50 protein-coding genes and 1 tRNA gene (1 of these 51 running past the window's edge) are annotated in these 57,671 nt (G+C 42.6%); 28 read left to right on the top strand and 23 right to left on the bottom strand.

What is annotated here, in order from left to right; genetic code table 11:
• Nucleotides 1-127 precede the first annotated feature (127 nt).
• Together Q8J82_RS06315 and Q8J82_RS06320 are read left to right on the top strand one after the other, a co-directional pair.
• A complete protein-coding gene (locus tag Q8J82_RS06315) occupies nt 128-772 on the top strand; it encodes a hypothetical protein (RefSeq protein ID WP_305327971.1) in 645 nt (214 codons plus the stop codon).
• 167 nt (nt 773-939) lie between these two features.
• The gene (locus Q8J82_RS06320; RefSeq protein ID WP_305253143.1) at nt 940-1,683 is read left to right on the top strand and encodes a hypothetical protein; all 744 of its coding nucleotides are present in this window, start codon (nt 940-942) and stop codon (nt 1,681-1,683) included.
• 38 nt (nt 1,684-1,721) lie between these two features.
• On the opposite strand, the gene Q8J82_RS06325 is transcribed toward Q8J82_RS06320, so the two are convergent.
• From Q8J82_RS06325 to Q8J82_RS06345, 5 genes are all read right to left on the bottom strand, one after another.
• Nucleotides 1,722-2,450, bottom strand: a complete 729-nt coding sequence (locus tag Q8J82_RS06325; RefSeq protein ID WP_370867187.1) for a hypothetical protein — start codon at nt 2,448-2,450, stop codon at nt 1,722-1,724.
• On the bottom strand, nt 2,347-3,444 hold the full coding sequence (locus Q8J82_RS06330) for a glycosyltransferase family 4 protein (protein ID WP_305327192.1): 1,098 nt from the start codon (nt 3,442-3,444) through the stop codon (nt 2,347-2,349). The genes Q8J82_RS06325 and Q8J82_RS06330 overlap by 104 nt, the downstream gene beginning before the upstream one ends.
• Before the next feature lie 100 nt (nt 3,445-3,544).
• Nucleotides 3,545-4,468, bottom strand: coding sequence for a glycosyltransferase (locus Q8J82_RS06335; protein WP_305327193.1), 924 nt, complete (start codon nt 4,466-4,468; stop codon nt 3,545-3,547).
• Nucleotides 4,469-4,547: 79 nt separating this feature from the next.
• Nucleotides 4,548-5,501, bottom strand: coding sequence for a glycosyltransferase (locus Q8J82_RS06340; protein WP_305327972.1), 954 nt, complete (start codon nt 5,499-5,501; stop codon nt 4,548-4,550).
• Entirely contained in the window at nt 5,494-6,819 is a 1,326-nt protein-coding gene (locus Q8J82_RS06345) for an oligosaccharide flippase family protein (RefSeq protein WP_304908428.1), read from the bottom strand. Before Q8J82_RS06345 ends, Q8J82_RS06340 begins: the two co-directional genes overlap by 8 nt.
• Nucleotides 6,820-6,918: 99 nt before the next feature.
• Here Q8J82_RS06345 and Q8J82_RS06350 point away from each other — a divergent pair, with 99 nt between their 5' ends.
• Entirely contained in the window at nt 6,919-8,466 is a 1,548-nt protein-coding gene (locus Q8J82_RS06350) for an O-antigen ligase (protein WP_304908427.1), read from the top strand.
• Between the two features lie 40 nt (nt 8,467-8,506).
• Nucleotides 8,507-11,110 carry a cellulase family glycosylhydrolase gene (locus tag Q8J82_RS06355; protein WP_304908426.1) on the top strand — a complete coding sequence of 868 codons (2,604 nt, stop codon included), beginning with the start codon at nt 8,507-8,509 and terminating at the stop codon, nt 11,108-11,110.
• 6 nt (nt 11,111-11,116) lie between these two features.
• Here Q8J82_RS06355 and Q8J82_RS06360 read toward each other — a convergent pair whose 3' ends face one another.
• From Q8J82_RS06360 to Q8J82_RS06385, 6 genes are all read right to left on the bottom strand, one after another.
• A complete protein-coding gene (locus Q8J82_RS06360) occupies nt 11,117-12,586 on the bottom strand; it encodes a GMC oxidoreductase (protein ID WP_304908425.1) in 1,470 nt (489 codons plus the stop codon).
• Nucleotides 12,587-12,831: 245 nt separating this feature from the next.
• Entirely contained in the window at nt 12,832-13,656 is an 825-nt protein-coding gene (locus Q8J82_RS06365) for a CpsD/CapB family tyrosine-protein kinase (protein ID WP_304908423.1), read from the bottom strand.
• Nucleotides 13,657-13,668: 12 nt separating this feature from the next.
• Complete coding sequence (locus Q8J82_RS06370; protein ID WP_304908422.1) at nt 13,669-15,225, bottom strand: Wzz/FepE/Etk N-terminal domain-containing protein; 1,557 nt, start codon at nt 15,223-15,225, stop codon at nt 13,669-13,671.
• Nucleotides 15,226-15,247: 22 nt separating this feature from the next.
• Nucleotides 15,248-16,411, bottom strand: coding sequence for a hypothetical protein (locus tag Q8J82_RS06375; protein WP_304908421.1), 1,164 nt, complete (start codon nt 16,409-16,411; stop codon nt 15,248-15,250).
• A gap of 83 nt (nt 16,412-16,494) precedes the next feature.
• Nucleotides 16,495-17,058: a polysaccharide biosynthesis/export family protein gene (locus Q8J82_RS06380; protein ID WP_304890884.1), complete on the bottom strand. Its 564-nt coding sequence runs from the start codon at nt 17,056-17,058 to the stop codon at nt 16,495-16,497.
• Between the two features lie 161 nt (nt 17,059-17,219).
• Nucleotides 17,220-17,498 carry a hypothetical protein gene (locus tag Q8J82_RS06385; RefSeq protein WP_304890885.1) on the bottom strand — a complete coding sequence of 93 codons (279 nt, stop codon included), beginning with the start codon at nt 17,496-17,498 and terminating at the stop codon, nt 17,220-17,222.
• A 405-nt stretch (nt 17,499-17,903) separates the two neighbouring features.
• Between Q8J82_RS06385 and Q8J82_RS06390 the strand changes: the two genes are divergently transcribed.
• Entirely contained in the window at nt 17,904-22,436 is a 4,533-nt protein-coding gene (locus Q8J82_RS06390) for a PAS domain S-box protein (RefSeq protein WP_305327973.1), read from the top strand.
• A 36-nt stretch (nt 22,437-22,472) separates the two neighbouring features.
• Here Q8J82_RS06390 and Q8J82_RS06395 read toward each other — a convergent pair whose 3' ends face one another.
• Nucleotides 22,473-22,691, bottom strand: coding sequence for a DUF3820 family protein (locus Q8J82_RS06395; RefSeq protein WP_304892138.1), 219 nt, complete (start codon nt 22,689-22,691; stop codon nt 22,473-22,475).
• A gap of 204 nt (nt 22,692-22,895) precedes the next feature.
• Between Q8J82_RS06395 and Q8J82_RS06400 the strand changes: the two genes are divergently transcribed.
• The 19 genes from Q8J82_RS06400 (at nt 22,896) to mqo (ending at nt 42,720) form a co-directional block, all read left to right on the top strand.
• Nucleotides 22,896-24,599 carry a GspE/PulE family protein gene (locus Q8J82_RS06400; RefSeq protein ID WP_305327313.1) on the top strand — a complete coding sequence of 568 codons (1,704 nt, stop codon included), beginning with the start codon at nt 22,896-22,898 and terminating at the stop codon, nt 24,597-24,599.
• Between the two features lie 16 nt (nt 24,600-24,615).
• Nucleotides 24,616-25,839: a type II secretion system F family protein gene (locus Q8J82_RS06405; protein WP_305327974.1), complete on the top strand. Its 1,224-nt coding sequence runs from the start codon at nt 24,616-24,618 to the stop codon at nt 25,837-25,839.
• 24 nt (nt 25,840-25,863) lie between these two features.
• Nucleotides 25,864-26,355, top strand: a complete 492-nt coding sequence (locus Q8J82_RS06410; RefSeq protein ID WP_304891612.1) for a hypothetical protein — start codon at nt 25,864-25,866, stop codon at nt 26,353-26,355.
• 46 nt (nt 26,356-26,401) lie between these two features.
• Nucleotides 26,402-27,010, top strand: coding sequence for a type II secretion system protein (locus tag Q8J82_RS06415; protein ID WP_370653572.1), 609 nt, complete (start codon nt 26,402-26,404; stop codon nt 27,008-27,010).
• 59 nt (nt 27,011-27,069) lie between these two features.
• Nucleotides 27,070-27,387: a Tfp pilus assembly protein FimT/FimU gene (locus tag Q8J82_RS06420; protein ID WP_304891611.1), complete on the top strand. Its 318-nt coding sequence runs from the start codon at nt 27,070-27,072 to the stop codon at nt 27,385-27,387.
• A 109-nt stretch (nt 27,388-27,496) separates the two neighbouring features.
• On the top strand, nt 27,497-27,961 hold the full coding sequence (locus Q8J82_RS06425) for a prepilin-type N-terminal cleavage/methylation domain-containing protein (RefSeq protein WP_304891610.1): 465 nt from the start codon (nt 27,497-27,499) through the stop codon (nt 27,959-27,961).
• A 63-nt stretch (nt 27,962-28,024) separates the two neighbouring features.
• Nucleotides 28,025-28,540 carry a GspH/FimT family pseudopilin gene (locus Q8J82_RS06430; protein WP_305327314.1) on the top strand — a complete coding sequence of 172 codons (516 nt, stop codon included), beginning with the start codon at nt 28,025-28,027 and terminating at the stop codon, nt 28,538-28,540.
• Nucleotides 28,530-29,198, top strand: coding sequence for a type II secretion system protein (locus Q8J82_RS06435; protein ID WP_305327315.1), 669 nt, complete (start codon nt 28,530-28,532; stop codon nt 29,196-29,198). Before Q8J82_RS06430 ends, Q8J82_RS06435 begins: the two co-directional genes overlap by 11 nt.
• Nucleotides 29,182-30,006 (top strand): prepilin-type N-terminal cleavage/methylation domain-containing protein, encoded by an 825-nt coding sequence (locus Q8J82_RS06440; RefSeq protein WP_305327316.1) that lies wholly within the window; start codon nt 29,182-29,184, stop codon nt 30,004-30,006. The genes Q8J82_RS06435 and Q8J82_RS06440 overlap by 17 nt, the downstream gene beginning before the upstream one ends.
• Before the next feature lie 144 nt (nt 30,007-30,150).
• The gene (locus Q8J82_RS06445; RefSeq protein ID WP_304889920.1) at nt 30,151-30,603 is read left to right on the top strand and encodes a hypothetical protein; all 453 of its coding nucleotides are present in this window, start codon (nt 30,151-30,153) and stop codon (nt 30,601-30,603) included.
• Nucleotides 30,604-30,780: 177 nt separating this feature from the next.
• Nucleotides 30,781-33,996 carry a DUF6701 domain-containing protein gene (locus Q8J82_RS06450; RefSeq protein ID WP_304889919.1) on the top strand — a complete coding sequence of 1,072 codons (3,216 nt, stop codon included), beginning with the start codon at nt 30,781-30,783 and terminating at the stop codon, nt 33,994-33,996.
• Nucleotides 33,997-34,030: 34 nt separating this feature from the next.
• Nucleotides 34,031-34,966, top strand: a complete 936-nt coding sequence (gene pilM / locus Q8J82_RS06455) for a type IV pilus biogenesis protein PilM (protein ID WP_305327317.1) — start codon at nt 34,031-34,033, stop codon at nt 34,964-34,966.
• Nucleotides 34,963-35,730, top strand: a complete 768-nt coding sequence (locus Q8J82_RS06460; RefSeq protein WP_305327975.1) for a PilN domain-containing protein — start codon at nt 34,963-34,965, stop codon at nt 35,728-35,730. Before pilM ends, Q8J82_RS06460 begins: the two co-directional genes overlap by 4 nt.
• Nucleotides 35,727-36,467, top strand: a complete 741-nt coding sequence (locus Q8J82_RS06465) for an MSHA biogenesis protein MshJ (protein WP_305327976.1) — start codon at nt 35,727-35,729, stop codon at nt 36,465-36,467. Before Q8J82_RS06460 ends, Q8J82_RS06465 begins: the two co-directional genes overlap by 4 nt.
• A complete protein-coding gene (locus Q8J82_RS06470) occupies nt 36,464-36,892 on the top strand; it encodes a hypothetical protein (RefSeq protein ID WP_305327977.1) in 429 nt (142 codons plus the stop codon). The genes Q8J82_RS06465 and Q8J82_RS06470 overlap by 4 nt, the downstream gene beginning before the upstream one ends.
• Before the next feature lie 22 nt (nt 36,893-36,914).
• The gene (mshL, locus tag Q8J82_RS06475; RefSeq protein WP_305327999.1) at nt 36,915-38,654 is read left to right on the top strand and encodes a pilus (MSHA type) biogenesis protein MshL; all 1,740 of its coding nucleotides are present in this window, start codon (nt 36,915-36,917) and stop codon (nt 38,652-38,654) included.
• Between the two features lie 29 nt (nt 38,655-38,683).
• Nucleotides 38,684-39,583: an ExeA family protein gene (locus tag Q8J82_RS06480; protein WP_304889922.1), complete on the top strand. Its 900-nt coding sequence runs from the start codon at nt 38,684-38,686 to the stop codon at nt 39,581-39,583.
• Nucleotides 39,584-39,627: 44 nt separating this feature from the next.
• Nucleotides 39,628-40,854: a tetratricopeptide repeat protein gene (locus Q8J82_RS06485; protein WP_305327978.1), complete on the top strand. Its 1,227-nt coding sequence runs from the start codon at nt 39,628-39,630 to the stop codon at nt 40,852-40,854.
• Nucleotides 40,855-41,235: 381 nt separating this feature from the next.
• Nucleotides 41,236-42,720 carry a malate dehydrogenase (quinone) gene (mqo, locus tag Q8J82_RS06490; RefSeq protein ID WP_305327979.1) on the top strand — a complete coding sequence of 495 codons (1,485 nt, stop codon included), beginning with the start codon at nt 41,236-41,238 and terminating at the stop codon, nt 42,718-42,720.
• Between the two features lie 12 nt (nt 42,721-42,732).
• Here the strand turns inward: mqo and tpiA are convergent, their stop codons facing one another.
• The 5 genes from tpiA to rnr all read right to left on the bottom strand — a co-directional run bounded on the left by tpiA (nt 42,733) and on the right by rnr (nt 47,653).
• A complete protein-coding gene (gene tpiA, locus Q8J82_RS06495) occupies nt 42,733-43,491 on the bottom strand; it encodes a triose-phosphate isomerase (RefSeq protein ID WP_305327980.1) in 759 nt (252 codons plus the stop codon).
• A gap of 109 nt (nt 43,492-43,600) precedes the next feature.
• Nucleotides 43,601-44,350 carry a 23S rRNA (guanosine(2251)-2'-O)-methyltransferase RlmB gene (gene rlmB / locus Q8J82_RS06500; protein WP_304890021.1) on the bottom strand — a complete coding sequence of 250 codons (750 nt, stop codon included), beginning with the start codon at nt 44,348-44,350 and terminating at the stop codon, nt 43,601-43,603.
• 22 nt (nt 44,351-44,372) lie between these two features.
• Nucleotides 44,373-44,780: a type II toxin-antitoxin system VapC family toxin gene (locus Q8J82_RS06505; protein ID WP_304890022.1), complete on the bottom strand. Its 408-nt coding sequence runs from the start codon at nt 44,778-44,780 to the stop codon at nt 44,373-44,375.
• Nucleotides 44,780-45,031 (bottom strand): AbrB/MazE/SpoVT family DNA-binding domain-containing protein, encoded by a 252-nt coding sequence (locus tag Q8J82_RS06510; protein ID WP_304890023.1) that lies wholly within the window; start codon nt 45,029-45,031, stop codon nt 44,780-44,782. The genes Q8J82_RS06505 and Q8J82_RS06510 overlap by 1 nt, the downstream gene beginning before the upstream one ends.
• A 144-nt stretch (nt 45,032-45,175) precedes the next feature.
• On the bottom strand, nt 45,176-47,653 hold the full coding sequence (gene rnr / locus Q8J82_RS06515; RefSeq protein WP_305253188.1) for a ribonuclease R: 2,478 nt from the start codon (nt 47,651-47,653) through the stop codon (nt 45,176-45,178).
• Nucleotides 47,654-47,749: 96 nt separating this feature from the next.
• On the opposite strand from rnr, the gene Q8J82_RS06520 reads away from it, so the two are divergent.
• Both Q8J82_RS06520 and Q8J82_RS06525 read left to right on the top strand, forming a co-directional pair.
• A tRNA-Leu gene (locus Q8J82_RS06520) sits at nt 47,750-47,834 on the top strand.
• A gap of 88 nt (nt 47,835-47,922) precedes the next feature.
• Complete coding sequence (locus Q8J82_RS06525; protein WP_304908401.1) at nt 47,923-49,299, top strand: site-specific integrase; 1,377 nt, start codon at nt 47,923-47,925, stop codon at nt 49,297-49,299.
• Between the two features lie 152 nt (nt 49,300-49,451).
• On the opposite strand, the gene Q8J82_RS06530 is transcribed toward Q8J82_RS06525, so the two are convergent.
• Nucleotides 49,452-49,679: a hypothetical protein gene (locus tag Q8J82_RS06530; RefSeq protein ID WP_304908400.1), complete on the bottom strand. Its 228-nt coding sequence runs from the start codon at nt 49,677-49,679 to the stop codon at nt 49,452-49,454.
• Nucleotides 49,680-49,919: 240 nt separating this feature from the next.
• Between Q8J82_RS06530 and Q8J82_RS06535 the strand changes: the two genes are divergently transcribed.
• Nucleotides 49,920-50,192 carry an HU family DNA-binding protein gene (locus Q8J82_RS06535; RefSeq protein ID WP_304908399.1) on the top strand — a complete coding sequence of 91 codons (273 nt, stop codon included), beginning with the start codon at nt 49,920-49,922 and terminating at the stop codon, nt 50,190-50,192.
• 265 nt (nt 50,193-50,457) lie between these two features.
• Nucleotides 50,458-52,251: a GGDEF domain-containing protein gene (locus Q8J82_RS06540; protein WP_304908398.1), complete on the top strand. Its 1,794-nt coding sequence runs from the start codon at nt 50,458-50,460 to the stop codon at nt 52,249-52,251.
• A gap of 16 nt (nt 52,252-52,267) precedes the next feature.
• On the opposite strand, the gene Q8J82_RS06545 is transcribed toward Q8J82_RS06540, so the two are convergent.
• The 5 genes from Q8J82_RS06545 to Q8J82_RS06565 all read right to left on the bottom strand — a co-directional run.
• A complete protein-coding gene (locus Q8J82_RS06545) occupies nt 52,268-53,305 on the bottom strand; it encodes a rhomboid family intramembrane serine protease (RefSeq protein WP_304908397.1) in 1,038 nt (345 codons plus the stop codon).
• 98 nt (nt 53,306-53,403) lie between these two features.
• On the bottom strand, nt 53,404-54,573 hold the full coding sequence (locus Q8J82_RS06550) for a radical SAM protein (RefSeq protein WP_304908396.1): 1,170 nt from the start codon (nt 54,571-54,573) through the stop codon (nt 53,404-53,406).
• 2 nt (nt 54,574-54,575) lie between these two features.
• Complete coding sequence (locus Q8J82_RS06555; protein ID WP_304908395.1) at nt 54,576-55,784, bottom strand: glycosyltransferase family 4 protein; 1,209 nt, start codon at nt 55,782-55,784, stop codon at nt 54,576-54,578.
• A gap of 40 nt (nt 55,785-55,824) precedes the next feature.
• Nucleotides 55,825-56,874: a glycosyltransferase family 4 protein gene (locus tag Q8J82_RS06560; protein ID WP_304908394.1), complete on the bottom strand. Its 1,050-nt coding sequence runs from the start codon at nt 56,872-56,874 to the stop codon at nt 55,825-55,827.
• 21 nt (nt 56,875-56,895) lie between these two features.
• Nucleotides 56,896-57,671 carry the 3' portion of a hypothetical protein gene (locus Q8J82_RS06565; RefSeq protein ID WP_304908393.1) on the bottom strand. The gene runs 772 nt beyond the window's last position, so the window shows 776 of its 1,548 coding nt (coding positions 773-1,548); its start codon lies beyond the right edge, outside the window; the stop codon is at nt 56,896-56,898.

A 57,671-nucleotide genomic window follows, 5' to 3' on the forward strand; every position in this document is an offset into this window, starting at 1 on the left:
GTCATATATAAATTAACCTGTTTATCTGAAATGTGATTACCTGACACAGCGCCTCCTTATGGTTTGCTGTGCAGAACTCTATCAGATCAACTAGACAAGTTAATTGTCGCTAGACCAGACAAGATAATTGTCGCTCAATAGATATCTCACCACTTTTACACATCCAGAAACGGATGCAGAAATACAAAGTAAAATTTTAGCTGGTCATTGTGCAATATCACATCCAAGTGCAATGATCCGAAGAAAAATATTGATTGATAACGGCGGGTATGATTTAGATTACGGGCTAGTAGAAGAGCTTGATTTATGGCTTAGGTTAGGTGAAAAAGCAGAATTGGCAAATCTGCGAGAGCCGATAATTAAATATCGCCTACATAGCAAATCTGTAAGTGAAAAAAATGGTATTGCGCAACGCGAGGCAGGAAAAAGAGCATGCGAAGCTGCCTGGAAGCGAAGAGGAATTTCAGGAAAATATGAAGCTAATAAGGGATGGAGGCCAACCGATGAAAAAAACTCCCAGCACGGCTTCATATTACTTTATGGTTGGTGGGCGTTTTCCAGTCAAGAATATTTAACTACAATTATTTATGGCATTAAAGCTGTTTTGATAAAACCCTTCAATATTTCGAGTTGGAAGCTATTGCTTTGTCCTTGTCGGGCACGCTTGAAAAACTTATTTTCTAAATTTAAATTTTTACCTCATCTGGGAACCATTACATTCACCGCTTCTGAGATTTTGAATTCAGAATTTATTCTACTAAGATTACCATGACGAATTCAACTTCACTTAGCCCCTTTTTCAATAGGTCTTAAGTACGGATGCAAACATATCCAACTACCCATAACAGCAAAGCTTTGGCTTAGCTAAAGTGCATGCAATATATGCTGAATTGGTTAGTAAGTTTATCAAATACACTAAAAAAATAGGAAATATTAATTATGAATCCGTTATCAAGCAGTCAAACTAAGTCCTTACAAATAAGTCCCATTAAAGTCGCAACGACTTTGGCTCTAATTTGGTCGGTCATTGTTTTTTACGGAACACTATGCCAGTTTATTCACCTGTATTTTAACATCTACCTTCCTGGTACTGAACTTACCTATCTGGATTCAGAAATGAATATACCCGCCATTTTTTCTGGATTCATGCTGCTTCTATCTTCAATAATTATTGGTTTTGTTTGGTATTTGGAAAGAAATCTTAAAAATGGAAAGTACTGGCTGATATTATCAGGCGGGTTCTTTTTTATGTTCCTGGAAGAAATATTAGAGATCCACGAAAAGATTACTGCACCAATTCAGGAGATAATTGGACATGACCATCTGGGATTTTTCAAATATTCCTGGATAATACCCTATGCAATTATTAGCCTCGTTGTAGGATTATATTTTTTAAAATTCCTGTTTTCCCTGCCAAAAGAAACGACTAAAAGAATCTTCATTGCCGGTATCTGGTATGTTATGGCAGCTTTAGGAATTGAAGGCATCACAGGCATCAGTGCAGATTATTTTGGTAATACAGACAATTTCTTGTACCTAGCCTTTATGACAATTGAAGAAGCAAGCGAGATGTACGCAATATCCTTTTTTATCTTTGCTTTACTCAGCTATATAGAACAAGTTCACTCTGGGGTAAGTATTTCTTTTGGTACGAGTCATGAGTCCGAAAAAGTCATGAAATAGTCATTCATTAAAAATAGGAAAAACGTGATCCGCCATATTTATTTATCTGGATAAAAATATTTAACTCTAATAGCGACAAGCTCTGCCTCGACTTTTGGATCATAAGCAGCGTCTCGCTTTTGAATGATATGATTCCATGGTAATTTTTCTGTTTTCTCCTGCAAGCGAATTGCCAACTCATTAGTGCGACCGATGGGTTTTGCAGGAACTCCACCCACTATATCGCCTGGAGCAACATCTCTTGTCACGACCGATCCTGCTGCAACAATAGCATTAGGACCTATGGTCACGTTAGGAAGAACAATAGCACCATGCCCGATAAACACATTATCTTTAATTACAATCTTCCCCACCGAATCAAGCTTCATCCCATAAGCAACATTTAACATGCCTACAACACCATCATGCCCAATCAAACTACAATCTGAAAGCGTGACATTGTTACCGATTTGTACGTAAGCGGGGTCTGTTATGTTAGCTCCATAATTAATCCTGCAGTTTTCACCAATAGCATATAACTTTCCATGCTGTTTGAGGAATTCTGCAAATTCATCATTTGCAGGCTGACACAGCCTTATATAAAGCCCGACAAAACGCCCCTTCTTAAAAGCGAAATGCCGTAGTATTTTTTGTAAAAATTTTCTCATTATCATTTGCCCTAAATTAAATTTCTCTCTCCGATTGCCGGGAAATTGCATGGTGTAGCGCATCCTCAAAAAGCATCGCTGAATGCTCCCATGAACTATCAGCAAGCGTTTCATAAGCATTTTTTGACAACTGCTTCCAACCATCCTGACTTAAAGACAATATCCATTTAGCACCATCAGCAATGGCAGTTACATCATTAACATCAGTCAAAACTCCGTTTTCATAAGAAATAATTGACTCCATTGGCCAGCCCGCCTTAGTCGATACAATTGGTGTCCTGCAGGCCATAGCCTCCATTGCTGGCAAATTAAAACCTTCTGTGCGACTGGCTGTTATCCAGACATCACATTGGGCATAAAGCGCTTTAATTTTGTCCTGGGCTGGAGAAAGCTGAAACTCAATCGCATCATCCCACTGTGGAAAGTTATCTGGAGGAAATGAACCAAAGCTTATAACTCGGAGATTAGGCATACTTTCTTTAAGTTTTTTTATAGCGGCTAAAGTAACATCAACGCCTTTGAAATCAGCATATGCAAAAAGGAAGCCGACGGTAGGGGCAGACTGCTTTTCCCTTTGTTCTGCATGAAACTGCAGCCTGTCAACACTATTCGGCACAATATCTACCGTATGATCACCATAGGTATTTTTCATGACATCAAGCAACCATTTGGCAATTACAATTTTATGCAAAGGCAAACGGTAGGTTGCCGCTGCTCGCTCTATAGGTAAGAAATCAAATACCTCATGATGCTGTATGAAATAAACTTTAGCACCTTTAGTTTGACTCAATGCATTAACCCACTCAGCTGTCTCCCACCAGGATGCAATAATGACGTCTGCATCAGGAAAATCTTTATCTGTGGCTGGTCTGTATGTTTCAAGCACAATATGATTAAGACCAAGCCCATCAAGATGAGACGCTTCTACATTAACTTTGGGCCAGCCTCTGCCTTTTAAAAGGGATTTAACTTTTCGAAAAAAACTCAGTTGTTTCGGGGGAGGAGAAACCAGCACAACCTCGTGCCCTTTATCTGCCAACATTTTTGCGTAGATTGCCACAACCTTGATGCCGCCAGACATACCGACTGTGGGCAAAACAAAAGATATCTTCATTAGCGCTATCCTTTAGAATCCATTATATTGCTACTTTTATACTTTAAAAATCAAGAATCTACAATCACATTAATTCTCTAAACTCCACAAAAAAAAGTAGTCAATACCCTCTTAATACGCAAGCGCACACCTTAATATTTTCAAAGCTAAAGGGATTTTTCAATAAGGCTTTCCAGGCATATTTTCGTGCAGTTGCACGGTTTCCGCTAGCCAGCGCCCACCAAGCCCATTTGCGATGCACATCAGAAATCGTAGAAACTGCTGCTTTAGCTGACCACATTCCGGCAGGGACGGCATCGACGTCTTGATTTCTTCTGCGGCGTGCATCTGCTGTCGCTGCAAGTATGGACTTAAACTGCCGATCCCGCCCAGCATAGCTCATGCTTGAAGTATGCTGTCTGTAGCGTACCAGCACATCAGGCAAATTAGCCAGCCTGCCAACCTCAGCCATCCTTAAGAACAAATCCAGGTCATCTGCATACTCGTATTCAGCTCGGTAACCACCTATCAGCTGCACAGCAGATTTACGCATCGCCACCGCCGGATGAAATATAAACGCACCACCCCAGCTTAGCCCTTCATCAATATCTTCGTGCTTCATGCGATCGCCCATTTCCATGATCGGCATGCCATCCGGGTCTATCAGCAATACTCTTGAGCCAACCAGCACACATTCAGGATGTTCAGCGAGATAACGCATCTGTTTTTCAAACCTGTCTGGAAGTGAAATATCATCTTGGTCCATTCTGAACAAAATATCACCGGCAGCCAAACGAATGCCTTCGTTTAATGTACCGACCAGACCACGATTGGCTGATGTAAACACCTTACAACGTGAGTCCTGAGCGGCATAATATTCCAATCGACTTAACGAGCCATCGGTACTACCATCGTTCAGCAACAATAGTTCAAAGTCCTTGAAAGTCTGCGATAAGATTGATTCAATGGCCGCATCAAGATACTCCCCTGCGTTGTAAACTGGAAAAATCACACTCGCTGCCAGTTTGTTAATATTATTACTCATAGACAAAATACCTAATAATTAGAAACGGTTAATTAAAAATAATGTTGAATTTAATAAAGATAATCAAGAATGTTTAAATTCATTTCCTCTTAAAAAGAGCGCAGACTAACAATCTCCACCCCTCCTTATTCAGCATCTTTAACTTTAGCGCTTTCAGGCTATAGATAGCTGCAGTTTTGTACTCTTTATTGATCCAGGCCCACCAGCCATATTGCAGCATAAACTTATGTTTAGAATCGGTATCCGAAGCAGGGCGCCAAAGTTCGCCAGAATTATATTGGCACGCGATACCTCTTCTTTTGGATGCCGCCTCACAAGCTCGTTTTGCAGCCTGTCTTTGCTTTAATCCATTTAGCTCGCTGGCTGACTTAGCATGCAAACGATATTTAACAATCGGCTCTGCAATGTTTTCAAGCTTTCCAAGTTCACCAAGTCGTAGCCACATATCCAAATCTTCTACCAAATTTCTCTCTGGGTCATAACCACCAACGCTTCTCATTATATCACTGCGCATCATGGCACAGGAGTGAGTAATAGCACCGTTTCCAGCCAAGGCAGACTCATTAATTGCTTCATTACCTCTGATATGCAAAAGAGTTGTCAGATAGCGTCCCTTGCCATCAATTAACCGTGTGTCTCCTCCCACACAGACAACATCAGGATGCTCTTCCAGATATTTGACCTGAAGTGCAAAACGATTAGGCAGCGCGACATCATCGCAATCCAATACTGCAATAAACTTTCCTCTAGAATGCGCAAGCATCTCGTTGCGAGTCGCGACTATTCCAAGGTTCTCTCTTGTTATTATGCTGATTCTGCTATCTTTTGCAGCGTATGTCTTGGCAATCTTCAGCGAATGATCAGTTGATCCGTCATTACAAATAATCAACTCAAAATCCTGAAAAGTCTGATTGAGAATACTCTCAATAGCTTCAGTGGGGTAGACAGCACAATTATAGACAGGCATATTCACAGAAATAATCGGGGCATTACCCTTCTCCGTAATACCATCACTCAAGCTAACTTCAGACATATTTAAGACTCATTGATGCAAAAAAAATAATAATCGAAGATAAAGCTAATATTGGAAGATCAATTTTTGGTTGCCATAAACCAGCCTTGATATGCACATAGGTATAAGCCGGGTACATTAACCAGCTAACCGAAGCTAAGGCAATTACGACACCATACTCTTGATAAAAGTGATGTCCGATTAGAATAGCAATAACCTGAACCACAATCTGAAGTGCTAATAACGCCGTACTTGAACGTACCAAGCCCTTGGCCAAAAGAATACCTGCGTAGGAACCTCCAACAATTCCGGCTAGTGAACCCATCGCCAGAATACGCAGCATGACCCCTGACTCTCTATAACGATCGTCATAGAGTAACCACATAAATTGATCACCATAAAACACAAAAAATAGCGCACATATCCAACTGGGGATAATCATCACTAGGCGCGTTTTTGTCATGACGTTATGAATACGATATGGATTGTTGCGCAATACTTCAGAATAGGCAGGAAGCAGAATTTTGCCAGACAATTGTAAAATAGATTGCCAGAAAATTAAACTCATCGTACTGGCAAGCGTATAAAACGCTAACATATTGACATCTAGCAGTTTCGCAACAAACAACTTATTTCCTTCACCTGCAAGAAAAGTAAGTGCTGAACTGACAAAAATCCAGCTGCCAAAGCCAAAAAGCGCTTTCACTGAAGCCTGCTCCCATGCGAAATGATTTCGATTGCCAGGCAACATATAATGGCTAGCCAGCATTTTTAAAAGCCCGCCGAGCAATGTTCCCCACACTAGCGCCCATACTGATTTGTACAGCCAAGCAAACAATATGATTGTGATTAGACTGATCACATAGGTGACGATTTCTATCATCGTCACCTTAGCCATATACAACTCGCGATTTGCTGTAGCTAATTTTGTTGAGTTGAACCCGGCAATCACTGCACCTAAACCTACAACAGGCAACAATTGCATCAGTAGAGGCTCATGATAAAATTCGGCAAAAAAAGGCGCTGTTACTAAGACAACAAGAAAAATTACCAAGCCCTGAATCACTTGAATGGTCCAGGCGGTATTAAGGAAACTGGCCTCATTCCCTCTTTTATTTTGAACAATGCTGGGCTGAATGCCAATGTCTGACATCATAGTCAAACCAATCATGACCGCCTGCATAATAGCCATTAAACCAAAAGCTTCTGGGAACAAAAGCCTTGTTAATATCAGATTCGATCCAAAGCGTAATACTTGCTGGGCTCCATAACTGACACTGACCCAAAGTCCTGAATTGATTGCCCGTTTTTTTAGAGTTAAAAGCTCTGGTTTTTTCATAAAATTGTTACAATGCTCATGTTATATATATTTTTTGTTAGTCTGCAAACGCAGACCACGCAGATACTTCATTAATATTTAATTATAAAAGCAAATATTATGCCAGAACACATCAGGGCACTCGTAGTTATTCTTGTAATCGCAATTTTCACGTTCTACTTTTCCAAAAAGGCTGCAAAACCTTTCATATCAACTCAGCAATTCAATCGTTGGCGTAATGCTTGGTTTGCTATCACCCTGGTAGCTTTTTTGGCTGGTAATTTTTGGATATTCGTCATTGTAAGTACATTGTGTATTTTGTATTTTACAAAACGTGAGCAAAATCCATTCGCACTTTTTGTTATTTTACTGTTTGCAGCGCCAAGAATCAGTGAGGATATACCTGGTTTTGGCTTGGTAAACTTTCTGTTCTCATTAGACTACGTGAGACTTCTCTCTCTTACGATTCTTCTTCCTGCTTACCTGCACTTACGCAAGAAACCGGGCGCATTAGCCTTTGGTAAAAATTGGCCCGATAAGCTGCTTTTAACGTATATGGTATTAACTGTCGCACTGTTAATGCGCGATACCTCATTCACAGATATGCTGCGGGGAGCATTGTATAACTTTACTGATATTTTCTTGCCATATTATGTCGCTAGTCGGGGAATAAAAAATTATCAGCAGTTGAAAGAGGTCTTCGTTGCATTCACAATTGCAGGCCTACTGGCGGGAGTCATCGCTGTTTTTGAGTATGGAAAATTCTGGTTGCTTTACTCTTCCCTTGCAGATGTGTGGCAAATTAAGTGGTCTATGGGAAGCTATCTTGGGCGCGGTGACAATCTTCGGGCAATGGCCTCGCTCGGACAACCAATCGTACTCGGTTATGTCATGGCGATTACCTTGGGTTTCTACCTATTCATGGCAAAATCTATCAAAAGCAGAACACTAAGGACTCTAGGCTTGGTACTGATTCTAGCAGGATTATACGCCCCGTTATCTCGCGGGCCTTGGGTTGGAGCTGCCGCTATCATCATTGTTTTTATTGCTACTGGCCCATATGCAATAAAACGATTATCCATGTTGGGGTTGGCTATGTTAGTTTCGCTCCCCTTACTAGGAGTGATTCCAGGTGGTCAGAAAATAATCAATTTACTGCCATTTGTAGGGTCTACTGAAAAAGAAAACATCGATTATCGCGTGAAACTTCTGGATAACGCCATCATAGTATTCAAACGCTACCCGATTTTTGGTTCAGTAAAATATCGTGATGAATTAGCCAACCTCGAAATGGTTCAGGGTGAAGGCATCGTCGACGTCGTCAACTCATATTTGGACGTGGTGCTTAAGGATGGAATAGTTGGTTTAATGCTGTTTATTGGATTTTTCTGGTTAGTTTTATTATCAATTTATAAAAAAATGAAAAGAATATCCGATAAAAAAAGTCAGCCGTATTTGTTTGGCCGCACTTTAATTTCATGCCAGATAGGTATTCTGGTTACTATATTCACGGTTAGTAGTATTTTATTGATTCCAATTATTTATTGGGCAATCGCCGGTCTGGGAATTGCATATGCCCGCCTTTTAAGCGCGCCAGAGACTGCTGAAGCTTCAAGCGAAGCTGAGCATACTGCATTACCTACATCTCGTCTCGCCTTAAAAAATTGAATCATAAAATTTGAGTCTTCGACTAAAAGGATATCGCCGAATGAAACCTTTCTCCGTCTTGTCAAAAGCATGTTTTATCAGCTTGTTGATAGCATTGCTAACATCGACTCACAGCCTTGCTGCAAGTGCTTGGAATGTTAGATTAAATGGAGATAGCGGCCTCCCTGAATTATCCAAAGGCGGGAATGGTGTCATGTCTTCCTCCTTTATCTTTTTCGATAAAAATTGGGGCTGGACCGAGCTGGAGTCTAATTTAAAAGTCACAAGCCCAGGCCAATATATTCTTAAGGGCTCCAATAAAACACTGGGCTTTGATATTAATGCCAATATTTCCAAAGTTTCGAATCAACATATGCTTTGGGATATTGAACTGGATGCTAAAAAAAGTCGAAAAGATGTCGTTGGTGGCGGAATTTCATTTAGCTTCGACATCGATAATTTTGGTCAGGAACTTGGGAACCCTAAAATACTCGCAGACAATAGCGGCTGGACTTGGGGTGAAGGCAAAAGCCGCATTGAAATGCGCTTTAACCCAAAACCTGCTACTATTTTTTTTGAAAGAGGCAATAAAAATGAGCTGCGAGTCTATTTTTACAACGGAAATATTCCTGCCGGCAAACGCAGCTACCAAGCTACGCTAACCTTAACAGGTGACATGGTCATTACACCAACATTAACTGAGCGTTTTGGGGGTGAAGATAAATCAAACTGGACTCGAAATATACTGAACTGGAAAACGTCTCCAGTTGACCTGTCATTCTTAAATGAACCTGAACGTCCCGCTGGGAAACGTGGCTTTGTTAAAGCCAAGGGTGATCAATTAACTTATGAAGATGGTTCTATCGCAAAATTCTGGGGCACTAATATCAGTGCCTACGCATTATTTAACACCTCTAAAGAGAATGTAAAGTTACAGGCTAGGCGGCTTTCAGAACTTGGATTCAATCTGGTTCGCCTACACCACCATGACTCGTCATGGGTTGAACCCAATATATTTGGCTCTCAACAATTAAATAACACTAAAACCATTAATCCTGAATCAATGGAAAAGTTAGATTGGTGGATCAAGTGCCTTAAAGATGAAGGAATCTACGTCTGGCTGGATTTGCATGTAGAAAGAAAATTGAAAGCTGGAGATGCAATTTCAGCTTTTGATGAAATCGCCAAAGGAAAACCCGATGTCGACCTCAAGGGCTATAACTATGTGAATCCATCCATACAAAAAGCTATGCAAGCATTCACTGAGGCCTACGCAGGGCATCGTAACAAGTATACCAATACCAGATATGTTGATGAGCCCGCTATTGCAGCTTTATTAATCACTAATGAAAATGATGTTACTAATCACTTTGGCAACGGCTTGCTACCTGATAAAAATGTAGACTACCATAGTAAACTCTATATGGCCGCCTCTGAAAGATTTGCCAAAGCAAGCAATCTACCTAAAGATAAAACCTGGCGCTCTTGGGAACATGGACCATCAAAGTTATTTCTGAATAATCTTGAGCATCAGTTTAACGTTGTCATGATTAAACAGCTCCGTGACTTAGGTGTCAAAGTTCCAATCGTTACTACTAGTACATGGGGTGGAAACCCTCTAAGCGCCCTACCCGCACTTACATCAGGAGATATAATAGATGCGCACGCTTATCAGGGATATGGTGCATTAGAACAAAATCCGCTATTTGCCGCCAATCTGACGCACTGGCTGGCTGCTGCCCAAGTTTTGGGCAAACCCATGAGTGTTACCGAGTGGAATGCCGAGCCTTTTCCATTGCCTGACAGGCATACTTTACCCCTTTACGTGGCAAGCCAAGCGGGTCTGCAAGGCTGGGACGCGATGATGCAATACGCCTATTCGCAAGAAGCACTTCGTGAGCCAAACAAGTGGGAAGGAAAACCTTCTAACTGGCATGCCTATAACGATCCCGCCATGCTGGCGACCATGCCTGCTGCAGCATTGATGTACCGTCGAGGTGATGTTCAGGAAGCCAAAACAACTTATGTGCTAAATCCCGGGAAAGATTTATTTAACACTGACATCTCACCTACTAATTCAGCCTTCATTAGGACTGCTGCTGAGTTAGGTAAGCTAGCGATCAGCATGCCTGCAACTGAAGAGCTGCCTTGGCTACAAAAAAGTAACATTCCAGCATCTGCAAAAGTTTACAAGGATAAGCGCACCTCTTTAATAGCTGACGAAGCTACAGAAGCAACTTCAGATACTGGGGAACTAAAGCGTAACTGGGATAAAGGACAAATGATAATCAACACAGACAAGACTCAGGCAGTAATGGGCTGGGTTGGTGGAGAAAAATTCTCACTGGCTGATATCGAAGTTACAGCTTCTACCCGCAACGCCTCTATTGCAGTACAAAGTATAGATGGCATGCCAATCAATAAATCAAAAAACATTATGATTAGCCTTGCTGCACGCTCCATACCAGAAAATGAGGGGCAACTCCCTTTTCTTTCTGAACCTGTAGAAGGTCAGCTCTTAATCAAGGCTACCAAAGGACTGAAACTGTTCAAGCGCGACATCAATCAGAAAAAACAGGAGCTACCAATTTCATATAAAAATGGACAGTATGTTATTAAGCTAGATAAATCTATGGGAACTTACTGGCTATTTATGACAGAGTAATTTAATTTACAAGGCCTGTGCAATGTGATTTCCCAAGCGCAAGGACATCATCACTATAGTCAGTGTTGGATTGCAACCACCGCCTGTTGGAAAAACGCTGCTTCCGGCTATGTATAAATTATCAATCCCATGTACACGCTGGTTTATATCAACTACACCCACTTTGTGGTCAACAGACATGCGAGTAGTACCCATTTGATGACAGTGATGTCCGTAATCTCTAATTTTAATAGATTCATCCAGAATAAAATCTGCCAGCTGGACTCTTGCTATTCCTGCTCTGGCTAATTCTTTAGCGACTTCTCGTCCAAGGGTTCGAATTGTCAGGTTGTCAGCACTATTAGGTTTCCAGTTTAGAATCACTCTGCGCATGCCAAACATATCTTTTTCCGAATCTAGTGTTATTCTGCTTTCTAAATTAGGCGTCTGCTCAATCAGACTAGTAATGACACCATCACCATTACAATCAAAATCCACCAGCTTCCTTGATAAATCAGTAAGTTTCTCAGACTTGCAGACTAAGTCTCGAGCGGAGTCTTTAAGCTTACGCAACCTACCGTAACTTTCTTTATGCATGTTTGCATTAAAGTCTAATACTGCATTTCCAATGTGCCGGCTTTTCATCAGGGATTCAGTTGGATTTAATTGAACCACACCCTCCTCCCAAATCTTGTGGTCCTCTACAACGAACCGGCCAAGCTCAACATTGAAATGCTCCATAAAGCAACGGCCAACCATGTCGTATTGATTGCCAACCCCACGCTTCATTTGCTTATCAGAATTTAATAACAACCTGGCATTTTCAATCGCACCTGATGCAAGCACGAATTTTTTTGCTGTGAATGGAAATTTTCCACCATTATAATTTTGAACTTCAAATATACTTACTGAACCTAAATTATCATGTAATTTGATGTTCGTTATATTTGCATTAATAAATAAGTCGATTTTATCCGAGCGCTGAAGTTCTTCAAGATATTTAGACTTAAAACGCGTTGGCGGGCTAAACTCCTTTTCAGACAACCTGAAGTTTGTTCCCTTAAATTTAACATTAGAAGGCCCGCGAAATGCATTTTTAGGCAAATCCAAAATTGAACAGGCGGTGTCAAGGTGCTTAAATATTTCATCTCTGCTACCAGCTGGCCAACCTGGCATACCAAAGTAATCGCGCTGCTCAAAATCTATGTTATCAAGAAATGAGCATCTTCCTCCCCAATGATTTGAAGTACCACCAAAATATCTTAGCCTGCAATTGCTAACTGCGTCCCAGTTAACAAGACCAACACTTTTACCATGATATAGATTTTGTGAAGCCTCAGTATATTCAAGACTGCCACCTTCTAAAAGAGCAACAGTCTTACCTGCTTTAGCCAACATTCTGGCAATCGTTATACCAGCAGGACCAGCCCCACAAATACAAACATCATACGATTTGATAGATGCGTTTGTAGTGAAGGTATTCATATCAAAAAACATATTATCTAACTTTCAGGGTCAAGTAAGTCACTTTTTAGCAACATCCAGCCACCAACCATGATAAATTCAGGCGTATCAACCTCAGACAAAATCAGAGGGGATTTTTGTAAATAGTTAGGAATGGAACTAGTTAAGAGTAGTGACTGAACAGCCACTATTGACAGAAATTCTCTACGACTGAACAAACATCACCCTCTCTTACTAAAATTCTTAAAATAGCGTTATATTAAATAATAGTTAGACTATTAGTAATAGTAAGATCGAAGTTCAACTTCAGTTCTGTTAACCACCACACCCAGTATATTGGATTTAGCTAGCAGCCTCATGGTTTCAGTTATTTCTGGCTCAGTATGCAGACCATCGCCTAATACCAACAATACACAATCAACTTGTGGCAACAGCACCATTGCATCATCAGCATTCAAAATTGGTGGAAGATCAAAAATCACAATCCGTGAATCATATCTCTCTTTTAGCTCAATGATTAATTTTTGAAATCCAGTAGATGAAAGTGTTTCAGATGACTTTAATACAGGACTATTTGTAGGGATTACGGTCAAACGGGGTATGCCAGGATTTACAATTATTTCTGACAATTCAGCTTTACCTACAATAAAGTCATTAATAGACTTTTCATGCTTAATCCCAAGGTATTCAGCAACACGCGGTTTGCGCAAATCAAAATCAACGAGCATTGCAGTTTTTTGTGGCTGTTGAGCAATACTAATAGCTAGATTAATTGCAACGACTGACTTACCTGCACTTGGTGTTGGTGAAATAATTGCCACTGTACGCCAATCGTTTTCTTCCATTTTCTGTAAAACCTGTGTACGCAATGAGTCAAAAGCCCAGCTCGTCGGATCAAGTTTATTTTGAGCAACAATTCGATGGTTCTCTAAGTGTGCGCTATCTAATTGAACTACATTTTGGCTATTGTAAACAATCGACTCAAGCTCGTTATCAGCTTGAGACAAGCTACCAGCTTTATTACGAACTATAGTTGCTTGCCGCGCCTTACTACCAGTTTGCTTAACTTTAGCTTTATCTAAAGCATCTTTAATCTTTTCCATAAACCGCTTTCACTAAAATTTAGCCAAAATCTTTGAAACTGTAACATCCAGTGGCGACACTAAAAAATGAACAAATAACAAAATAAGTAGTATAAGAACAAATGCACTTCTCAAGGTATTGGAAACAGCTGTTTTCTTTTGTTTCAACTCTGCTTCAGTCGTTATATATGGGATTGTAGCAATAGGCTGAATTTTCATAATTGCAGCCAATTGATCCACTCCTCTAATACGCTTATCAAACGCCTCCATTAAAACTGCCAAACCGATTGCAGCTACAATAGCACCAAAAAATCCAGCAAGTATAATCAATATACGATTTGGTTTTATCGGTTTTTCAGGTAAAAGAGGCGCTTCGATTAAGACAAAACGCTCACCTTTGTTTTCCATCTCAATATTTTTGGCTATCTTAGAGTTATCTAATTTAGCTTTAATTTCCGCATAAGCAACCTTGGCATTATCATAATCCCTTAGCAGAGTGCTAAGGGCGCCTTCAGTTTGGGAGCTTTGCATCACGCGTCCTTCTATCTGATTGATTTTTGCGCGAATGTTTCTTTCATCTGCTTCAAGTGATTTGAGGCGTGCATTGGCAGTATCGATTTGCGCCTGCACTTTAGCCACCATAACGGACTGAGTAGTTACAGTTTTAACTGGCTCAGGTGATCCATTTTTTTCAAGAGTGTCTATTCTGCGCTGGAGCGCACGTATAGAGGGGTGATTTTCACTATATAAACTGCTCTGTTTAGCTAATTCAGATTTTAATTTATCAAGCTCCGTGGCGCCTGATGCTTGATCTTGCAAACCAGTTAACCCTATGCCAGCTTTTGCAGACTCCAAACTTACATCTAAAGAGCGCAGTTCCGCCTGTGTTGTACTGTATTCCCGCTGTGTAGCTCTCAAGTCATTTTCCAGGCGTTCTAAACTTCCGATTTGCATTTCCTTGTTTTCTGGAAGTGAGTGTGAATGCGTTTGCTTGTAGCGGGAAATTTCTTTTTCGACATTCTCTAAAATTATTTTCTGTTTTTCAGCTTCTTTACTATAAAAATCGGCTGTTTCAGTGACACGTTCTTTGCTAGCCCTGTCATTTTCATCCAAGAACAGTTGAACCAAGTCATTGGTAACATTATAGGTTTCGTCAGAATCGTAGTGTTTAAAAGCCACCTGAAAGGCAAACGTCGCCTTTTCACCCCATTGACCAGCATCTGCTCTCAACAAATCGACCATAATATTTGGTCTTGTGGACTGGACTATGATTGTTGGAGATATTTTAGGGTTTTTTTCCAGGCCATATAACTGGTATTTTTGTGCAATATTGAATAGATTTTCTTTGCTAAGCACAATTTGCTTAAGCGCTTCAAAACGATCCGTAGCATATTTTTCTTTTGCCAAATCGGATTGAACTTGTTGCGATTCAATAAGTATAGTGCCTGTAGATTGATAGACTGGCGGAAGTTTAAGGGCAACAGCAATTGCAGCCAAAAACACCAATAGAAAAAATCCGATAACATAAGGCAATCTACGCTTAATGATATTCACATAATCATTAAGCGACATTTCTCGTTCTATAGCCATTAGCTTTTGGTACCTTTATTATTTAAAAACTTAGTGTGTCATATACCAGCGAAACGCCTATGACATTGGATTGAGCACTGGTTGCAGGAGAGTCTGTTTCCTTACGTGCAGCAGACAGTCTAGCTTTCCAATGATCAGTTAAGATACGATCATAAAACGCAAGGAATTGTTGAAATTTGAACTTGTCTACGAGTACGCTTGCGTCTTTCTTGTACCTATCCAACTGATACTCAGCACCTACAAAGTTGCGCTCTGAAACATTGAAGTTCCACATAGCCTGTAAAGAGTCAGCCTTTCGAAAACCGCCAACACCTGAGGCGACAATATCACGACTTAATCCCACACTGTAATTCGCACGTTCAGTTGTTTTTTCTGCCTTTATGCCAGCTTGCCAGTCAGAATCTGATTGGCGACCTGAAAGACTGTAAACACCAGCACGAGACGACAACGTTAAGCCTTGGCTAACCTGATAATTTGCACCTACCATCAATTGAGCCAAGTCAGTATTCTCATAATCTCTTTCTGGACGCAACTGAGAAAAACCTAACTGAGTATAAGTCTCAAGTTTTTCAGAGTTTGCATAGGACAACTGAGATTTGATATCAGCGATTGAATAGTTAATAAGAACACCAGGAACAGTAAAAGCAACATCCTTGTAACCACCATCGGTTAGAATACTCCATCGAGGACTTATCGCATGCTGCCATTTTGCAGCCAGCACTTTACTTTTTTCTGTATTGTTCAAACTTGAAAATTCACCCGTACTTTTTAGTTCGTCAACACGAGAGGAGCTTTCCTGATACTCAGCTTTAATTCCATACATACCAGATTCATAAGTACGATCCCAACCAAGCATGACTCTAGGATCATCTCGATTAACAAGAACCTTCTCATTTGAATATCTTTGAACCAAAAAGGCGGTATCTAAGAACCACCGGTTAACTTCGTCAGTGATATCCAACTGAAATTGTGGAGTAAGTGTATAAATCCAGACAGGATTTTTTGTCGTGCCTGACAAAGATGGATTTGAGTCGTATTCAACCGATGTTGCAAGTTTGGCACTCTTTGTGACCTCAGCAGCATTCACATGCGGTAACATTAAAGAAAATGTCACGGCAGTTAATAACTGCAACATTGGCTTATTGAATTTCTGATGCCGTGTCGGCAAATGACTGTTCATTTTCACTATAACCCCTGAATATAGATATAAATTCTTTTGCATTATACCTAATATTCAGGTATTTCAAGAACCAAATTATGGCGCGGTTATTAAGGCACTACGATAGTATCGCCAGGATTTAGCGTGATGTTACTTTCTAAACGTTCGCCGCGAATAAGTTGATCATAGTAAATTGGAATAGCTTTTTGACCTTGCGGGGTTTTACGTATCACTTTAATGCCGTTTTTATCAGCAAATTTATCCAATCCGCCAGCGATGCTTAGCGCATCCAGCACTGTCATTGGCCCCGTCATTAAAACTTGACCTGGCTTCAATACTTTACCCAGCACATGCGCTTGATTGCCAGCAATGTTAGCAATAACTACTGAAACCTGCGGATCAGGAAGGTACGGTTTTAATTTTTCAGCAATTTTCTTTTCAGCTTCTGTCGAGGTCAAACCAACAATCTCTACCCTACCAGCGAGAGGATAGGTAATGCTTCCATCTGGCAAGACAAGGCTTTCTTTTTGCAGCTTGTCTTCACCCCAAACTGACACTTGAACCAAATCCCCTTGGCGAAGCCTGTAGCTTTGCGAACTATCAGCATTCGCTATTGAAATTGACGTAAGAAACAGTTGACCGATAATCAACCATAAAAGTGTTTTAATTTTCATAATTATTTTCTCTTTCTGGAAATGACATTTAAAGATTTAACGCTAAGAAGAATATCACAATGAATAATGCAAGAAGAAAGTTTTCACTTTTAAAGACTAAATTAATGTCCTATACAACTTCAAATACGAAAAGTATTTTTTATAAATTACATTTTCTACAATCAAACACCCGAGCGATTTGACAGCATTACAAAACCAAGCAACGCCAAGCCTAGCAACCATCCCGTTGGGGGTGCCGTTGTACTCGTTTGCACTGAACCTGAATTATACTGATTCGCCTCACTTGCTACATGAGCAACTTGAATTTTAACATTCTGGTTAGCAACAACATTTACAGCAGTGAGCGGTTTAGCTGCTTCATCGTGAGTAGCTGCTAAAGCTGGAACTGCAGTTACTGTAACCATACCAACTAACATTAGTAGCACCATTTTATTCAACATACTTCCCACCTATCAATTCAATGAACAATAATATATTCGTGAGTTGATTGTATGAATTGACGGTTGAATTAACAATGGCCCGATAGGGCCATTGTTAAGATTTATACTAATTAATAATTAAACTAAACCTATATAATTCAATGAGATAAAATAAATCTTGGCAGCATTCAGATGCAAACTTAAAGTGTAACAGATTGTAGTTTTGATTCTTATCATTTCAGCATCTACATATTAGTAACTGTCAATGTTATTTGGAATTGCATCAAACTCAATTGGAATGGCTATAAAGCCTGCTACTTCAACTATTGAATACAAACCATTATATTGTAATATCGAGATTATTTTACATTCATCAACAACCATCATTCGTTTCCTAAAACACAAGAAAAAATTTAAATATACTTAATGTCAATTTCGCTAACCATTATTGCTTGTAAGTCCATTGTTAAAAACTTAAACGGTTTCGTGGTGGCATTTTCGCTTCTATTATTCACAAGCGGCGGGGCGCAGGCGCTAGTAACTAGTGATACAGAACAATACCCTACCCCCACAATTCAAGCTGAAAAAGACACACTAGTTGTAGGTAGTGAGCAACACTACCCGCCTTTTGCTACAGGTATGACGGATGAAACTGCGGGCGGGTTTACTGTTGATTTATGGAAAGCCGTAGCAGCAGAAGCTGGCTTAAAATACACCATCCGCGTATTGCCTTTTAATGCGCTTTTGCAAGAGTTTAAAGAAGGCGATGTCGACATATTAATTAACCTGGCAATCTCAAAAGAACGGCATTATTTCGCTGATTTCACTGTTCCGCATGCGATTATCCACGGTGGTATTTTTGTACGGCATGGCGAGACCCGCATTAATTCAGAAGCCGATTTTTCTGGGAAATCCATCATTGTCATCAAATCTGATTTAGCACACGATTATGCTGTATCTAAAGGCTGGGGCAAGCAACTAATAATGGTAAGCACTGCAGCTGAGGGATTGCGTTTATTAGCCTCTGGCAAGCATGATGTCATGCTAATCAATAAGCTTGCAGGTTTGCAAACATTGCAAGCGCTTAAATTACAAAACATTAATGTCTTAAAAACAAATGCAGGATATAAGCAAAAGTTTGCATTTGCTGTGCGTGAAGGCCATTTCGAGTTATTCAGCAAAATCAATGAAGCACTGGCCATGACTAAATCAAATGGTACTTATGATGATTTATATGAAAAATGGTTTGGTGTATATGAAGTTAAAGAAGTCACTTTGCTTGATGTGCTTAATTATCTGCTGCCAATTTTAATCACCTTTCTGGGTATCGCCCTGTATTTAATCTATCAGCGTAGAACTGAAAATAAGGTGGCTCAGAAAGCCTTGCAAGAAAGCGAAGCGCATTTACGCTTGAGTCAAACAGGTGGCGGCATAGGCACTTGGGAGGCTGATTTAGTCAACAACAAGCAGTATTGGTCAGAAAACTGTATTGCTTTACTTGGATTTCCAGCGATAAGTAATCCAACATGGGAAGACTTTTTAAGATTAGTACACCCTGAAGATTGCCAGCGAGTCATTGATGCTACACAATCTCATATTGAGCACGGTACAAAATATGAGGTGGAGTACCGAGCTGTTAATGCCAACGGCAGTATCCATTGGATGCGTTCTACCGGTCAAATTGAACGCGATACTAATGGAAAACCAGTCATGATGCGGGGTATTGCTCAGGACATTACCGAGCGAAAACTTGCAGAAGAAAAGATAAAGAAAACGCAAATAGCACTAGAGGAGTCGCGTGACCGATATCAAGACCTTTATGAGTTTGCACCTATCGGTTACTTGTCGCTCAGCAAGCACGGCATGATCACCGAAGTGAACTGGAAAATCACAGCACTGTTTGGTTTGTCGCGCAAAGAACTCAATCATCATCGCTTGGCAGAATTTGTTGCTGAAGAAGATAAAGGTCGCTGGCAACGAACTTTTGCCAATTTAAAAGACCTCGTTGAAGGTGAAGAACTCAGTTTCGACATCAAGTTTAATCAGCAAAATGGATCAATATTCAATGCCAGCCTGAACTGCCTGCGCATGCATGGCGAAAACGACCTGCCAATATTAAGAATTACGCTGATTGATGTCACCCAGCTTAAACTCGCCGAAGATAAGCTTATACGTAGTGAAGCCTACTTGCGCTCTATCATTGATAATGAACCAGAGTGCATTAAAGTGGTAGATGCCAGAGGTTATCTTAAACAAATGAACCCTGCTGGGCTGGCAATGCTAGAGGCAGACTCATTAGAGCAAGCTACCAGCGTTCCATTGTTAAACTTTATCGCGCCAGAATATCAACCAGCCTTTAAAGACTTGCATAAACGTGTGATTGCAGGCGAAACGATGCAATTGGAATTTGAGGTGATAGGCCTGAAAGGTGCCAGACGCTGGCTGGAAACGCACGCTGTACCAATTATTGACAATGGCAAAAAAATACTATTAGGCGTCACCCGTGACATTACTGAACGCAAACTTGCAGCGCAGCGCATTGAAAAACTGGTAGCAGAACAAAATGCGATACTAGACAACCGCCTGGTGGGCATTGTTACCGCACGCGATAGAAAAGTAACCTGGGCTAACCTGGCGTATGAAATGATGACGGGCTATAGCAAAAAAGAGTTGGTTGATATGCCTACCCGGCAGTTCTATATTAACGAAGCCGACTATCTATCAATAGGCGTAGATTACGCAAACATCTCAGAAACAGATATTGTGCGTAAGCAGCTTGCATTTATGCGTAAGGATGGCCAATGCATTTGGCTGGATGTAAGCGGCTCGATTCTCAATAAGGAAACGGGTGAATCACTTTGGGTCTTTGTAGATGTCACGGAAATAAAACTGGCAGAAGATGCTACTTCAGCATCGCACAGTTTACTTAAATCTGTGATTGATACAGCGCCAATGCGCATATTCTGGAAAGATACAAACTTACGGTATTTGGGTTGCAACCCAGTATTTGCCAAAGATGCAGGAATGGCCTCTCCAGAAGAGGTCATCGGCAAAGATGATTATGAAATGGGCTGGGCAAATCAAGCTGAACTTTATCGCACCAATGACCTTGCTGTGATTGAATCTGGCAAAGCCAAGCTCTACTTCGATGAACCACAGACAACATCGAGTGGTAAAACCATTTGGTTACGCACTTCAAAAATTCCGCTTAAAAATCAGAATAATGAACCGATGGGGATATTAGGTATTTACGAAGACATTACTGAGCGGAAAATTGCAGAAATTGAACTACGTATTGCCGCGACGGCTTTTGAGTCTCAAGAAGGCATCATGATTACCGACATGAACCGTGACATACTAAGAGTGAACCGTGCGTTTACTAAAATCACAGGCTACAGCGCAGAAGAAGTCATTGGCAAGAACCCTCGCATACTTAGTTCAGGATTGCATACTGCAAATTTTTATGAAAAATTGTGGGATAAAATTAGTCAGGATGGCTCTTGGCAAGGCGAAGTTTGGAACAAACGCAAAGACGGCGAAATCTATCTTGAATATCTCACCATTACAACAGTACAAAGTGAAGATGGCGCTGTAACGAACTTTGTAGCTACTTTATCTGATATTACCCAAAGCAGGATTGCAGCAGCAGAAATCGAAAAAATGGCTTTTTACGACGCACTGACCGGATTACCAAATCGAAGACTCCTGATAGACCGGCTAAGCCATGCGCTGGCTGCAAGTTCGCGTTCTGGGCATAGAGGTGCAGTCTTATTCGTCGATCTTGATCACTTCAAATCGCTAAATGACACACTGGGCCATGATGTCGGTGATTTGTTACTAAAACAGGTCGGCGAACGCCTCAGGTCCAGCGTACGTGAAGGTGATACCGTTTCACGCTTAGGTGGCGATGAATATGTTGTAATGCTGGAAGAACTCAGTCACCACGATACAGAGGCAGCAAGACAGGCTGAAATGATTGGTAATAATATATTGGCTGCACTCAATGAACCTTACCAACTTGCAATGTATGAACACCACAGTACAGTGAGTATCGGTATTACGCTTTTCGGCAACAATACCTATTCAGAAGAGGATTTATTAAAACACGCAGATATTGCCATGTATCAGGCTAAAAAAGCCGGCCGTAGCACCCTACGCTTCTTCGATCCAGCCATGCAACAAGCCATTCAGGTGCGAGTCTCTTTAGAAAATGACTTACGCAAAGCACTTGAGCAACAACAATTCCAGTTGTATTACCAGGTTCAAGTAGATTTTCTGCATCATGCTATCGGGGTTGAAGCTTTAATCCGCTGGATACACCCTGAACGCGGATTGATATCGCCTTTTGAGTTTATGCCCGTAGTAGAAGAAACCGCTTTGATTCTGCCGATTGGACAATGGGTGCTGGAAACAGCTTGTGCTCAAATCAAAGCGTGGGAACAGAATGAGCAAACTCGCCACCTGACAGTATCAGTGAATGTAAGTGCTAAACAATTCCGACAAGCTGATTTTGTAAGCAACGTAAAAGCAGCAATCGCATTCCACGATATTAATCCAGCGCTGCTGAAGCTTGAATTAACAGAAACCCTATTGCTGGAAAATATTGAAGATACGATTGCTACCATGAACACCTTAAAAGAAATCGGTATCATGTTCTCATTAGATGACTTTGGTACAGGCTATTCTTCACTGCAATACCTAAGACGCCTGCCTTTGTACCAGTTGAAAATAGACCAGTCATTTGTGCGTGATGTTGCCATTGATAACAGCGACCAAGTCATTATTCGTACCATCATCGCCATGGCGCATATGCTCAACCTCAATGTTATCGCTGAAGGCGTAGAGACGTTAGAGCAGCAGCAGATATTGCTTAGCAACGGCTGCACACACTATCAAGGCTATTTATTTGGCAGGCCATTACCTATAGATGAGTTTGAAGTAGCCTTGAAAAATCTTTAGCGGGTAATTTAAACTAATTGTTTTTAACAAGACTTTTCAGTTCCGGCTATTACGTAATGGATCAAGTAGTGGTGACAAACCGTTATGATCGATTTCTTGCATCAACGCCAACAAGCGCCCTAATTCACCCTTAGGAAAACCCTCACGCGCAAACCAATTGAGGTATTGGCCTGGCAAGTCTGCAATCATGCGGCCTTTGTATTTGCCATAAGGCATTGCCATCGTGAGCAATCGTTGTAAGTCTTCCGGGTTCATACGGCCTCTGTATTGATGTTCATGTCATTTTAACGTGTTTATAGATTTCAGCCACCCTGACAAAAAACCACTGTTTTCACTCTTTAAACATTCCGTAATCAATCCACAATTCAGATTTCAAGGCGAAAACCCTCTTTATTCTAACAATTGAAATAACGCATGCCCGTTTATATTTGAGCATGTATGAATATTAATGAGGTTTAAATGGCACGTCCTGAAAAGATTCGCCTGGGTGAGATTCTAGTTCAGCAAAATTTAATTACCGCTGATGATTTAGATAAATCACTTGAAGAGCAAAAACGCACTGGCCGTAAGCTTGGGCGTATTTTTGTAGACAAAGGCTATGTAACAGAACTGCAGATTTCTGAGGCTTTGGCGCGTCAGCTAAAAGTACCGTTTATCGACTTACAACTATTTAATACTAAACCTGAAATCATCAACAAACTACCTGAAGCTCAAGCTCGTCGTTTACGCTGTGCAGTACTTGCCGATAAAGGCAACAGCTATTTAGTGGGCATGGTAGATCCTACCGATTTATTTGCTTACGACGAGCTGGTAAGACTATTGCATAAAGACATAGAACTTGCCGTGATACAAGAAGGCGCCCTACTCCAGCTCATAGACCGCAGTTACCGTCGTACCGATGAAATATCAAACCTAGCCTTAGAACTAGGCCAAGATTTGGGCGATACAGCCATTGATTTTGCCGCACTAGGCATGGGCGGCAGTGCCGAAGAAGCGCCTGTCGTTAAGTTACTGCAAACGATTTTTGAAGATGCCGTGCAAGTGCGCGCCTCTGATATTCATATTGAACCACAAGAGCACAAACTGCATATTCGCTTCAGAATTGATGGTGTGATGCATTTACAAACCGAGGCTGACTTAAAGATTGCATCAGCTTTAGCATTACGCTTAAAGCTAATGTCTGGCCTGGATATTTCAGAAAAACGCCTACCTCAGGATGGCCGATTTGCCGTAAAAGTCAAGCAGCAACCTGTTGACGTGCGTATTTCATCAATGCCTACACAATATGGTGAATCGGTGGTGATGCGTTTACTGATACAAAATAGCAGCGGCTTCTCGTTAGAAAAGCTCGGCATGCCGCCTGACATGCTGGAACGCTTCCGTAAACTGATTCATCGCCCTAGCGGCATGGTGCTAGTCACAGGGCCAACAGGTAGTGGTAAAACTACCACGCTTTATGCCGCACTTAGCGAACTCAATTCTACTTCAAACAAAATTATCACGGTTGAAGACCCAGTTGAATATCGTTTAAATGGTATTAACCAGGTACAGGTAAATGACAAAATAGATTTGAGCTTTTCACGTGTACTGCGCTCTACCTTACGGCAAGACCCTGACATTATTCTGGTAGGTGAAATGCGTGACCAGGAAACTGCACAAATCGGCTTAAGAGCGGCAATGACTGGTCACCTGGTACTTTCTACACTGCACACCAATGATGCCATTAGCACCCCAATACGCATGATAGATATGGGCGCGCCGCGTTATATGGTGGCCATGTCCATTCTGGCGGTTGTCGCACAGCGTTTGCTGAGATTGGTCTGTGAAGGTTGTGCTGAAACCTACACACCAGAACCATTCGAGCGCGCATGGCTGCAACATGAACTTGGCGACAATGTAGACCAACATCGTTATGTGCATGGCAAAGGCTGCAGCATTTGCAATGGCACTGGTTATCAGGGCCGTATGGGTGTTTATGAACTGCTTGAAATGAATAATGAACTCATTGACGGCGCCAGTCACCATGACCCTAACCATTTTATTAAGCTTGCGCGTCAGCATATGGCGGGCAAAACACTGCGTAAAAGTGCAGTAGATTTAGTCATTGAAAAACGCACCACGATTGCTGAAGCCATGCGCATCAGCAACCAGTTTGAAGATTAGGCCAAGGAAAAACCAGATGCCATTTTTCTCTTACAAAGGTCGCGACAATCAAGGTGCTTTAGTGCAAGGTGTACTGGAAAGCCATGACAGCAATACACTTGCCAGCCAATTATTTAATCTTAATATCACACCGATAGAGATTCAGGCACGTGCAGGTAATAAAGCCTCAAATGACTCGATTAATCTGTTTGAAGAGAAAATCGAAACGATAGATGTGATGCTGTTTAGCCGGCAGATGTACACACTGCTCAAAGCGGGTATTCCTATCATGAATGCGCTTAACGGCTTACAGGCATCCACTAACAATAAAGCTTTTGCCAGCGTGGTTGGCAATATACGCGAAAGCCTGGGAAGCGGACGTGAGCTTTCAGCTGCGCTATCGCAGCATCCGAAAGTATTTTCTAGTTTTTATATCAATATGGTGCGCGTGGGTGAAACCACCGGTATGTTGGATACGGTATTTTTGCGTTTATTCGATCATCTTGAGTTTGAGCGCTTCATGCGCGATCAAATCAAATCCGCACTGCGTTACCCTACTTTTGTAGTCATTGCGATGGGCATTGCCATCGTGGTGGTGAATCTATTTGTGATTCCGGCGTTTGCCAAAGTGTTTCAAAGTTTTGGTGCTGAATTACCGTTAATGACCAGAATTTTATTAGGTTTTTCTAACTTCATGGTTGCAGCATGGCCATATTTGTTAGCAGGCATTATTGGCGCCGTATTTCTATTTCGTTCTTACATTGCCAGCAGTATTGGTAAATTCAAATGGGATAGATTCAAATTAAAAACGCCACTTGCCGGCAAGATTATTCATAAGGCCACCATGTCACGCTTTGCCCGCAGCTTTGCCTTAGCCAGCAAAAGCGGCGTACCGATTACCAGCGGATTAAAGTTAGTGGCGCAAACTGCCGATAACGATTATATCGCGAGCAAAATTGAGCAAATGCGAGAAGGTGTTGAGCGCGGCGAAAGTATTTTACGCACCGCGACTAATAGCGGTGTATTTAACCCGATTGTGTTGCAAATGATTGCTGTTGGCGAAGAGTCCGGCGCGCTGGATGACTTGATGCAGGAAGTAGCGGACATGTATCAGCGTGATGTTGAGTATGAGATTAAAACATTAGGCGCGCAGATTGAGCCGATTTTGATTGTGTTTTTAGGTGTGATGGTACTGATATTGGCGATGGGTATATTCTTGCCGATTTGGGATTTAGGCAATGTTGCACTACACAAAGGTTAATGACGTAAAGGCAATCGAAATAACGTGAATGCAAAGCAATCAAGACATGCACCGAGCGCTCGTAGTTTCGACTTTGCCGTCACGCTGAGTGTGATTGGAATACTGGCAACCTTGTTATTGCATTACTTGAATGAAGCACAAAGCGAAATTGAGCAGGAAATCGTTAAAACAGAGCTCAACAATCTGCGCTTAGGGTTGGCTGAGGCATGGGTACATAAGAATGTAACGTATCAGCCGATTGATATTGAGGCATTAAAAGATAGCAACCCTATGCTATTGGTAACAGCCAGGCCACAGAACTACATAGGGGAACGTTCTGGGACGCCAAGTTCGGGTAAAGAAATTTGGTATTTTGATACAACAAAGAAACGATTGATTTATATAGCTAATGATGGCCACCAAACGCAATACAGGTTCATCAGCACTGCGGGGCAAACCAAAGCTTCATTGCTGGCAATTGGCGGTATGGATTTAGTGAAAGACATAGATTTAGTAAAAAATAAGTTAGAGCAGTAGATTGATTTAAAGATTCTTAACATTTTTGATTTAAAAAGGACTCACCATGTTGAACACAACTAAAAGTTTTACCGCATTTAACTATTCAAATTTCACAAATACAAACTTTACAAAAGCAAAGATTAAAAATGCTAAAGGTTTTACCTTAATTGAATTGATTGTGGTGATTCTTATTCTTGCTATTTTGGCAGCCGTTGCATTGCCAAGATTCACAAATCTACAACGCGACGCGCGTATCGCCAAACTTAACGCAGCAAGAGGTAGCGTTGCCGCTTCTTCGGCCTTAGTGCATGCCACTGTACTTGCCAGAAACAATCTGGCAGATACTGCTGCCTGTCCAGGCGGTGGTGGCATTGCCAATAACACCACCAATGTTTGTACCGAGGCTGGAACAGTTGCTATAGTTTTTGCTTACCCAGATGTAACCGCAATCGGCACTGCAGGTTTGTTGTCGGCCGCAGGTTTAACCACATCATTCAACCCGACATTAGCTGAACTGAATGGCGATGGCTATAACTACACCGCTACAGGTACAGTTGCCACCTTCCAGATACAAGGCGCACCAGCACCAGCTACCTGCCAATTTACTTATACAGAGCCGGCAGTCGCTAACAGCTCACCTGTGATTACACCAGCCATAACTACAGGCTGTTAGTTTTTACAGATTTATTAAGTTTTGAAGTCCTGTCTTAATTTTTTAAAGGGGCCATTGAAATGAAACATCAACAGACTTGCTCTACCCAGTCTTGTTTAACTAAATTTGGTTCAACCCAATATGGTTTTACTTTAGTTGATTTAACTGTAGTCATGATGATTTTAGGAATCATTGCGGCCAGTGCGTTGCCGGGATTGATTGACCTAACCAATGATGCTCGAGTTGCCACAGTCAACAAATTAGAAGGTGGTTTTCGTTCTGCTGTTGATTTGTTACAAGCCGGGAATATTGCTACAAGAAATGATAATCCAATTTTGCCAAAAGGCGCAGAAGTTTCAATAAATGACGCTAAATTAATAAAGTCAGATGGTAATTAAATCAGCAATTTTTAAGTCAGTGCAAGTTTAGTAAACATAAGTTTTATAAGTACATAAGTATTACAAGTGCAGAAGTTCAATTTTTATATTTTTTAAAGGAGTAATTAAAATGAAACGTCAACAATTTGGTTCTACCCAATCGGGCTTTACCTTAGTCGAGTTAGTCGTAGTAATTGTGATTTTGGGTATTTTGGCAGCTACGGCTTTGCCGAGATTTATTAACTTAACTAATGATGCTCGTATTGCTAGTATAAATGGTATTGCAGGTGGCTTACGTTCTGCTGTAGGTGTGGTTCAAGCAAGGCACTTTGCTAGCGGAGGAACTGCTTCAACGGTCAACATGGTAGATGGCACGTCAGTTGCCGTCGCAGCCGCTACGGGTATTCCTACAGGCGCTTTACTAGGCATTGGTAACGCTATGACAGGTCTCACCCTTGCTGAAGGTGTTACTTCAGACTACGCAACCGCAACCGCAGTGACCTTCCGCCTAAGCAGCTTCGCCACCAGTGCAACCTGTCAGATAAGCTACAACGGCACGACAGGTTTGGTAACAGTTACAACGACTGGTTGTTAATACTTGATTGTCAGAAAGAGTAATCGCTCTTTTTGATAGTTAATTTTAAATAGGCATCACAACATGCGGCGAGAACTTGGTATTAGACAAGCACTAGGTTTTAGGGGAAATCTAGGTTTTAGGAAAAATCTAGGATTCACAATTGTCGAGCTTGTCTCCGTGATGGTGATTACCGGCATTATTGCCGCTGTCGCCGCGCCACGTTTTATTGGCGTAGATGCATTCAATGCACGTGGCAGTTACGGCACCTTGGTTTCTGCCTTGCGTTATGCGCAAAAAACCGCTATTGCGCAACGCAGAAATGTATTCGTTAACGTGAATACTGCCACACGTGTTGTGTGTTTAGGCTATACCAGTAACTGTAGCTCTGCTGTGATTGACCCTTCTATCCAAATGGCCTATTCCAAAACACTCTCTAACAATGTAACCATAGGGGCATCAACCTCGCCTATTGGCTTTGATGGTCTAGGCAGGCCAATACCCAATGCCACAGCTACTTTTACCATTCAAAATGCGGTAGTGCCTAGTGAATCTACGCGCACAATTACCGTTGAAGCGGAAACTGGTTATGTGCGTTAATCAGCAAAACTGGCGCCGACTTGACGTAACACAAGTGAAGTATCAACTTGGCGTGACACAAGCCAAGCATCAACTTGGCGTAACATTGGTAGAGCTTGTCGTGTTTATGGTAATAGTCAGCGTTGCCTTGATTGGCGTGCTGAAAGTGCTGGAGATTACCAATAAAGGCAGCGCAGATCCACTGGTGCGAAAACAGGCACTTTCTATTGCTGAATCATTATTATTAGAAGTCGAACAACAACCATTTACTTTGTGCGACCCTGATGATGCCAACGCAGCGACTGCTATCACAACGGCTGACTGTACAGGTGGCATAGCTTCTTCACAAGATAAAGGTGGTGCGACGCTGACAAGCCCTACTCCAAATTCAGAAAGCCGTTATAGTGCTACCAATCCTTTGGATAATGTGGCTGATTATGGCGGATTTACCATGCCAGATGCTAACTGTGCCGGCATTTGTAGCCCTGGTGATAACACGCCGTTGTTAGGATTAGGTGCTTACGCTGCCAGCGTGACGATTACCCGCGTTGGAGCTGCAGCGCCTTTTGCTGCATTTCCATTAAGCGCAGTACTGCAAATAGCTGTTCGGGTTACAGGACCGGCAAATACGGATGTCACGTTAACTGGTTATCGGGTGAGATATGCGCCCAATATCTAAAGCAAAATTTAATGCAACTGGTTTTACTTTGGTCGAAATGGTAGTCGTCATCACCATTGTTGCGATTCTTGCGGCAGGCGCGGCTTTGTTGATACGCAACCCGACACAGGCATTTATCGATAGTGAAAATCGCGCAAATTTAACTGATCGCGCCGATACTGCGTTACGTCGCATGGCACGAGACATTCGCAACGCCTTGCCAAACAGCGTTAGAACCACTACCAGTGGTTTAAATAGTTTCATAGAATTTGTACCTGTTAAATCTGCAGGCAGATACCGCGCCGCAGTTGGCATAGCGGCAGGTGACAATCCTTTGGATTTTTCTCTATCAGCAGATACCTTTGATGTACTAGGACCTTCTGTAAATATTGCCGCTGGCGATAAACTGGTGATTTACAACTTGGGCATTCCGGGCTCTGATGTGTATGAAGGCACCAATAGCCGCGCGCTACAAACGGCAGGAAACCTTAGCGTATTAAGTTTTAGTGGCGGTGTATTTCCTCAGGCATCACCATCCAGCCGGTTTTTTGTTGTTTCAACGCCTGTTACCTATGCCTGCGACATGACAAATGGTCTACTTTTGATGTATAGCGGCTATGCGATTCAGCCTAATCAGCCTGCCAGTGTAGCTGTACTCAATGGTCTTGCGACCGTCAGACAACTGGCCACCAACTTAACAAGCTGCCAGATTAACTATGTTCCGGGAATTTTACAAAGAAGCGGCGTCATTACTATTTATCTAGGGTTTACGCAGGATGTTGCTAAAGTTACGCTGATGCATCAGGTCAATGTGGTGAACTCGCCATGAAAGCCCCCTGCATCACTACTGCGTTTGTAAAAACGGCGTTAAAAGCTGGCTCAAAATCCTCATTTATAGCGCATAAACTCCGGTTTCTCGCCAGCTTTTGCCTTGCCTTTCCATCGCTCGCTACGTTATTCAGGGGGCTTTTAAATGAATCAATTTAAACAACAAGGCTTTTTGCTACCTGCCGCTATATTCATATTGGTAATATTAGCAGCCTTAGGTGCGTATGCGCTTAACATCACCAGCGTTCAGCAAAGCACTTCCACACAAGATGTGCAAGGTTCAAGAGCCTATCAAGCTGCGCGTGCAGGCGTTGAATGGGCGGCATACCAAGTATTAGCACCAGGCACCACAGCACTGGCAAACTGCCCTGCCAGCCCAAGCACATTTAGCATCGATAACTTTTCTGTGACGGTGACTTGCAGCAGATCAGCAGATTATTTTGAACAAGGTTCAGACCACACCATTGCCATGTACGACATTACCTCGACAGCAAGTTTTGGATCAGCAGGCGCGCTGAATTATATTGAGCGACAAGTGCAACTTACTCTAAGTAAGTGTCTTGGCACGGATGCAGTGCCGAACTATCAATGCGGTTAGACATCGTAAATTATTATGACAATACTAATAAATAAGCCATAAAACCGCTTTTGATTGGCGGTTTAACCTGCTTTTGATCATTGCATAATGGCCTAGTCTGCTATAAAAAGTCTAGGAATTCAGTTTGAACACTGAAACATTACATATCAATGTATTAGAAGCAAGGTTTGGCAAGCCATGCTAAGGTCGTTTTTGTCGCTGGCTTCTATCCAATTGGTATTAGCAAGCGTAGCCTTGATAAAGCGTAGCAAAATTAAGGCTACGCTTGCTAATGCCGTATGGCTGCTGGGCACGCTACTCACACTGGATGCTACAACCAACGCCCAAGCTGCTGGCTACGCGGCCGCCATCACCACGGCATATCCCCAGCTGGCCATCGCTTCCACCTCACCCCAAGTGGCATGGTATGGCGGCAATTGCGGCAATACATTGGCTACGGCCAACCCCTACAACACTTGCGACGACGCCGTGTCACCGGTCATGCCCATTGGTTTTACCTTCAATTTTGCTGGCACGAACTACAACAATTGGAGCATGTCCACTAACGGCGTGATCTTCTTTGAGACCGGGGCCGCTGGCACTGGTAGCACGGGTGGCATATCATACTCACCAAATGACTTGCCGACCACAACCTTTGGCAGCCCTGCTAAGGCAGCGCTCATGCCGTTTTGGGCCGATTTATGGAAGAGTGCCAGTGCAAATGGTGTGCTTGATGCCAATAGCCCGTTGCAACCTGCCAATGCCAGTTTCATCCAGCACCAAGTGCTGACTGTGTCTGGCGCGCAGGTGCTAGTGATCCAACTCAAGAAAGTGGGTTACTACGGCGCAGCGGGCACTCTTGTGAACATGCAGGTGCAGCTATGGTCCACTGGTCAGATTGTTTATTCCTACGGCAACATTCAAGCGATAGCCTCCAGCCCTAGTCTGCGCATCGGTCTGCAGAGCGGGGCCGGTTTGTGCAATACCATTGCCAACAATCAGACCACGGCTTTGAGCAACCAATCATTTGTGTACACCTGGAATGCCAGCGCCACCGCCTGCACACCAGTGCCCCCAGTGAACCACTACGAAATTCGTCACGATGGTGCCGCCACGCTGTGTGCGGAGCCTGTAACAGCGCTGGCGTGCTCGTCAGCAACGTCGCCGTGTCCAGCAGCCAACATCATGACTTCGCTGATCACCGCGCAAGTGACCGTAAGCGGCGTGACCACTGTCAGCATTAGTCCGCCGAGCTTCAACATCCAACCGTCGGCACCCTTGCAAACGGTCAATCTCACTTGGGCTGCGGGCAGTTCTGGAACTGCCACATTGGGGAGTAGTGTAGCCGTGAGGCCTGCGGGCGCTTTGCGCTGCACTAACGTTGCAGGCACGACGGCCTACGCTAATTGCAACATGACCGTAGCCAATGTCGCCTGTATTCCGCCGCCACACCACTACGAAATCCAAGGACCGGCAAATGGAACCAATTGCGCCAACCACACTTTCACCATCAAAGCTTGGGCAGATGCAGCACAAAACACAGCATATACCTCAGGTGCGAACATCGGTACGCTCACATCTTCCGGCAACCCTGTCTCCATACCTAGTCTGGGCGCGTTCACCATCCCGGCGGGTAGCAGCACGGTCAACGTCACGCCAATCACATTTCCATCACCAGGTACGACCACGTTCAACACTACCACCACCCCCGCATTGGTCGGAGCTACGACCTGCAATTTTGGCGGCTCCACCTCTTGTGCGTTCGCGGTGGTCAGTTGCGTGGCAGACTTCAACTGCGTGGAAACCACCGCCAATGCGGACACGGCGGCCGATTCCAACGTCTCTACAGGTCGCCTCTACACCAAGCTGGCAAATACGGCCTTCAACTTTGATGTAGTGGCCCGCAAAGCGGATGGCACCATTGCTACCACTTACGCCTCGGATGCGGATAAACCGGTAACAGTGGAGTTGGTGGATGGTTCAGGCGCTACGGTATGTGCATCTCGGATGGTGCTGAATCCGGCGGTCACCAGTCAGGCCCTGACATTCACCAAAGCCAACCAGCCTACCGAACAGGGGCGCAAGAGCATTAGCTTTACCGTGCCTAACGCCTACAGAGACGTGCGCTGCCGCGTGACCGACACCACCACCACGACCATCAAAGGATGCTCTTCTGATGACTTTGCCATTCGCCCGTCCGATTTCACCGTAAGCTCCATCAATGCAAATGCAGATGCAACTGGCGCTAACACCACAGCAACCCCTAAGTTAGCTGCTGGCAGTAATTTCTCACTCACTGCCACCACAGGCTTAACCGGCTACAATGGCACGCCTAGCATCGATACATCCAAACTTGCTGCACATAGTGGTGCAATACAAACCGGTTCATTTACAGGAAGCTTTGGCGTGGCAAGCGCAGGCACTGCAACCGGTGCTGCTTTTAATTATGACGAAGTGGGTTATTTCAGGTTCAATGCCAATGGTGTTTACGACGACACTTTTACAGCCATTGATTCTGCTGCGGGTGATTGTGCAAGCGGCTTCACTACTAGCGGTGGTAAATATGCATGTAATTTCGGCAACGTCTCCGCAACTAACTATTTTGGACGTTTCACTCCAGACCATTTTGATACGGTAGTGACTCAAGGTTGCAGCACTGGTGGCTTTACTTACTCTGCACAACCATTTAACACCCAAATCACTGCACGCAATCTAAGTGGCGACAGAACACAAAATTACAATGGTGTAAGTAGTTTTTCCAAAACCATCACGCTTTCAGATGCAAATGCTGTGGCTGGTAGCCTTTCACCTTCATCCGTTGCGGCAAGTGCATTTGTAGCAGGGATAGCGAATGCGACACCAGCATTTAGTTTTAGCTTAGCAAAAACAGCACCAGCAACCATCAAACTACATGCCATTGATCTTGATAATGTTGCGTCAACTACCACAGAAGGAACAGCCAATATACGTAGTGGCCGCCTCAGTTTAAAGAATGCTTATGGCTCAGAACTATTGCCCTTACCTATACCAGTAGAAGCGCAGTACTGGAATGGCACATCGTATATCAGAAACCAGCAGGATAGCTGTACATCTATTCCTGCTTCAAGCATTGCCATGGACAATTACCGAAACAACTTATCCGCTTGTGAAACGCAATTAGGTTACTCAAGCGGCACTGGCGCATTCGTGAATGGTGTTTCCAGAAACTTAAGACTCACTAAGCCCGGCGCTGGTAATAATGGCAGTGTGGATTTAACACTTAACCTTAACAGTGCCAGCGGCAGCACCTGTACTTCTGCTACAGCAAGCACTGCAACAGCAGCAGGCATTTCGTGGTTTGGTAATAATCCTGTATCACGCGCGACATTCGGCATTTATAAAACACCGATTATTTACCTGCGCGAAAATTTTTAACGAATATTTAAAGCAACAGAACCGAGACATTATTATGCGACTTTTTAAACAGAAAAAATCACCTGGCTGGTTTGCACTTCGCGCCTCAGAAAAAGGCACTTGCGTTGCACATGTGATTCAAAATGCAAAACCAACCGTTGCATTTAGCGGAGCCAGGCAAGAAAGCATAAAAAACAATGCAGGTATCAAAACCATGACTGTAGATTTAAGGTTGGCCAGCCTGAATTGCTCACTTTTGCTCGCAAAAAATGAGTACCAGTTATTTCAAATTGAAAAACCGAATGTACCTGCCAATGAGCTAAAGCAGGCAATCAGCTGGAAGCTTAAAGACATGATTGATTACCCTGTTGAGCATGCCACGATTGACGTCATCGACATTCCAGCAGACCCCAACAATTCAAATCGGCAGTCTTATGTGTATGCGATTGCCGCCAGGAATGAACTCATCAGTGATTATATGAAGCGATTCATCGAGTATTCAGGGGCTGGGCTTAAAGTGATTGATATTCCAGAACTTGCACAGCGCAATGTTGCCGCTTATTTAGAGCAGGAAGGTCGTGGGCTTGCCATGCTGTCCATCAACAGTAATGGTGGGTTGCTGACTTTCACTTCTGCTGGAGAGCTTTATCATGCAAGGCAGATTGAAATAGATACGAAGCAGATGCAAAGCATAGATAGTGAAAAAAAATCTAGTGCATTTGAGCGCTTATCTTTGGAGATTCAACGTTCACTTGATAATTTTGAGCGTCAATTTCCCTACGTTACTATCAATCGCCTGGTCTTGGCACCCTTTATGGAACGCGAAGATTTTTATGAATATTTAAAAACCTATCTGTACATTCAAATAGACCGTTTTGATTTATCAGATGTTTTTGAGTTTGCAGACCAAGCAAGTATTGGCGATTTAGCCATGCAAGCCAGCCTGCTGCCCGTGCTAGGCGCTGCATTGCGTGAAGGAAAATCATCATGAGTCAGCAGATTAACCTGATAAATCCCTCTCTTATCAAGCAAAAGGATTTTTTGAATAGTAATAATATAGCCATAACGCTAGGACTTTTATCGGTGTTGATGTTGGGTTATTACAGCTATGCGCAAAAACAATTGTCTTTATTAACCACGCAGCGTAGCCAGATTGCCGAAGAGTTAACAGCGACCCAAGCAACATTGCAACAAACAGTTTTGTTACATACGCCACATGATATGAACAAAGCATTGTTAGACCAAATTACGCAACTGGAACATAAAGAAGCCATGCAACAGCAAATTTTACAAACTGTGAAGCAAAGCTCAGCGACACCTGAAAAAGGTTACGCGGCATTAATGCGCGCGTTTGCCAAGCAAAGTGTTGATGGTTTGTGGCTCACCAGTTTTAGTGTTGATAGTCGTTCTGAACAACTTAATATCAACGGCCGCACTTTGCAAGGTGACCTTGTACCTGAATACATTTCTCGCCTGGGTAATGAACCTGCCTTAAAAGGTAAATTATTTGCCGCATTGAATATGAGCTTACCTAAAACAGAGTCATCGGCTACCAGTGCTGCACCAGTACCTATCGCACCGATAGCGACAGCTTCAATTATTAAAAACGGCGTATCTGCAATGCCTGTAACTACCAGTACACCGGTAGCAGTTATTCAAAATAACGAACCTAAATATATTGAATTCTCATTACAGTCTACCGATGAAAAGTCAGCCGCCAGAACAATAGCCACAGAGGCTGGAGGCAAACTGTGAAACAGTCATGGCTGACAATAAGCAGTAAATTTGAAGCGCTTAATACACGTGAACGCTGGATGGTTTCTGGCGCATTATTCGTGCTTGTATTTGCCGCCATCAATACGCTATTACTAAGCCCGGTGCTGGCGCGTCAAACAGTAGTCCAAAATGAGATTGCAACTGACCAGGCGCAGATTCAGGGTTTAACCCAACAAATAAATCAATATGCACAGCAACCTGTAATAGACCCTGATGCACAGAATAAACAACGGATTACAGAGCTGCAGACTCAATTGCAATTGCTGGAAACACAATTAAGCGGCTTACAAACAACCCTGATAAGCCCGGACAAAATGCCTGAGCTATTACGTAGTTTACTGAAAAAAAATGGCAAACTAAAACTCATCGCACTCAATACTTTACCAACTCAGGGCTTACTGGAAAGCGTTTCTGACGACACCAACCCTGCTGCATCAACAGCAGCGGAAGCCACTGCACAAACCAGCACACCAATCAAACAGGATGCACCGGTATACAAGCATGGCGTAGAGATTACCGTAGAAGGCCGATATTTAGACTTGCTTGCATACGTATCAGAACTGGAACAAATGCCTTGGCATGTGCTTTGGAGTAAAGCCGCTTTGAACGCTGAATCGCCTTCTTCAAATTCCTGGCCTTCAAGTACATGGCCTTCAAATCGCTTAAAACTCACGGTCTATACCTTAAGTTTAGATAAAACCTGGTTAAGTATATGAAAACAGCTAAAGCTTCAGCTCACCCAACACAAAATCCACTGAGACTATTGCTGAGTGTTTCATGTGGCATGTTTCTTCTAATGATGGAGCAAGATGTTCAGGCTGAGGCATTAAAAGACCCTACTCAACCGCCTGCTTCATTATCAAGCGAGATCACCAATGAAAATGCTCAGACTACTGGTCCGGTATTGCAATCTGTGATGCTAGGTTCGCAATATCGTGCGGCAATTATTAACGGTAAAAAAGTCATGCTTGGTGGTAAATATGAAAATGCTACGTTAATTAAAATCAATGAGCGCGAGGCTGTACTGCGCAATTCAGATATGACGACGCAAACCCTGGCGATGGATTATGCCGAGATAAAGAAAACTAAGTCGGCAATCCAAATTAAACCAGCACAAGACCAAAAACCGAATAAATACTGAATGAAGTAATCGAGAAAAAATGATGCGAAAATTACCTGTGCAATTGTCACCATTACTCATTTTAATGTTGCTGGCTGGCTGCGCCACTACCGAGCCACAACAACACGCGACACTCAATAAAATAAAAGATGAGCTAAAGCAGGCTGCTGAAGTAAAACCAGCTCCCGCAACCCCTAAGGCGATTAACGATGCGTTGTTGCCGCCTTTGAAAATTGCGATGCCTAAAGCTTCTGCCAAACAGCTGGAACAACGCTTTGATTTGGTCATCAGCAACGCCCCAGCAAGCCAGGTGTTAATGGGCATCGTCAGCGGCACACGTTACAGCATGCTGGTTCACCAGGATTTAACAGGCATGATTTCAGTCAATTTAAAAGACGTCACCGTGTTTGAAGCGCTTGATTCATTGCGAGATTTATATGGTTACGAATACAAAGTAGAAGGCACACGTATTTTTATTGAACCACAAGCGATGCAAACGCGCGTGTTTCAGGTGAATTATATCGTAGGGCAACGCAAAGGCTCGTCTGACACGCGTGTGACTTCAGGTTCAGTCAGCAACAGTAATAGCCAATCTAGTCAGGAAGGGTCTAGTTCTTCAAGCACCAGTGTAGGTAGTTCTGGCAACCGCGCGGCGCTTATCAGCACCAGCATTGCCACTTCATCCAACAATGATTTTTGGAAAGATCTGACAGATTCACTCAATGGCATTGTAGGCGCGGAAAATGGCCGTCGCGTAGTCGTTAATTTACAATCTGGCGTCATCATGGTGCGCGCCATGCCAGATGAAGTGCGCAATGTCGAATCCTTCTTGCGCTTGATGCAAGTAACGATTGAGCGCCAGGTGATTCTAGAAGCAAAAATTCTGAATGTGCAACTGAATGACCAATCACAAAGCGGCGTGAACTGGTCTATATTCGGCAGTAGCGGCTCCAATACCGGCATTGTTGGCAATATCAATGCGAATACTCAGCTTGCAAGCAGCGGCAACGGCCCATTAGTGAGCGGCGATTTAGGCGCGTCAGCTGGTACTGTATTATCGAACGCAGCCACCACTGCACTGGGTGGACCATTATTTGCAGTGGCATTACAAGGTGCAAATTTTGCAGCTTTGTTATCATTCCTGGAAACCCAAGGTGATGTACAAGTGCTCTCTAGCCCGCGCATTGCCACCATTAACAATCAAAAAGCAGTGCTCAAAGTGGGTACCGATGAGTTCTTTGTAACGGGAATTTCTTCAAGCACGACCGCTTCCACTGGCGCCACCACAACATCGCCTGAAGTCACGTTACAGCCTTTCTTTTCCGGCATTGCGCTGGATGTAACGCCGCAAATCGATAAAGACGACAACATTATCCTGCACATGCACCCTTCTATCAGCCAGGTAACTACCGTCAACAAGCAACTCAATTTAGGCGGCGCTGCTGGAGCAATCAACCTGCCGCTAGCGTCTAGCAATGTGAGTGAAACCGACAGCATCGTAAGAACGAAGCACGGACGCGTAATCGCTATTGGCGGCTTGATGACTGAAAGCACCATCAGCAGCAAATCAAAAGTGCCTGGGCTAGGCGACATTAAAGGCGTAGGTGCAGCTTTCCGTCAAAAAGGCTCAACCACCAGCAAAACTGAACTCGTTATATTGCTTAAAGCCACTGTTGTACAAGGCCAGGATAGCTGGAGCAATGATGTTTTATCCAGCCAGAAACGTATTGAAAATATGCAAAGACAAGACAGCTTTGCTCAAACTTCAACTGTTAATGAATAGTTAGTGACTAAAAAGTGAGCGAATAAATGATGTATCTCAAACACTTTGGTTTAACTGAAACGCCTTTCAGCATTACGCCTGATACCAGCTTCTATTTTGCCTCACATAGCTATCAAGAAGGCTTGAATACGCTGTTGTTTGCCATTTTGTCAGGGGAAGGTTTTATCAAAATCACCGGCGAAGTTGGCACTGGTAAAACACTATTATGCCGAAAACTGATGTCCAGCCTGGATGCCAGTTTTAAAGTAGCCTATGTGCCTAACCCCTATTTAGAACCGCATTCTTTGTTAATGACGTTGGCGCAAGAATTAGGCATCACAGTAGCTACAGACGTTACCCAGCATGCACTTTTGACTGCGCTCACGCATGGCTTACTGGATTTTGCACGCAATGACATCAAGGTCGTTGTTTGTTTGGACGAAGTGCAAGCCATGCCGATTGAAACACTTGAGGCATTGCGACTACTCAGCAACCTTGAAACTGAAAAACGCAAATTGCTGCAAGTGGTGATTTTTGGTCAGCCTGAACTTGAGGTTAAGCTCAACCATGCCTCGATTAGGCAGTTAAAACAACGCATTACGTTTGAATATCAGCTAGACCGTCTAAGCCATGACGAAATGCAATATTACCTGAACCATCGTTTAATCATCGCCGGCTATCAGGGCAGCCGTATTTTCAGCAGCGCGGCTTTGACGCTCTTGTATTTTAAATCTAAGGGCGTACCACGTTTGGTCAATATTTTAGCGCACAAATCGCTATTGGCAGCTTATGGAAAAGGTAAGCATCAAGTTGGATTTTCCGATGTGTTTGCGGCAATAACCGACACCAGATCAATTGAATCTACTTGGAGAAAATTGCGCCTGAATAGCTTCACTTTATCTGTATTTTTAAGTGTGTGTGGCAGCGCATTTTTAGCTTTTCCAAAATAATATTTACTTAAATAAACAAGTAATACATAAAAAAGACTGAAAAAATGAGTTTAATCAATCAAATGTTGAAAGATCTGGAACAGCGTGGTGCTGGGTCTACTGATGCGGAAAAGATTATTATATCCAGATTAGACGCAGATACTAAACCTCATCCAAGCCCGTTAACATCCAGAAAACTCAACACCAGCTTTTTGAAAATAAGCGGACTCATGGTGTTACTGGCCGGCGGTACCTATTTATGGGTTCAAAGCACTCCTGCGCAATCTCATAGCGCTGACTTAATTAATAAAGCATCTTTAACTCAATCAGCTAATGGCAGTGAAAATGCATTATCAGGGACAAAATCAGAAAGAAATACGTTGATTAATGCCGTTGTAGACGATCCAGCATCAACTCCGCTATTTGAAGTTACTCTCAAGCACACGCCCGTCGCAGCTCAAATGTATAACAATAATTCAGATAAAAAAGAAATAGTCGCTAATATACAGTTAGCCAATTTTCAAAATAATAGTATTCTTACAAAACCGACGGAATCGGTAAAGCCTTCAGAATTGATACAGCCAGATGAATTAGTTGAACCAATAAACCTTATTGCGCCTGAAAAGTTATCGGCAGCGCCTAAAGTTTTACCCCAATCAGCTACTAATAACAAATCTACGGGCAAACATATCAGCCAAGAACAAAAATCCGGTAACTTCTACCGTCAGGCATTGGCTAACCTTCAACAAGGTAGAGTAGCTGAAGCGCAGGAAAATTTATCTCAGGCATTGGAAGCCAATCCAGCAAATCAAGATGCCAGGCAAACACTCGCAGGGCTATTGCTAGACAATAAACGTAACGATGAAGCAAGAACAACGCTCGCGGCTGGCTTGGTCATTACGCCAGAGCAAAGCAACTTCCGCATAGCACTAGCGCGATTACAAGTTGAAGCAGGTGACCGCTCAGGCGCATTAAATACTTTAGAACAAGGCGCAGCTTACGGAAACAGCAATGCAGATTACCAAAGCTTTTTAGCGACGATGTTGCAACGTGTCGATCGCCATGAAGAAGCGATTAATCATTACAACGCTGCCCTATCTATCAACTCAAGCTCTACGAGTTCATTAGTTGGGCTTGGCATTTCACTGCAAGCTGTTGGAAAATTACAGAGTGCCCAGGAAGCTTTCACACGGGCACAATCCTATGCAACACTTAGCCCTGAGTTGTCACAATTTGTTGATCTACAACTTAAGCTAATTAATCAGCATAGTCAAAACCCTTTGCCAAAGTAAAAACGGCTATGAGTAGCAAATATTTGTAAGACAATTCAACTTATTCAAATATTACTCAATAGAGTTATTTAAGTCTGTCATACAGAAAATTGAATGATTTTAGTACGGTTCCATCCTACAGTCGGTGACTTTGACACACAAAAACTTTAGCATTTGCAACTTACCGTTTTTCACCATCATATTTATCCTAACTGCCTTTAATCTAAAGGCTCACAAGCCGATTAATATTTCCCAAAACAATATTATTTAATGTAAAATTTGCCGCTTGGTAGGTTATTGCTGGCATTTACAACCACTTAAAACCCCATTAAAAATGCTGAAGCCTGTCTATAACAGGCTTTTTTATTGACTACAACTTAAAGAAAAATTGACAATCATTTAATGACAACTGCAAATAAAGTTGATGTGCTATTAGTTGGCGGCGGTGTCATGAGCGCTACGCTAGCCTCTTTACTTTCTGAGCTGGATGACTCACTCAGCATGTTGATGGTTGAACGTCTGCCTAATGTCGCGGCAGAAAGCACAGATGCATGGAATAACGCGGGCACTGGCCATGCAGGGTATTGCGAACTCAATTACACGCCTTTAAGTGCAGATGGCAATATCAATATTAGTCGCGCTTTAGCGATTAATGCGTCATTTGAAGCGTCATTGCAGTTTTGGGCTTACCTAATCGAAAAAGGCAAGCTGCCAACTTCTAGAAACTTCATCAATCAGACCCCCCATTTAAGCTTTGTTTGGGGTGATGAAGACGTAGCATTTTTACGCAAACGTTATGATTTACTCAAAGCACACCATCTGTTTCAAGACATGGAATTTAGTGAAGATATAGCGACACTTGAAGCATGGATGCCACTCATTATGCAAAACCGAGACAAAAGCCAAAGGGTAGCTGCTACCCGCATGAAATATGGAAGCGATGTAGATTTCGGTGCTTTAACAAAAAGTTTGGTTGGCGATTTACAAAATAAAAAAAACTATAACCTCGCATTGAATACAGAAGTAAAAAGCCTGAAGCAACACGCCAATGGTCGTTGGTATGTGCGCTTGACTGATGTTAACACCAAAAAAACCAGGACAATAGACGCTGGATTCGTGTTTTTAGGTGCTGGTGGCGGCGCATTAAAATTATTACAAAAGTCGGGCGTGCCTGAAAGCCATGGCTATGGAGGATTTCCAGTAAGTGGTCAGTGGCTAGTCTGTAACAATCCAGAGGTTATCCAACGCCATCACTCAAAAGTGTATGGAAAAGCTGCTTTGGGCGCACCTCCTATGTCAGTTCCGCACTTGGATACCCGTATGATTAACGGCAAACCCGCCCTATTGTTCGGACCCTATGCAGGGTTTACCACCAAATTTTTGAAACAAGGGTCATATTTAGACTTATTTAATTCAGTCAAGCCAAAGAATCTAAAATCTATATTTGGCGCAGGCCGCCATAATATGGATTTAACACGCTATTTGATTGGTGAAGCAACTCAAAAGCATCACTCGCGTGTCTCTACGCTGCGCCAGTTTTACCCGCAAGCGGTTGATGCGGACTGGCATTTAGAAGATGCCGGGAAGCGCGTTCAAATCATAAAAAACTGTGATGAAAAAGGCGGAAAGCTCGAATTTGGCACTGAAATTGTGGCGGCTCAGGATGGTTCAATTGCCGCATTGTTGGGCGCATCACCAGGAGCCTCAGTAGCTGTACAAGCGATGATAGACGTACTGGAACGCTGCTTTAACCAACAGATGAAAAGCGAAGCCTGGCAACATAAATTAAAACAACTAATACCTAGTTATGGTGAGTCACTTGTTGAAAATGCGGAATTACTTAAGCAAATACGGCAGCGTACATTGAAAACACTTAACTTAACTTAAGCAATCAAACAGCTACACTTGATTGGCAGCCTGACATATACCAACAAAAGCTTTGGCCTCTAGCGAGCATCGCCCTACCAAAGCCCCGTCTATATCGGGCATAGCAAATAATGCTGGCGCATTTTCGGTTTGTACGCTTCCTCCATAAAGAATACGGACATTTTCAGCGACTTCTGCATTACATCTGGCAACACGCTTGCGAATAAAATGATGCACTTCTTGCGCTTGTTCAGGGGTCGCTGGTATGTCCGTGCCAACCGCCCACAACGGTTCGTAAGCCAGCACGGCCTTGGTGAGTAATTCAGCCCCGTAACGCCTGATGATGGAATCTAACTGGCGACCAACCACGTATTCTGTCCAGTCCGATTCACGCTCTTCTTTTGACTCACCCATGCAAAATACCGGGGTTAATCCAGCATTAAGCGCCGCATTAAATCTAGTGGCCGCAGTATCATCTGTTTCATGAAGTTGTATGCGTCGCTCGGAGTGTCCGACAATAACGTAAGTGCAGCCGTAATCAACCAGCATAGCAGGGGATACGGCACCTGTAAGCGCAGCATCTTCATTTGCACATAGATTTTGCGCCCCCCAAGCAACATTAGAACCCTGCATTAAAGACTGTGCCTGACATAGGTAAGGATAAGGGACGCATAGCGCATAATCTGCATTACGCAAATCAGCTACGCCAGCCATGACGCCAGCAAACAATTTTTGATTCGCTGTGATGCTGCCATTCATTTTCAAGTTACCTATAACCAACTTACGTCTCATTTTTTACCTCAGCCTGTAAATAAGTCTATGAATACAATACTTGCTTATTTAACAATGTTAGCCAAATCCCCTTTTGCACACCGACTCGCCATGACTAAAGGATGAAGCATCATTTCAAGCTGCGTTGGCGTCTAGCCTCATACAAACAAATACCACTCGCCACACTCACATTGAGGCTTTCCACTGAGCCAAACATGGGGATGGTGACTAAGGCATCGCAAGTTTCGGCCGTTAAGCGGCGAATACCGTCACCTTCTGCACCAAGTACAATAGCGATTGGGCCATCCAATTTGGTGTTAAGCAAGTTACCGGGAGCATCCATCGTGGTGCCCACCACAAAAACGCCCGCCTCTTTGAGCTCACGAATCGTTCTAGCTAAATTAGTCACCGCAATAAATGGCACTGTTTCAGCCGCGCCACAGGCTACTTTACGCACGGTTGCATTTAAGCCGACAGCTCTATCTTTTGGCGCAATCACCGCATGTACGCCCATCGCATCTGCGACACGCAAGCAAGCTCCCAGGTTATGCGGATCTTCTACACCATCTAAAATCAAGAAAAATGGCGGTTCTTTTAAATCAGACTCCAAAATATCATGGATATCTTTATACGGAATCGGCGTATCCACCACGCGTGCAATCACCCCCTGATGGCGGCCATTCATTCCTGCCATGCCGTCCAGGCGTGAACGCTCAACTTCCATAGTGCGTACACCAGAAGATTCTGCCATCTTCAGCAAATCCTTCATACGCGCATCTACGCGGTCTCGGTCAATTAAAATCTCCTGCACACTTGCGCTATGTTGGCGCAAACGGCTTAATACGGCATGAAAGCCAAATAAAATACGGGCGTCGCTCATTGAAACTTCCTTGTTTGGGCGTTTATTTTAAAATTTCTACCACTGGTTGCAATCCCGCTACTTTTGCACGTTTTTGCAAACGTTGATCAAAACTAACGAAAGCTTTGCAATGTTGGGTACGGATTAAATGCAGTGCATCGGCAAAATCTAGCCCTTGGTGATGAGCCTCTATCACTGATAACACAATGGCTCTATCTTCAATGATTACGTGCTGTAACCCACACAACGCTTTGAATACTCGCGTAATATCTGCACGCGGTAGCACGTAAAAACCACGCATGACCCATTCAAACTCTAATATCACGGAAATAGACACAAAAACGGCTTGCGACATAGCTTGAATAGCCGCAGGTTTTTGCACTGCAGCCTCACTATCTTCTGGGTCATCAATAAAAAAGCGCGCTAACACATTCGTATCTACCGCTTTCATTATTTATCGCGCGCCATGATGGTGGCCACATCAAACTCTGCCAAGTGACGTGGTTTGCCAGTTTTAGGGGCAGTGATCATGCCCGCGCATGATTGCACTGTGGCAGGCTTGATGGGGTGAGAAGGCACAAGCCGCAAGCCATCGTGATCTTCTATAATTTCAAGCTGCGAACCTGTCATTAAGCCTAAACGCTTGCGAATATTTGCTGGCAAAACGATTTGGCCTTTTGAAGAAATAGTCATGGTTGCCATGGTAATTATCCTATTCATGAAATAATCAACGGGACCATTATAACATAATTGCTTACATAGTAAGCTGTTGTGTTGGATGGGTAATTTATAGCGTGTTGGGTTACGCTAGACTAACCCAACCCTAAGCTAGCTCATGTTTAATTCTTAACGTTTACTGGTTCTTTTTGTGGATTTTCTTGATTGAGTAGGTTTAGGTGGATTTTTATCGCCGTTTTTGCTGGCGGATTTTGTCGAAGATTTAGCAGCAGTCTTTGACTTAGGCTTTGAACCTAAAGTTAATCTCTCGCCAGTTTTTGTTGCTGGTTTCGTGCCAAACTTGTCTCCAAATTTCGTGGTAGATTTTACAGGTTTCTGTTCTCCGGCACGCAACTTATCACCCACTGTGCTCTTACTAGAATTAACATCAATTTTATAATCTAATGAATTGATTTTATTAACTAATGTAAAATCAATTTTGGTTGTTTCTAAATCTACACGCACTACTTTAATAGTCAGTCTGTCGCCTAAGCGATAACGTACACCTGTGCGCTCGCCTGCCATTTCATGTCGAGCCTTATCATAATGAAAGTAATCGTTACCCAACTCAGTAACATGCAATAAACCTTCCACATACACACCATCTAAAGCTACAAATAAGCCAAAACTGGTAACGCCCGCCACTGTACCTTCAAAGACTTCGCCAATTTTATCCTGCATGTAAAAACATTTCAGCCAATTGGTAACATCGCGCGTAGCATCATCAGCGCGGCGCTCTGTCATTGAGCATTGAATACCGAGTTGGGTCCAGTCACCTGCTTTATATTTTTCGCCATTCAGCACCGCCTTAATAGCCCGATGAATTAATAAATCTGGATAGCGCCTTATGGGTGAGGTAAAGTGTGCATAAGCTTCATAAGCCAACCCGAAGTGACCGAGATTATCTGGGCTGTAAACTGCTTGCTGCATAGAACGTAGCAACACAGTCTGCAATAACTGAGCATCTGGACGTTCTCTAATTTTGTCCAGCAACTTGCCATAATCTTTAGCATGCGGTTTATCACCGCCACCTACACCAAAACCAAACTCACCCATAAAGGTACGCAGTAACTCAAGCTTTTCAGGCGTTGGCCCTTCATGAATACGATACAAGGCTGGATGCTCATTTGATTTAAGGAAGTCTGCAGCACACACATTGGCGGCCAGCATGCATTCCTCAATCAATTTGTGCGCCTCATTCCTTTGGCTAGGAACGATACTATCGATTTTTCCCTGATCATTGAACACCATGATGGTTTCTGATGTTTCAAACTCAATCGCACCGCGCTTCTCACGCTGAGTCAGCATCAACTTATAAACACTATTTAAATGCTGTAACTGTGGCATGAGCCATGCATACTCTTGCGCCAGCTCACCTTGTGGATTCTGTAAAATTTCATGTACTTGGGTATAAGTCATGCGCGCTTTTGAGCGCATGACAGAAGGATAAAACTTGTACTGCTTAACAATTCCCAAGCCATCCACCTGCATATCGCATATCATGCACAGGCGTTCTACATCAGGATTAAGCGAGCATAAGCCATTTGATAACGCCTCTGGCAACATCGGAATCACGCGACGAGGAAAATACACAGAATTACCGCGATCGAACGCGCCTTTATCAAGCGCATCATTCGGTTTAACATAAAAGCTCACATCGGCAATCGCCACCACTAGGCGCCAACCTTTGCCTTGCGGTTCTGCGTATACCGCATCATCAAAATCACGTGCCGTTTCACCGTCTATGGTAATTAGCGACATTTCACGGCAATCTATACGACCTTTATAATCGGCTGCTTGCACCAGTTTAGGATAAGCCTCTGCCTGCCTAGTAGCCTCGGCGCTGAATTCATGTGGCAGGTTATGTTTACGTAAAGCGATTTCAATTTCCATGCCGCTATCAGCATAGTTACCTAAAATCTCAACCACCTTACCCATAGGCTGTGCGTGCGCAGATGGTTGCTCAGTCAGCTCCACCATAACTACTTGACCAGCCTTAGCGCCCATATCCAAATGATATGGAATCAATATATCTAAATTGATACGCTTGTCTTCAGCGGCAACTATCGTGACGCCACTAGTTTGAACCACACGACCGACCAATTTTTGCGTGCGTCGCTCAAGCACTTCTACTATTTTACCTTCAGGACGACCCCTTCTATCCAAACCACTCATACGCACCATAGCGCGGTCGCCATGCATGACTTGTGACATCTCTTTAGGGCTTAAAAATAAGTCCTCACCATTACATTTAGTTTTATCATCAGGAATCAGAAAACCAAAGCCATCAGGATGCCCTTGTATCACGCCTGAAATCAAATCAAGCTTATCAGCAATACACAGCGCACCCTTTCTGTTTTTAATGATCTGCCCTTCACGCTCCATTGCATTAAGGCGCTTATTAAAGATCAGCCGTTCGTCCTCGCCAATATCCAGTAATAAGTAGAGCTGCTCCACACTTAATGGTACGCCCTGCTCGCTCATGGTCGTCAACACAAGCTCACGGCTCGGCAATGGCGTATCGTATCGACCGGCCTCTCGTTCCGCGTGTGGATCACTACTTCTCTTATTTTGTTTTGTTTTGTTTTTATCGCTATTTTTTGTCATTGACAAAGCTTACCTTTACTATAAAATTCACCGCAACTATTATCCCAGCTAAAAAAACGGGATGTAAATGATATTAATCATTTTACCTAACTAGTTGCCCAGATGGCGGAATTGGTAGACGCGCATGGTTCAGGTCCATGTGCCTTCGGGTGTGGAGGTTCGAGTCCTCTTCTGGGCACCAAATCATAAAATTATCTTTAAATTTCAAATGGTTATAAATAGATTTTGCTGCAATTTCATGGTGATCCATTCAAGTGATCCATTGTACTATGAAACTAGCAAGCCATCTATGGCAAAGCCGTCACGGCATTTACTACATTAGATACACATATTGCGGTCTCGATATTAAGCGTAGCCTTAAAACCAGAGACCCATTGATTGCAAAGAGTTTTGCTTATAAACTCGGTATCAATATGACAAATCCAAATGACATTCTTGCCAAGCTCCTCAGTAATGAGATCAATACAAAAACCTGGTCGCTAAAAACTCCTGATTTAGAAATGCAGACCGATGGCACTGAAGAAGATCATTCGCGAGCGATGGAAGCGCTAGCACTGCTATTTCAAAACAAACATACTATTGCGAAAACCGACATCACACCAGTAGTTACTTCTAATCAATCTTGGACATTAGATCAATGCATTCAAGATTATCGTAGTGAACGAAACAGCTCAGTTAAACCCAGAACAAGGCAAGCTTGGGATACTGACTTTAGGCAATTAATTACTGGGCTTGATGCAGCTACACACATTGCAAATATTGGACCAGACCGATATGCAGCTTGGCGCATGGAAGCAGTTGATCTCCTAGCGCCTAGCAGTCAGGACACTAAAAATAATGTCTACAAAAACTTTTTTGACTGGTGCATAGAAAGAAAACGTTGTGCTATAAACCCGGTCGTTTCATTAAAGCTCAGTAAAAATATACGCGCCGAATTACAAATGGAAAGAGGAAAGGAGCGCTTCCCATATGATGTAAACGACCTAAACAAAATATTTGACTCCAAAGTTCGTACTGAAATAAAAAAACCCTGTCTGTATTGGATGCCCTTATTGGCTTTATATACCGGCGCACGTGCAGAAGAATTGGCTGCAATTGAAATCAATGACATCACTGAATATGAAACCGGTTTATGGCAGATGAGATTCAAAAAAGGCAAAACTATAGCTAGCCTACGTACTATCCCAATCCATCCTGAAATTATTAATGCAGGTTTTCTTGACTATGTGGATGACGTAAAAAGAAAATGGCCAAATGCAGTTACTCTCTTCCCCTATATGAAGCCCGTTAAAGGTCGCCTAACTCATCGATTTAGTCAAGATTATGGACTGTTTAGAAATAATTTAGGCCTCTTGACTGGTAAAGACTTCCATTCTTTTAGAACAACACTGATTGGGTGTCTCATTAAAAATAAAGCACATCACGAAATTAAAAGAGCCTATGTTGGCCATGAGAATGAAGGAAAAAGAGATGAGCATGACAAATCATATGGTGATAAAACGCCATTCTCTGCTTCTGAAATAGCTACTGATATTTTTCCTAAAATTGATTATCAATATTCACATAAATTTGTTATGCCATCCCAGTCACCTTATAACAAAGGAAGATTCAACAGGTACTTTGACTCAGCTTTAAAAAGAGGCTGAAAATCAGCGATTGAGGCTTCTTCAGTAAGGTAATATCTAATCAGAAACATTCTAGGGTGTAGACGTGTCTTGCAATCGCAAATAACGATAAGGTCACTTACCTTAATCAGATAATTCCAACCACGATTGAAGCGGAAGGATGGCTCCCCACGCTATTTTTTGTTTTTTTTGTTAATTTCAATCCTTTTTTCACGCCATTCAGCAAGCTGTTCATCATCAAGTTCAAGTTGTATGGCTAAGGCCTCTATTGGCGTGAGCTTCTTGTCTTCCTCTCGCCGTGTTAGCTTTGCACGCATTCTACTTTGCAAGCGTTCAACTTCTTCTTCAGATAAACTCTTTGCTTTCTCTAGATATTCTTCATTCGCTTTTTTGATTTTCAATGTTGCACCCCTTTAATACAGTCACTAAATTAAACAATATTAAGGCCAGTATAAGTTATTACATTTTTATTTTGTGTTACATTTTTATGAAAAAATCTTGGTTAAAATTGTTTGCTTAGCACATGCCATTTATAATGACTTTAGCAATAGCACATTATCAGTAAAATAATTGACAGTAAAAGAAAATGCACTCAAAGTATCAGTGTTTTTACACAAATACTTACTAGGGGGAATAAAGTTATGAATAAATCTGAATTGATTGACGCTATTGCAACAAGTGCTGGGCTTACAAAAGCTGATGCTGGCCGTGCTATTGATGCCACTACCGCTGCAATTGCTGCTGCACTAAAAAATGGTGATGTAGTGACACTTGTTGGCTTTGGTACATTTAAAGTAACAGAACGCGCTGCGCGTACAGGCCGTAACCCACGTACAGGTGCTGAGCTTAAAATCGCTGCGCGTAAAGCGCCTGGCTTTACAGCTGGTAAAACATTGAAAGATTCAGTTAATTAATTTCTGCGATTGACTCAACGACAAAGGGAGCTTTGCTCCCTTTTGTTTATTAAAGTAATGCTTAAGGTTACTTCTTAGAGTACCAACATCAGTTTTACTACCCCATCTCTTTGCAGCCTATCAGCATAGGTTAATCCTACTAATGATCTTTAAGTAATGAATCTGTAATAATTTAGGCATAGCATTTCATGCACATTGTAAATGTATTCAGTAATTAAAAATTTAATCACTGCTCATGCTTACAAGCTGTATATTTGGGGAAAAAATGCCTTTACTTAGTCCATTAAAAAACATTAAAGGCACAACCGAAACTCTAAATGACATTATCAGTCAGCGAACGTTATCTAGTGTATTTCAACCAATCATTAACATCCAAAATGGAAATATACTCGGTCATGAAGGACTGATAAGAGGTCCCGTGAATACCGATTTACACGCTCCCCTGAATTTATTCAAATTAGCAAAATCAAAGGGGCAAAACAAGGTCTGTGATTTAGAATTAGCAAGCTTAGAAATTGGGCTGGAATCATTTGCTAGATATTCATGTAAAAATAAAATATTTATTAATGTAAGCCCAGAATGTTTATTGCTTTTTGATGAAAACAAAGTTGTATCACTTGCTTATATCGAGAACCTTGGCTTAAATCCTAAAGATATCGTGCTGGAGCTAACAGAAAGCTCTCCTACATTTGATTACTCAACACTCTATAAAGTAATAGAAAGTTATCGAAACGTTGGCTTCCAAATTGCACTGGATGATTTGGGTGAAGGCTATTCTAGCTTAAGGCTCTGGTCTGAGTTGCGGCCTGAGTATATCAAGATTGACAAGCATTTCATTCATGGAATCAATTTTGATCCGGTTAAACTGCAGTTTGTAAAATCTATTCAGCAAATAGCAGACAACTCAAGCACCAAGGTGATTGCAGAAGGTGTAGAGACGGAAGCAGAACTTGCGATAATCAAAGACTTAAATATCGAATTTTGCCAGGGCTATTTATTGGGTCATCCGAAACCTGAGCCTATTCATAAAGTATCAGAAAATATTGAGCACTTTTTTGCACGCAAGACGCTTAGCGTGTTTCCAAAAGCATCCGGATCATATAAACAAAGTAATCTAAAAAAATTATTAGTAAAGGTACCTTTTGTATCTACAAAAGCGACAAATGACGAAGTTTATGTATCATTTGATAGCAACCCAAAGTTATTTTCAATTCCAGTGGCTAAGGATGATATTCCTATTGGTCTAATCAGTCGGTCAAGCATGATAGATCGTTTTGTAAGACCCTATGGAAGAGAGTTGTACGGAAAAAAATCATGCGTTGAATTTATGGATGATAAACCTTTAATTGTTGATGCCAACATTACGTTCCATGCATTAAGTGATCTAATTACTCAAATGGAACCGCATCATTTAACCAATGGTTTTATTATTACGGAAAACGGGAAATACATTGGATTAGGCAGCGGGCATGCGCTATTAAGAGAGATTACAGAAATGCAAATTAGCGCAGCGCGCTATGCTAACCCACTGACTTTATTGCCTGGCAATGTCCCCATTAACGAACACATAGATCGATTGTTGGAAAAGAAAAATATTTTTTGGGCATGCTATTGTGATTTAGACAACTTCAAACCTTTCAATGATGCCTATGGCTTTAGACATGGTGATCAGGTGTTGCAATTAGTTGGCGAAACTTTAACGAAATCTGTGGATGCCAATTTTGATTTTGTAGGCCATATTGGCGGTGATGACTTCATTTTAATATGCCAGAGCGAAGACTGGGAAGATCGGTGCAATTATATGCTTAAACATCTTGAGCAAACTATGCCAACCTTTTACAGTGAAGATGATCGAAAAATGGGAGGTATTAAAAATGAAGACAGGCAAGGAAATAAAACTTTTTATCCTTTTAGTACGCTATCCATTGGCGCAGTAAAAATTGATCCAGAACTGTTTCCAAGCCATTATGAAGTTGCTGCAGCAATGACCGTTGCAAAAAAAGAGGCTAAAAGAATTAGTGGGAATAGTTTATTTTATGAACGAAGATATCGAGAATAATAAAATACTTATTTCTTTACTGAGGCGGCACTAAGAGCGATTGGTTTCTTAGTTTTTCAGCCAACTGTCTCGATTCATCTTTACGATGCTGTGCGTATTCTAATAAATCCTCCACCTTAGATGCTGATGGTAAAGCCGGGTCTAGTGGTAGTTGGGAAAGTTTTTCAAAGCTTTCTTCATAACGGTCACCTATAGCAGAATCAATTTCGCCTGCAAGTCCATCAAATGTGGAGCTACCCTGCTTGCTCTCATGCATAATTTCCAGCCAAGATCGATTGATTGCCTGGTCTTGTTGTAAAAATTCATCAATCTCCTTACGAATCAACATTTCGTCACTCCAACGGTATTTAGGTGCTGGAATATTCGAAATTAGCATCATGATTGATGCAATCATGATACAAGCAGAAGCTAAAGCGATCTTTTTTGGTAATACTCTTGCGGTGATTGATTGTGCGAACATAACACTCGCCAAAATACCAGTAACAAATCCCCCAATATGGGCAGAATTGTCGATTCCAGGAATGATAAATCCCAATGCAATCGTAATTGAGGCAAAAGCTAATGCGCCCCAGAATAGCCAGCGGAACTCATGCGGGGCAAGTGATTTTCTTTCACGCCATAGAAAGGTAAGCAGCGCTCCATAAATACCGAATACTGCACCTGAAGCGCCACCGGATACGGCTGAATTGCCTTGAATAACGAGTGAGACCAAATTCCCTGCCAGCCCGCTCATGAAGTAGATGCCAACAAATCGAACGTGCCCATACATACGCTCGACTAGTTGTCCGGCATCCCAAAGTGCCCAAAGATTAAACACCAGATGCACCACGCCAAAATGCAGAAACATGGCACTACCTAGCCTCCACCATTCACCATCCTGCGTAGCTGGTCCAAAATTAGCCCCCCACGCAAGTTGCACGTTGTTAGGGGAGTGCCAGATACCTGCCCCACCAACAATCATGGCTAAAAAAACCAGCACATTAGTGGCAATGAGCAACTTTGTAACCCATACCTTGGAAGTACGCTGCTTTAGCATTACATGAAGCGATTGCAAACAATATCCTAACGGTACAAAGAGTCTGACATTACACCTGAACAGCTTTGCAGGTAAAGCAATATGACCATTAGTAGCTGATCAATATCTGAAGCGAATCAGTCTGTACGCAGCATGTCAGCAAGCTCAACTTCTGACAGAACCACTTCTGGTTCACGTCGTTTGAAAGTTATCTTATGCTCTGGCGCTGCACTTTCACGCAAATTACCCTGTAGCGGATCCTGCCCCACATCAAAGTGAGGCACATTGTCGATACAAATTGGCTTACCTAACATTGATTTAATCTTATTCTTTACTACCCAGGCAGTTGGATGCTTGATGTATTTTTTCATTACTGGTGCGGCTGTACCTACCATCCAGCAATTTTTAGGACAAGTACGAACTAGACCGCGAACTTTTTCCGCCTGTTCGCTGAACCAAATTTCGTCGAAAGTCTTTACATCACGGATATTGCCCATTGATTCTTTCCAATAGCGATCTTCCAAACCATTGCACGGATAAACATCGCCATATGGCTCGATAAAGAAGTTAGCTGTACCAGCCTCGCAAGGCAGCATGCGCGGATTACCACGTATGTAATTGATGAGCCCTAAATTAAAAAACGCGCGATACCAGCTTTTTGGGCTTTTATCTTTAAGTAACTCTTCCATGAGTTTGCGGAAGTTGTTAATCACCTCATCTTTGTTGGTAATTTCGTTATCTTCTTTATGGAAGTAGTAAGAGTTATGAAAAGAAGCAGTAGCGAATTCCAAGCCCATTTCTCTGGAAAGTTTGTACAGCCAAAGCATGTCTTCTGAGTTCTTATTCGATACCGTGCAGCCAAAACCAATATCTTTGATGCCCATCTCTTTCAGCGTTAAAAGTAATCTCATGGCTCGATCAAAACTGCCCTCACGGCCACGTAAATCATCATTTTTTTGTGAAAGGCCTTCAATACTGACACGAATACCGATATTCGGAAATCGTTCAGCCATCTTAATAATACGATCTGTATGCCAACCAGAAGTAGAAATCACAATTCGAGGTGCTTTCTTGTACATTACCTCAACAATGTCTTCCAAATCACGTCTGACGAATGGCTCGCCACCTGTAATATTCACAAACTTAAAGTTTGGCAGCATCTCCAGTTCTTTGGCGGTAATTTCGCGTTTGCTATCAGAAGGGTTTTCCCATATGTCGCACATCTTGCATTGCATCTGGCAACGATATGTTGTAATTATTGAAACATCGGTTGGGTATGCCGCTCTGGTTTCCATTGCAGTTGCCATTATCAAACTCCTAATACAGATTTATAAATTTCCATTAATCCGGCGTTATGTTTATCAAGAGAATAGAAGGCTTCCACGCGCTTCCTCCCAGCTTCACCCAAACGCCTTCTAAGCTCGCTCGATGCCATCAACTTATCCAGCGCGGAGGTCAATTCGTCTACGTTCCCAGCTTCGAACAACAATCCCGTCTTGCCATCCTCAACAAGTTCCAGAGTGCCGCCCAAGCGACTACCCACAACAGGTTTGCCATAAGCCATTGCTTCGAGTATCGACATAGGACAGTTTTCAAACCACTCTGAAGGCACCACTATCACGGCCGCCTTATCTATCATCTCTTTTAATGCATCACCAGCCAAATACCCGACAAATATACTCGGGTTATATTGCACTTTTAAGTCATCACTCAATGGTCCAGTACCAGCCACGACAAGACGCCATCCTGCAGAAGAGTTCGCATGCGCCTTCAGTAGTGTTTCAACGCCCTTTTCTTTTACCAACCGGCCCATGAACAATACATAGCCATCGTCTGCCCCACTACCGCTAATCTCATTCGTATCAATGCCGTTGTACAGAAGCTTAATGCGTTCAGGTGGTATGCGATGGACAATCGATTCCTGCATGAATCTGCTAGGGGCAATAAAAGCATCCACTTTTTCATAATTGTGCATCAGCTTCTGCACAATTGCCTCGACATAAAGTAGAGCACTTTTACTCAAAGATCCATCGGCGCAGCGATTACGTAGGACATGTAAAAAATTGCCATCTAGACAATTTGAGCAAGGCTTGCCGTTACATAGACGGTTGTATGTTGGACATACGGGTTTGTAATCATGTAGCGTCAGCACCACTGGCACGCCGTGTTTTTTGGCGGCACCGATTATTGAAGGTGTAAGCTGATGATAGATATTATGGCAATGTACAATATCAGGCTTGGTTTCCTTGATCAATCGGCCGATATTTCTGACCGCATCAGGCGAATGTATGAATGAAAATGCATCTGCCAGCTTTGCAAGTTTGCTTGTGCTCTTGCTCTTATAGCTTCGATTACCAACAAAATTGACGGAATTGACACTTGGGAAATTACGTTCGTCACGCATGGAAAAATCTACCACCTGATGCCCGTTCTGCTGCAGGTAATCGCGCTCTTGAAACATCACTGTTTCAGAGCCACCGTTGATGAAAAAGAATTTATTTGCTTGAAGAACCTTCATATTATTTAGCTCGATAGAATTTCAGTACATAAATTGATTTTCAAGACCGCAAATTTTCTTTAATAAATGCCTCTATATTTTCAGCCATCTGTTTCTCAGAAAAATTTTCAATAACGTATTTGCGTGACTTGCTACTTGTTTGATCAAGTAAATTTTTATTATTTAAAAGCAATTCTATTTTCTCTCTCATATCCTTTACATCGTATGGCTTAACAAAGAACGAGCCTTTGCCATCATGCAAATACTCAACTGAACTTGGCGTAGCCGTAACAATGACGGTTTTACCCATACTCATGGATTGCAAAAAGCTCATCTGCCCATAGGAATAATTGAATACAGGCAATGGAATCACTACAAAGAGAGAATTTGCGATTTGCATTCTTAATTCAGAAATAGATACTTTGCAAATCACTTCTACGTTTGGCAAAGTAGACGATTGGCTATAACCAATCAAACGTAGTTTTTTGCTTGTATCAATACCAGACCATGCTTCCAGTAGCGTTTGGTAGTCCCGTTTGGAGGTGCCGAAAGATAAAATATAGTCTTCAGCACCTGTACTTGATTGGGGAACAAAATCATCCACATCCACACCAAATGGGATAAAGCGGGATCTTTGAACCAGGTTACTGAAAGTCTTTTTGTAGTTCTCAATGATTACTTTAGAGTGGCAAATAATGGATGGATTGCTTTTTAGCAGAAATCCGATCAGGATATTTTCAATTTTATGATTGCGGGCACCATTCATGCCGCCTATGTCAAAAATAATATGTAAGGTTTTTTTGCGAAAAGTAAGCGTGCGCAACAATGAATACATCAGGCCACTTTGCGCACCATGAGAAATCACCACGTCGTAGTCGGAATCTGTAGCAAAGGCCTTTATTCCCTGCCATAAATACGTATTACACTTTTTTTCCAGAAATGACAGTGCATTGTTTTGCTGAAAATCGATAATATCCACCTCACACGGCCCAGAAAAGTACCTGAAAAACCAGTAAGGAAACCCTTTAACCTGTTTATCGGGCGCCTGAATATTCTGAACATCCGTATCCAGTTGGTGAACCTTCCAATTCGGAAGAAAGAGTATTTTCATAATGCTAAATCCCAGCCATGCTTATTGGAGAGTCATCCGCAAGGCAGAAACGGAGTACGGTGGCAACTCAATAACTGCAACGCCATCAGCGCCAAAGGTCATAGCGCTCTCTCGCGTCTGAGGGACGATGTTGGTAGTGACTAGATAATTATTTGACTCTTTGTTTGAGTCACTTATGTAAGTGAAACTGGTTTTCACTTGCTTTCCACTTAAAGATGGAATTTTTAAACTGAGTTTGCTTGAAGCGCCATAACGATTAACCGCCCAAACAGCATAATTGTGCTGATTAACATCAGTGAGTACTGTCGCACGTACATCGTGGTCACCTATACTGCCTTCATCATTACGGCTTTTCACCTGACTCACCAGAACATTCTGCAGCATATTGTCGCGCAATATTCTAATACCCCAGTAAACTGCACTTGGATGCACATCTTGCTGACTTGAGTTAAATAGTGGCCATGGTCCATGGGCCGTGCCCAGTGAGTGCAAAAACATCCCCTGTATTTCCGGGAATTGTGTTGCAGCAATGTAGGATTCAGCAACCACCATAGCGGCTTCAAGATTGGATGACTTTGGCCAATCACGCTTCCATTTTCCAAAATCACCCTGACCAGGTAGTCCACGTGTATGTTCAGTAATCCAAAACGCCGCTTGTTTAAGCCCTGAGGCCCGAGTATCGTCAACGCTTCGGCAAACAAACCTCATGCGCTCAGATACCGAGCCCCAACGCGCTTCCTCGTAATAGAGATGATGCGCAAACTCTCCTACTGCTGGGTTAAGCTCAGCCATCACTG

Source organism: Methylotenera sp. (assembly GCF_030684185.1).
In the GTDB taxonomy this organism is placed as follows: Bacteria; Pseudomonadota; Gammaproteobacteria; order Burkholderiales; family Methylophilaceae; genus Methylotenera.

What these genes read in the sequence shown, in the direction of transcription:
- Q8J82_RS06380 (WP_304890884.1), bottom strand. Translation starts at nt 17,058, where the DNA reads ATGAAAATTAAAACACTTTTATGGTTGATTATCGGTCAACTGTTTCTT.
- Q8J82_RS06535 (WP_304908399.1), top strand. Translation starts at nt 49,920, where the DNA reads ATGAATAAATCTGAATTGATTGACGCTATTGCAACAAGTGCTGGGCTT.
- Q8J82_RS06360 (WP_304908425.1), bottom strand. Translation starts at nt 12,586, where the DNA reads ATGTTTTTTGATATGAATACCTTCACTACAAACGCATCTATCAAATCG.
- Q8J82_RS06460 (WP_305327975.1), top strand. Translation starts at nt 34,963, where the DNA reads ATGAGTCAGCAGATTAACCTGATAAATCCCTCTCTTATCAAGCAAAAG.
- Q8J82_RS06420 (WP_304891611.1), top strand. Translation starts at nt 27,070, where the DNA reads ATGAAACATCAACAGACTTGCTCTACCCAGTCTTGTTTAACTAAATTT.
- Q8J82_RS06345 (WP_304908428.1), bottom strand. Translation starts at nt 6,819, where the DNA reads ATGAAAAAACCAGAGCTTTTAACTCTAAAAAAACGGGCAATCAATTCA.
- Q8J82_RS06470 (WP_305327977.1), top strand. Translation starts at nt 36,464, where the DNA reads ATGAAAACAGCTAAAGCTTCAGCTCACCCAACACAAAATCCACTGAGA.
- Q8J82_RS06415 (WP_370653572.1), top strand. Translation starts at nt 26,402, where the DNA reads ATGTTGAACACAACTAAAAGTTTTACCGCATTTAACTATTCAAATTTC.
- Q8J82_RS06320 (WP_305253143.1), top strand. Translation starts at nt 940, where the DNA reads ATGAATCCGTTATCAAGCAGTCAAACTAAGTCCTTACAAATAAGTCCC.
- mshL (WP_305327999.1), top strand. Translation starts at nt 36,915, where the DNA reads ATGCGAAAATTACCTGTGCAATTGTCACCATTACTCATTTTAATGTTG.
- Q8J82_RS06365 (WP_304908423.1), bottom strand. Translation starts at nt 13,656, where the DNA reads ATGGAAAAGATTAAAGATGCTTTAGATAAAGCTAAAGTTAAGCAAACT.
- Q8J82_RS06510 (WP_304890023.1), bottom strand. Translation starts at nt 45,031, where the DNA reads ATGGCAACCATGACTATTTCTTCAAAAGGCCAAATCGTTTTGCCAGCA.
- Q8J82_RS06325 (WP_370867187.1), bottom strand. Translation starts at nt 2,450, where the DNA reads ATGCTTATGAAACGCTTGCTGATAGTTCATGGGAGCATTCAGCGATGC.
- Q8J82_RS06425 (WP_304891610.1), top strand. Translation starts at nt 27,497, where the DNA reads ATGAAACGTCAACAATTTGGTTCTACCCAATCGGGCTTTACCTTAGTC.
- Q8J82_RS06480 (WP_304889922.1), top strand. Translation starts at nt 38,684, where the DNA reads ATGTATCTCAAACACTTTGGTTTAACTGAAACGCCTTTCAGCATTACG.
- tpiA (WP_305327980.1), bottom strand. Translation starts at nt 43,491, where the DNA reads ATGAGACGTAAGTTGGTTATAGGTAACTTGAAAATGAATGGCAGCATC.
- Q8J82_RS06385 (WP_304890885.1), bottom strand. Translation starts at nt 17,498, where the DNA reads ATGTTGAATAAAATGGTGCTACTAATGTTAGTTGGTATGGTTACAGTA.
- rlmB (WP_304890021.1), bottom strand. Translation starts at nt 44,350, where the DNA reads ATGAGCGACGCCCGTATTTTATTTGGCTTTCATGCCGTATTAAGCCGT.
- Q8J82_RS06505 (WP_304890022.1), bottom strand. Translation starts at nt 44,780, where the DNA reads ATGAAAGCGGTAGATACGAATGTGTTAGCGCGCTTTTTTATTGATGAC.
- Q8J82_RS06355 (WP_304908426.1), top strand. Translation starts at nt 8,507, where the DNA reads ATGAAACCTTTCTCCGTCTTGTCAAAAGCATGTTTTATCAGCTTGTTG.
- Q8J82_RS06550 (WP_304908396.1), bottom strand. Translation starts at nt 54,573, where the DNA reads ATGGCAACTGCAATGGAAACCAGAGCGGCATACCCAACCGATGTTTCA.
- Q8J82_RS06350 (WP_304908427.1), top strand. Translation starts at nt 6,919, where the DNA reads ATGCCAGAACACATCAGGGCACTCGTAGTTATTCTTGTAATCGCAATT.
- Q8J82_RS06330 (WP_305327192.1), bottom strand. Translation starts at nt 3,444, where the DNA reads ATGAAGATATCTTTTGTTTTGCCCACAGTCGGTATGTCTGGCGGCATC.
- Q8J82_RS06435 (WP_305327315.1), top strand. Translation starts at nt 28,530, where the DNA reads ATGTGCGTTAATCAGCAAAACTGGCGCCGACTTGACGTAACACAAGTG.
- Q8J82_RS06370 (WP_304908422.1), bottom strand. Translation starts at nt 15,225, where the DNA reads ATGGCTATAGAACGAGAAATGTCGCTTAATGATTATGTGAATATCATT.
- Q8J82_RS06395 (WP_304892138.1), bottom strand. Translation starts at nt 22,691, where the DNA reads ATGAACCCGGAAGACTTACAACGATTGCTCACGATGGCAATGCCTTAT.
- Q8J82_RS06400 (WP_305327313.1), top strand. Translation starts at nt 22,896, where the DNA reads ATGGCACGTCCTGAAAAGATTCGCCTGGGTGAGATTCTAGTTCAGCAA.
- Q8J82_RS06525 (WP_304908401.1), top strand. Translation starts at nt 47,923, where the DNA reads ATGAAACTAGCAAGCCATCTATGGCAAAGCCGTCACGGCATTTACTAC.
- Q8J82_RS06485 (WP_305327978.1), top strand. Translation starts at nt 39,628, where the DNA reads ATGAGTTTAATCAATCAAATGTTGAAAGATCTGGAACAGCGTGGTGCT.
- Q8J82_RS06540 (WP_304908398.1), top strand. Translation starts at nt 50,458, where the DNA reads ATGCCTTTACTTAGTCCATTAAAAAACATTAAAGGCACAACCGAAACT.
- Q8J82_RS06390 (WP_305327973.1), top strand. Translation starts at nt 17,904, where the DNA reads ATGTCAATTTCGCTAACCATTATTGCTTGTAAGTCCATTGTTAAAAAC.
- Q8J82_RS06445 (WP_304889920.1), top strand. Translation starts at nt 30,151, where the DNA reads ATGAATCAATTTAAACAACAAGGCTTTTTGCTACCTGCCGCTATATTC.
- Q8J82_RS06555 (WP_304908395.1), bottom strand. Translation starts at nt 55,784, where the DNA reads ATGAAGGTTCTTCAAGCAAATAAATTCTTTTTCATCAACGGTGGCTCT.
- Q8J82_RS06450 (WP_304889919.1), top strand. Translation starts at nt 30,781, where the DNA reads ATGCTAAGGTCGTTTTTGTCGCTGGCTTCTATCCAATTGGTATTAGCA.
- Q8J82_RS06335 (WP_305327193.1), bottom strand. Translation starts at nt 4,468, where the DNA reads ATGAGTAATAATATTAACAAACTGGCAGCGAGTGTGATTTTTCCAGTT.
- Q8J82_RS06560 (WP_304908394.1), bottom strand. Translation starts at nt 56,874, where the DNA reads ATGAAAATACTCTTTCTTCCGAATTGGAAGGTTCACCAACTGGATACG.
- pilM (WP_305327317.1), top strand. Translation starts at nt 34,031, where the DNA reads ATGCGACTTTTTAAACAGAAAAAATCACCTGGCTGGTTTGCACTTCGC.
- mqo (WP_305327979.1), top strand. Translation starts at nt 41,236, where the DNA reads ATGACAACTGCAAATAAAGTTGATGTGCTATTAGTTGGCGGCGGTGTC.
- Q8J82_RS06340 (WP_305327972.1), bottom strand. Translation starts at nt 5,501, where the DNA reads ATGTCTGAAGTTAGCTTGAGTGATGGTATTACGGAGAAGGGTAATGCC.
- Q8J82_RS06430 (WP_305327314.1), top strand. Translation starts at nt 28,025, where the DNA reads ATGCGGCGAGAACTTGGTATTAGACAAGCACTAGGTTTTAGGGGAAAT.
- Q8J82_RS06440 (WP_305327316.1), top strand. Translation starts at nt 29,182, where the DNA reads ATGCGCCCAATATCTAAAGCAAAATTTAATGCAACTGGTTTTACTTTG.
- Q8J82_RS06405 (WP_305327974.1), top strand. Translation starts at nt 24,616, where the DNA reads ATGCCATTTTTCTCTTACAAAGGTCGCGACAATCAAGGTGCTTTAGTG.
- rnr (WP_305253188.1), bottom strand. Translation starts at nt 47,653, where the DNA reads ATGACAAAAAATAGCGATAAAAACAAAACAAAACAAAATAAGAGAAGT.